51 protein-coding genes and 1 pseudogene (2 of these 52 only partly in view) are annotated in these 57,671 nt (G+C 46.4%); 39 read left to right on the top strand and 13 right to left on the bottom strand.

What is annotated here, in order from left to right:
- A protein-coding gene (gene hslR / locus VRK_RS18500; RefSeq protein WP_059122982.1) for a ribosome-associated heat shock protein Hsp15 crosses the window boundary here: on the bottom strand, positions 1-356 show its 5' portion. It extends 31 nt beyond the left edge of the window; the window shows 356 of its 387 coding nt (coding positions 1-356); the start codon lies at positions 354-356; its stop codon lies off the left edge, out of view.
- A 250-nt stretch (positions 357-606) separates the two neighbouring features.
- Between hslR and gspC the strand changes: the two genes are divergently transcribed.
- The 12 genes from gspC to VRK_RS18440 are packed head-to-tail and all read left to right on the top strand — an operon-like array spanning position 607 to position 11,847.
- A complete protein-coding gene (gene gspC, locus VRK_RS18495; protein WP_059122981.1) occupies positions 607-1,506 on the top strand; it encodes a type II secretion system protein GspC in 900 nt (299 codons plus the stop codon).
- Positions 1,507-1,539: 33 nt separating this feature from the next.
- Positions 1,540-3,573, top strand: a complete 2,034-nt coding sequence (gene gspD / locus VRK_RS18490; protein ID WP_059122980.1) for a type II secretion system secretin GspD — start codon at positions 1,540-1,542, stop codon at positions 3,571-3,573.
- Positions 3,557-5,050, top strand: coding sequence for a type II secretion system ATPase GspE (gspE, locus tag VRK_RS18485; RefSeq protein WP_059122979.1), 1,494 nt, complete (start codon positions 3,557-3,559; stop codon positions 5,048-5,050). The genes gspD and gspE overlap by 17 nt, the downstream gene beginning before the upstream one ends.
- Positions 5,050-6,273: a type II secretion system inner membrane protein GspF gene (gene gspF, locus VRK_RS18480; RefSeq protein WP_059122978.1), complete on the top strand. Its 1,224-nt coding sequence runs from the start codon at positions 5,050-5,052 to the stop codon at positions 6,271-6,273. Before gspE ends, gspF begins: the two co-directional genes overlap by 1 nt.
- A 44-nt stretch (positions 6,274-6,317) precedes the next feature.
- Positions 6,318-6,767 carry a type II secretion system major pseudopilin GspG gene (gene gspG, locus VRK_RS18475; RefSeq protein WP_059122977.1) on the top strand — a complete coding sequence of 150 codons (450 nt, stop codon included), beginning with the start codon at positions 6,318-6,320 and terminating at the stop codon, positions 6,765-6,767.
- Positions 6,768-6,806: 39 nt separating this feature from the next.
- On the top strand, positions 6,807-7,394 hold the full coding sequence (gene gspH / locus VRK_RS18470) for a type II secretion system minor pseudopilin GspH (RefSeq protein WP_059122976.1): 588 nt from the start codon (positions 6,807-6,809) through the stop codon (positions 7,392-7,394).
- Positions 7,381-7,746 (top strand): type II secretion system minor pseudopilin GspI, encoded by a 366-nt coding sequence (gspI, locus tag VRK_RS18465; RefSeq protein WP_059122975.1) that lies wholly within the window; start codon positions 7,381-7,383, stop codon positions 7,744-7,746. The genes gspH and gspI overlap by 14 nt, the downstream gene beginning before the upstream one ends.
- Positions 7,743-8,372, top strand: a complete 630-nt coding sequence (gspJ, locus tag VRK_RS18460) for a type II secretion system minor pseudopilin GspJ (protein WP_059122974.1) — start codon at positions 7,743-7,745, stop codon at positions 8,370-8,372. Before gspI ends, gspJ begins: the two co-directional genes overlap by 4 nt.
- Positions 8,359-9,387, top strand: coding sequence for a type II secretion system minor pseudopilin GspK (gspK, locus tag VRK_RS18455; protein WP_059122973.1), 1,029 nt, complete (start codon positions 8,359-8,361; stop codon positions 9,385-9,387). The genes gspJ and gspK overlap by 14 nt, the downstream gene beginning before the upstream one ends.
- Positions 9,356-10,567 carry a type II secretion system protein GspL gene (gene gspL / locus VRK_RS18450; protein WP_197413183.1) on the top strand — a complete coding sequence of 404 codons (1,212 nt, stop codon included), beginning with the start codon at positions 9,356-9,358 and terminating at the stop codon, positions 10,565-10,567. Before gspK ends, gspL begins: the two co-directional genes overlap by 32 nt.
- A gap of 9 nt (positions 10,568-10,576) precedes the next feature.
- The gene (gene gspM / locus VRK_RS18445; protein WP_157372027.1) at positions 10,577-11,071 is read left to right on the top strand and encodes a type II secretion system protein GspM; all 495 of its coding nucleotides are present in this window, start codon (positions 10,577-10,579) and stop codon (positions 11,069-11,071) included.
- A 5-nt stretch (positions 11,072-11,076) separates the two neighbouring features.
- A complete protein-coding gene (locus VRK_RS18440; RefSeq protein ID WP_157372025.1) occupies positions 11,077-11,847 on the top strand; it encodes a type II secretion system protein N in 771 nt (256 codons plus the stop codon).
- 40 nt (positions 11,848-11,887) lie between these two features.
- On the opposite strand, the gene cysQ is transcribed toward VRK_RS18440, so the two are convergent.
- The 4 genes from cysQ to VRK_RS18420 form a co-directional block, all read right to left on the bottom strand.
- Positions 11,888-12,709: a 3'(2'),5'-bisphosphate nucleotidase CysQ gene (cysQ, locus tag VRK_RS18435; RefSeq protein ID WP_059122969.1), complete on the bottom strand. Its 822-nt coding sequence runs from the start codon at positions 12,707-12,709 to the stop codon at positions 11,888-11,890.
- Positions 12,706-13,284, bottom strand: coding sequence for an ADP compounds hydrolase NudE (nudE, locus tag VRK_RS18430; RefSeq protein ID WP_059122968.1), 579 nt, complete (start codon positions 13,282-13,284; stop codon positions 12,706-12,708). The genes cysQ and nudE overlap by 4 nt, the downstream gene beginning before the upstream one ends.
- Positions 13,285-13,449: 165 nt before the next feature.
- On the bottom strand, positions 13,450-14,037 hold the full coding sequence (gene nfuA / locus VRK_RS18425) for a Fe-S biogenesis protein NfuA (RefSeq protein ID WP_059122967.1): 588 nt from the start codon (positions 14,035-14,037) through the stop codon (positions 13,450-13,452).
- 83 nt (positions 14,038-14,120) lie between these two features.
- Positions 14,121-14,822, bottom strand: a complete 702-nt coding sequence (locus tag VRK_RS18420; protein ID WP_059122966.1) for an amidophosphoribosyltransferase — start codon at positions 14,820-14,822, stop codon at positions 14,121-14,123.
- Positions 14,823-14,886: 64 nt separating this feature from the next.
- Here VRK_RS18420 and bioH point away from each other — a divergent pair, with 64 nt between their 5' ends.
- Both bioH and VRK_RS18410 read left to right on the top strand, forming a co-directional pair.
- On the top strand, positions 14,887-15,678 hold the full coding sequence (gene bioH, locus VRK_RS18415; protein WP_059122965.1) for a pimeloyl-ACP methyl ester esterase BioH: 792 nt from the start codon (positions 14,887-14,889) through the stop codon (positions 15,676-15,678).
- 151 nt (positions 15,679-15,829) lie between these two features.
- The gene (locus VRK_RS18410) at positions 15,830-16,306 is read left to right on the top strand and encodes a hypothetical protein (protein ID WP_059123227.1); all 477 of its coding nucleotides are present in this window, start codon (positions 15,830-15,832) and stop codon (positions 16,304-16,306) included.
- Between the two features lie 247 nt (positions 16,307-16,553).
- On the opposite strand, the pseudogene VRK_RS18405 reads toward VRK_RS18410, so the two are convergent.
- Positions 16,554-18,744 (bottom strand): annotated as a pseudogene (locus tag VRK_RS18405) (Tex family protein); the annotation flags it as partial.
- Positions 18,745-18,768: 24 nt separating this feature from the next.
- Complete coding sequence (gene greB / locus VRK_RS18400) at positions 18,769-19,248, bottom strand: transcription elongation factor GreB (RefSeq protein ID WP_059122963.1); 480 nt, start codon at positions 19,246-19,248, stop codon at positions 18,769-18,771.
- Positions 19,249-19,538: 290 nt separating this feature from the next.
- Between greB and VRK_RS18395 the strand changes: the two genes are divergently transcribed.
- Complete coding sequence (locus tag VRK_RS18395; protein ID WP_059122962.1) at positions 19,539-21,206, top strand: methyl-accepting chemotaxis protein; 1,668 nt, start codon at positions 19,539-19,541, stop codon at positions 21,204-21,206.
- Between the two features lie 154 nt (positions 21,207-21,360).
- Here the strand turns inward: VRK_RS18395 and purD are convergent, their stop codons facing one another.
- The 3 genes from purD to manA form a co-directional block, all read right to left on the bottom strand.
- Positions 21,361-22,647 carry a phosphoribosylamine--glycine ligase gene (gene purD / locus VRK_RS18390; protein WP_059122961.1) on the bottom strand — a complete coding sequence of 429 codons (1,287 nt, stop codon included), beginning with the start codon at positions 22,645-22,647 and terminating at the stop codon, positions 21,361-21,363.
- A gap of 97 nt (positions 22,648-22,744) precedes the next feature.
- A complete protein-coding gene (gene purH / locus VRK_RS18385; protein WP_059122960.1) occupies positions 22,745-24,337 on the bottom strand; it encodes a bifunctional phosphoribosylaminoimidazolecarboxamide formyltransferase/IMP cyclohydrolase in 1,593 nt (530 codons plus the stop codon).
- Between the two features lie 213 nt (positions 24,338-24,550).
- A complete protein-coding gene (gene manA, locus VRK_RS18380; protein ID WP_059122959.1) occupies positions 24,551-25,753 on the bottom strand; it encodes a mannose-6-phosphate isomerase, class I in 1,203 nt (400 codons plus the stop codon).
- A 263-nt stretch (positions 25,754-26,016) separates the two neighbouring features.
- Between manA and VRK_RS18375 the strand changes: the two genes are divergently transcribed.
- The 5 genes from VRK_RS18375 (at position 26,017) to VRK_RS18355 (ending at position 38,350) form a co-directional block, all read left to right on the top strand.
- A complete protein-coding gene (locus tag VRK_RS18375; protein WP_059122958.1) occupies positions 26,017-36,030 on the top strand; it encodes a DUF6531 domain-containing protein in 10,014 nt (3,337 codons plus the stop codon).
- A gap of 1 nt (position 36,031) precedes the next feature.
- Complete coding sequence (locus VRK_RS18370) at positions 36,032-36,478, top strand: hypothetical protein (protein ID WP_059122957.1); 447 nt, start codon at positions 36,032-36,034, stop codon at positions 36,476-36,478.
- A gap of 199 nt (positions 36,479-36,677) precedes the next feature.
- On the top strand, positions 36,678-36,992 hold the full coding sequence (locus tag VRK_RS18365) for a hypothetical protein (protein WP_231735827.1): 315 nt from the start codon (positions 36,678-36,680) through the stop codon (positions 36,990-36,992).
- A gap of 315 nt (positions 36,993-37,307) precedes the next feature.
- Positions 37,308-37,751: a hypothetical protein gene (locus VRK_RS18360; protein WP_059122955.1), complete on the top strand. Its 444-nt coding sequence runs from the start codon at positions 37,308-37,310 to the stop codon at positions 37,749-37,751.
- A 92-nt stretch (positions 37,752-37,843) separates the two neighbouring features.
- On the top strand, positions 37,844-38,350 hold the full coding sequence (locus tag VRK_RS18355; protein WP_157372023.1) for a tetratricopeptide repeat protein: 507 nt from the start codon (positions 37,844-37,846) through the stop codon (positions 38,348-38,350).
- Between the two features lie 105 nt (positions 38,351-38,455).
- Here VRK_RS18355 and VRK_RS18350 read toward each other — a convergent pair whose 3' ends face one another.
- From VRK_RS18350 to VRK_RS18340, 3 genes are read right to left on the bottom strand one after another with little or no spacing between them, the layout of a single operon-like run.
- Entirely contained in the window at positions 38,456-39,367 is a 912-nt protein-coding gene (locus VRK_RS18350) for a glycosyltransferase family 8 protein (protein ID WP_059122953.1), read from the bottom strand.
- Positions 39,368-39,376: 9 nt separating this feature from the next.
- Positions 39,377-40,498, bottom strand: a complete 1,122-nt coding sequence (locus VRK_RS18345; RefSeq protein WP_197413182.1) for a radical SAM protein — start codon at positions 40,496-40,498, stop codon at positions 39,377-39,379.
- Positions 40,495-41,412, bottom strand: coding sequence for a hypothetical protein (locus tag VRK_RS18340; protein ID WP_059122951.1), 918 nt, complete (start codon positions 41,410-41,412; stop codon positions 40,495-40,497). Before VRK_RS18340 ends, VRK_RS18345 begins: the two co-directional genes overlap by 4 nt.
- 767 nt (positions 41,413-42,179) lie before the next feature.
- On the opposite strand from VRK_RS18340, the gene VRK_RS18335 reads away from it, so the two are divergent.
- The 19 genes in view from VRK_RS18335 to VRK_RS18245 are tightly spaced (at most 15 nt apart) and all read left to right on the top strand, a layout consistent with a single transcriptional unit that may run on beyond the window.
- Positions 42,180-43,325, top strand: coding sequence for a tetratricopeptide repeat protein (locus tag VRK_RS18335; RefSeq protein WP_059122950.1), 1,146 nt, complete (start codon positions 42,180-42,182; stop codon positions 43,323-43,325).
- A complete protein-coding gene (locus VRK_RS18330; RefSeq protein WP_059122949.1) occupies positions 43,318-43,581 on the top strand; it encodes a flagellar biosynthetic protein FliQ in 264 nt (87 codons plus the stop codon). The genes VRK_RS18335 and VRK_RS18330 overlap by 8 nt, the downstream gene beginning before the upstream one ends.
- A gap of 13 nt (positions 43,582-43,594) precedes the next feature.
- Positions 43,595-44,332 (top strand): flagellar biosynthetic protein FliR, encoded by a 738-nt coding sequence (locus VRK_RS18325; RefSeq protein ID WP_157372021.1) that lies wholly within the window; start codon positions 43,595-43,597, stop codon positions 44,330-44,332.
- Positions 44,333-44,334: 2 nt separating this feature from the next.
- Complete coding sequence (locus VRK_RS18320; RefSeq protein ID WP_059122947.1) at positions 44,335-45,405, top strand: EscU/YscU/HrcU family type III secretion system export apparatus switch protein; 1,071 nt, start codon at positions 44,335-44,337, stop codon at positions 45,403-45,405.
- Entirely contained in the window at positions 45,405-47,513 is a 2,109-nt protein-coding gene (locus VRK_RS18315; protein ID WP_059122946.1) for a flagellar biosynthesis protein FlhA, read from the top strand. Before VRK_RS18320 ends, VRK_RS18315 begins: the two co-directional genes overlap by 1 nt.
- Positions 47,506-48,204 carry a flagellar hook basal-body protein gene (locus VRK_RS18310; protein ID WP_059122945.1) on the top strand — a complete coding sequence of 233 codons (699 nt, stop codon included), beginning with the start codon at positions 47,506-47,508 and terminating at the stop codon, positions 48,202-48,204. Before VRK_RS18315 ends, VRK_RS18310 begins: the two co-directional genes overlap by 8 nt.
- A 15-nt stretch (positions 48,205-48,219) precedes the next feature.
- Positions 48,220-48,999 (top strand): flagellar hook-basal body protein, encoded by a 780-nt coding sequence (locus tag VRK_RS18305; RefSeq protein ID WP_059122944.1) that lies wholly within the window; start codon positions 48,220-48,222, stop codon positions 48,997-48,999.
- Position 49,000: 1 nt separating this feature from the next.
- Positions 49,001-49,933: a flagellar basal body P-ring formation chaperone FlgA gene (gene flgA / locus VRK_RS18300; RefSeq protein ID WP_059122943.1), complete on the top strand. Its 933-nt coding sequence runs from the start codon at positions 49,001-49,003 to the stop codon at positions 49,931-49,933.
- The gene (locus VRK_RS18295; protein ID WP_059122942.1) at positions 49,923-50,492 is read left to right on the top strand and encodes a flagellar basal body L-ring protein FlgH; all 570 of its coding nucleotides are present in this window, start codon (positions 49,923-49,925) and stop codon (positions 50,490-50,492) included. Before flgA ends, VRK_RS18295 begins: the two co-directional genes overlap by 11 nt.
- Positions 50,493-50,494: 2 nt before the next feature.
- Positions 50,495-51,685 (top strand): flagellar basal body P-ring protein FlgI, encoded by a 1,191-nt coding sequence (locus VRK_RS18290; RefSeq protein ID WP_231735826.1) that lies wholly within the window; start codon positions 50,495-50,497, stop codon positions 51,683-51,685.
- 11 nt (positions 51,686-51,696) lie between these two features.
- A complete protein-coding gene (locus VRK_RS18285; RefSeq protein ID WP_157372017.1) occupies positions 51,697-52,065 on the top strand; it encodes a flagellar basal body protein in 369 nt (122 codons plus the stop codon).
- A 4-nt stretch (positions 52,066-52,069) separates the two neighbouring features.
- Positions 52,070-52,474 (top strand): flagellar basal body rod protein FlgC, encoded by a 405-nt coding sequence (locus tag VRK_RS18280; RefSeq protein WP_059122939.1) that lies wholly within the window; start codon positions 52,070-52,072, stop codon positions 52,472-52,474.
- 14 nt (positions 52,475-52,488) lie between these two features.
- Positions 52,489-52,791 carry a flagellar hook-basal body complex protein FliE gene (gene fliE / locus VRK_RS18275; RefSeq protein ID WP_082671470.1) on the top strand — a complete coding sequence of 101 codons (303 nt, stop codon included), beginning with the start codon at positions 52,489-52,491 and terminating at the stop codon, positions 52,789-52,791.
- The gene (gene fliF, locus VRK_RS18270) at positions 52,791-54,221 is read left to right on the top strand and encodes a flagellar basal-body MS-ring/collar protein FliF (RefSeq protein WP_059122937.1); all 1,431 of its coding nucleotides are present in this window, start codon (positions 52,791-52,793) and stop codon (positions 54,219-54,221) included. The genes fliE and fliF overlap by 1 nt, the downstream gene beginning before the upstream one ends.
- Positions 54,218-54,655, top strand: coding sequence for a hypothetical protein (locus VRK_RS18265; protein ID WP_059122936.1), 438 nt, complete (start codon positions 54,218-54,220; stop codon positions 54,653-54,655). Before fliF ends, VRK_RS18265 begins: the two co-directional genes overlap by 4 nt.
- Before the next feature lie 2 nt (positions 54,656-54,657).
- Positions 54,658-55,344: a FliH/SctL family protein gene (locus VRK_RS18260; RefSeq protein WP_059122935.1), complete on the top strand. Its 687-nt coding sequence runs from the start codon at positions 54,658-54,660 to the stop codon at positions 55,342-55,344.
- Complete coding sequence (locus tag VRK_RS18255; RefSeq protein ID WP_082671469.1) at positions 55,338-56,669, top strand: FliI/YscN family ATPase; 1,332 nt, start codon at positions 55,338-55,340, stop codon at positions 56,667-56,669. Before VRK_RS18260 ends, VRK_RS18255 begins: the two co-directional genes overlap by 7 nt.
- Positions 56,644-57,105 (top strand): hypothetical protein, encoded by a 462-nt coding sequence (locus tag VRK_RS18250; RefSeq protein WP_157372015.1) that lies wholly within the window; start codon positions 56,644-56,646, stop codon positions 57,103-57,105. The genes VRK_RS18255 and VRK_RS18250 overlap by 26 nt, the downstream gene beginning before the upstream one ends.
- Positions 57,102-57,671, top strand: partial view of a hypothetical protein gene (locus tag VRK_RS18245; protein ID WP_059122933.1) — the 5' portion only. The gene runs 234 nt beyond the window's last position; only the first 570 of its 804 coding nucleotides appear in the window; it begins with the start codon at positions 57,102-57,104; its stop codon lies off the right edge, out of view. The genes VRK_RS18250 and VRK_RS18245 overlap by 4 nt, the downstream gene beginning before the upstream one ends.

Here is a 57,671-nt window from a genome sequence, read left to right as displayed (position 1 = left end):
CGTTGCTTTTTATCGGGACGCTTATCCGGACTCGGGTTATGCGCATTCAATTTGCGTTGCATCGCATGTGCTTCGCGTTTTTGAATACTTGCAGCCGTTTCTGTATACAAGGTTTGAGCTTCGGGCGCACCTCTGCGTTGGTCCGATATTTTGTCAATAATGACAACTTTTTCTTCTTGCCCTTGTCTAAGCGTGACAGTTGCTCCGACTTCTACGATTTTACTTGGTTTAGACCGTTGCCCATTATAGTGGACTTTACCACCGTCAACCATATTTCTGGCAATCGAACGGGTTTTATAAAATCGCGCAGCCCAGAGCCATTTATCAAGCCGTATCGGTTCTTCACTGGAACTCATCGCAAAATCGTCCTCTGAATATGTTGTTTTACTCAATAATAAAAGGGTAAATGGTGGTTTATACCTAGATTTTCAAGAAAATGATGAAATTTGAGTATAAAACAGTGGATAGTAAAATGGGTGTGTTATATTAGTCAGGATCTTAATATGGTGTAGCAGAATTGATTACACCGATTAATCAGGGATAAATTCAAAGGGTTAGAGATTGCCACACGTTGAGACACTAAAGAACTCAGTACCTGCGTTATTCATGTCTTTATTGCGTTCTTTCATTCACTATCAATCATTGTTCAGTACCATTATTTCAGCAGGAATATGGTTGGTTGCTGTCTGGATATTCGGTCAACTGGTCTGGGCACCATTTGATACAATGCAGGTTCAGTCATGGAAGCCTCCTTCTTCTCATGAAGCTCGAAGTTCAACAAATAACTTTGACAGCGCATTTGTGAAAGAAAAACAACTTTTTGGCCAATTACAAAAGCAGAGTGATAAGCCAGTTGTTCAAGAGCATGTCGTTAATGCCCCGAAAACAAAATTAAATCTAAAGCTTGTTGGTGTTGTTGTAAGTGATAACAACACTGAAGATCTTGCCATTATTGATTATAAAGGTGTGCAGGCAACTTACGGATTGAAGGAACGAATTGAAGGGACTCGAGTGACGCTGGAGTCGGTTTTGAATGACCGGGTGATTATCCGTAATGCTGGCAGAAGCGAAACGCTTATGTTGGAAGATGTGGAATACAGCCGTCTGGAAAGCTCTGCGAATCAGCCTCATTCCGTGGTGAACAACCCGTCTCCGGATGACTTCATGAATTATGATACAGGAGAGATCAGTACTCAGCCGGAGCGGTTGGCTGAAATCAAACATGAAATTGCGGAGAATCCGCAGACTTTGTTCCAATATGTTCGTTTGTCTCAAATGAAGCGTGACGATGATATTCTTGGTTATCGCTTGAGCCCCGGACGTTCACCGGAGTTATTTCAATCTGTCGGATTACAGAATGGTGATATTGCCGTTGCATTGAATGACGTCGACTTAAGAAAGGAAAATGCAATGTCAGATATCTCCTCCGTTTTATCAGATCTTTCGAATGTAAAAATTACAGTAGAAAGAGATGGACAGACTCATGATATATATATTCAATTTTAATGCAGCGTCGCTAGGCATTGAGGGAGTGAAGACGTGAAGTATTGGCTAAAAAGAAGCGCATGGTTGTTACTAGGAAGTATGATGCTTTCTCCGGCAGCTTTGGCGAACGAGTACAGTGTCAATTTTAAAGGCACTGATATTCAGGAATTTATTAACATTGTCGGTCGTAACTTACATAAAACAGTTATTGTTGATCCTTCTGTACGAGGAAAAATCGATGTACGGAGTTATGACACGCTCAATGATGACCAATACTACGGTTTCTTTCTGAATGTTTTGGAAGTCTATGGTTTTGCCGTAGTTGAAATGGACAACGGTGTTCTGAAAGTCATTAAATCCAAAGATGCAAAAACCTCTGCAATCCCTGTATTGGACTCGTCCAGTAACACGGATGCTGACAGTGTCATTACCCGGGTTGTTTCTGTTCACAATGTTTCCGTTAAAGAACTATCTCCGCTGTTGCGTCAGTTAGTGAACAACGCAGGTGCCGGTAATGTGGTTCATTATGAACCTGCGAATATCATTTTGTTGACCGGACGTGCTGCTGTGGTTGATCGTTTGGCTCAGATTATCGAACGGGTTGATCAAGCCGGAAACACCGATATTGATGTGGTGACGTTGACCAATGCGTCAGCACCGGAAATTGTGCGGATTGTCAGTGCTCTCGATACCAATAAAGAGACGAGAAGTCTGCCTCAAATTCTCCAGCCGCAAGTCGTCGCTGATGATCGTACCAATTCGATTTTGATTTCCGGTGATCCGAAAGTCAGGAAACGGATCGTCCGGTTAATCAAACGGCTTGATATTGAAATGGCGACCAAAAGTAACCATCGGGTTGTTTATCTGAAGTATGCGAAAGCTGAAGATTTGGTCGATGTGTTGAAAGGTGTTTCAGATAATATTCAGTCGGAAAAGCAAGGCGAGCAAAAGTCAGCTCCTTCGAGCCGATCTGACGTTACAATTGCCGCACACAAGGATACCAACTCTCTGATTCTCAGTGCCCCACAAGATATTATGAAACCTTTACTGGATGTCATCAGCCAATTGGATATTCGTCGGGCTCAGGTACTCATTGAAGCTCTGATTGTCGAAATGTCTGAAGGAGAAGGGATTAACCTCGGGGTACAATGGGGATCGATTGAAAGTGGATCGGAAATCCAGTTTGGTAATAGCGGCGCTTCCATCGGTAAGGTGATGGTTGGTCTGGAAGAAGCGAAAGAGCAGAATAGCACTGAGTATTACACCGATAATAATGGCAATCGAAGACCTTATACGACCACAAAATCTGGGAGTTATAAGTCGTTGTCTGAGGCGCTAAGTGGTGTAGAAGGCGCAGCGGTCAGCATCGTGATGGGCGATTGGACATCTCTGATCAGTGCGGTTTCCAAAGACTCTAGTTCAAATATTCTGTCGTCACCGAGTATCACAGTTATGGATAATGGTGAAGCCTCATTTGTGGTGGGTGAAGAAGTCCCCGTACTGACTGGGGCAACGTCAAGCTCAGGGAATGACAATCCTTTCCAAACCGTGGATCGAAAAGAAGTCGGGATCAAATTAAAGGTTGTTCCCCAAATCAATGAAGGGGATTCGGTTCTACTCAATATTGAGCAAGAAGTATCGAATGTTCTGGCCGCTGACGGCGCTGTCGATGTCCGCTTTGCCAAACGGCAGTTGAACACTTCGGTGATGGTTAAAGATGGTCAAATGCTGGTCTTGGGCGGCATGATCGATGAGCGTACTCAGGAAAGTGATTCTAAAGTTCCCATACTTGGGGATATTCCTCTGCTGGGGTACCTATTCCGTTCAACCAGTACCAAAGTTGAGAAACGAAATCTGATGGTCTTTATCAAGCCGACGATCATTCGTGATGGTATGACTGCAGATGGTGTGACCCAGCGGAAATATAACTTCATCCGGGCTGAGCAGCTTGTTAAAGCAGAGAGAGGTCTGAAATTGATGGGTGATAAGAAAACGCCGGTGATCCCTGCATTTAATTTACAGAGTCATTATCCGGAAGAATTACAGGCATTTCTCGAGCAGGTTCCTAAGGATCAAGATCAGGAGTAGCGTTGTGCAGCGTTTACCTTTTAGTTTCGCCAACCGGTATAAGCTCGTATTTGACGCCTCACATGAAGATGAGAAACCCCATCTCTATTATGTTGAGCCGGTATCTATCGCGGCTTTGGTTGAGGCCAAGCGGGTGTTGCAAAAGTCGTTTGAGCTGGTGGCACTTTCTGAAGCTGAGTTCGAGTCAAGGCTTACGAAGGTTTATCAGCGTGATACGTCCGAAACTCGCCAGTTAATGGAAGATCTCGGTGCAGATAATGATGATTTCTTTGCCCTCGCGGAGGAACTGCCCAATAATCAGGATTTGTTGGACTCAGATGATGATGCGCCGATTATCAAGCTGATTAATGCCATGTTGAGTGAGGCTATCAAAGAAGAAGCTTCCGATATCCATATTGAAACTTTTGAAACATCTTTATCGATCCGTTTTCGGGTCGATGGCATGTTACGTGAAGTTTTATCTCCCAGCCGTAAACTAGCCCCTTTATTGGTCTCGCGTGTGAAGGTGATGGCAAAGCTGGATATTGCGGAAAAACGGGTACCTCAAGATGGCCGTATTTCGCTGAGAATCGGTGGGCGGGCTGTCGATGTCCGTGTTTCTACCATGCCTTCGTCGCATGGGGAACGGGTGGTCATGCGTATTTTGGATAAAAATGCGACTCAAATGGATCTCTATAGTTTGGGAATGACCGAGAAAGTTTTCGTTCGGTTCCGAGAGCTGCTTCAGCGACCGCATGGCATTTTATTGGTGACGGGGCCGACCGGTTCTGGTAAATCGACGACGCTTTATGCCGGCCTACAAGAATTGGATCGGAATGAGAAAAATATTCTGACGGTTGAAGATCCAATTGAGTTTGATATTGATGGCATCGGTCAGACGCAGGTGAATCCGAAAGTCGATATGACTTTTGCCCGAGGGCTAAGAGCTATTCTACGTCAGGACCCTGATGTTGTGATGGTCGGAGAAATCCGGGATTTGGAAACGGCACAAATTGCTGTGCAGGCATCTCTCACCGGGCACTTGGTACTTTCCACATTGCATACCAATACCGCGATTGGCGCGGTAACGCGTCTGAGAGATATGGGGATTGAATCTTTTTTGGTGTCATCATCACTCGTTGGTGTGCTGGCTCAGCGGTTGGTTCGTACGTTATGTCCCGATTGTAAGCAGCCATTTGCGGCCGAGAAAGAACAACGTGAGCTCTTCGATGTTCAAGATGATGAACCTCTGACACTTTACGCCCCAAAAGGGTGTGAGAAATGCCATTACAAAGGTTATCGGGGACGGACAGGGATTCATGAGTTATTAGTGATTGATGAGAAAGTCAAATCACTGATCCATACCGAAGCTGGTGAGCAGGCGGTTGAACAGCAAGTCCGTGAGTCATGTCCAAGTATTCGTATGGATGGGTTGAACAAGGTTCAGGCTGGGATCACAACGCTTGAAGAAGTGTTGCGGGTCACTGAGGAGGTCTGATGGCTGCATTTGAATATCAGGCACTTGATCTCAAAGGAAAACGTAAGAAAGGTGTGATCGAGGGGGATAGTGCCCGCCACGTTCGCCAACGCTTGAAAGAGCAAGGACTGACTCCAATTGCTGTTCAGGCCACGCAAGCTCAGAAAAATAATCAAACGCAAAGTAGCACAACGTCGTGGAAAAGAGGCATTGGGGCGACGGATCTTGCGCTGTTAACCCGGCAAATGTCGACATTACTCCAGTCAGGAATGCCGTTGGAAGCGTGTTTGCAAGCGGTGATTGAACAGACAGAAAAACCACGGATTCGCAGTGTTCTCACACGGGTCCGGTCAAAAGTGACTGAAGGTTTTTCCTTAGCCGATAGTATGGCCGATTACCCCCATATCTTTGATGGTTTATTTCGTTCCATGATTGCTGCAGGAGAGAAGTCAGGGCACTTGGATATGATTCTGAATCGATTGGCGAGTTATACCGAAAATCGGCAGAAAATGCGCTCAAAGCTCTTACAGGCGTTGATTTATCCCATTGTTCTGGTTGTTTTTGCGATCACGATTGTGGCCTTTCTTTTAGCTGCTGTCGTGCCCAAAATTGTCGGGCAATTCATCCAAATGGGGCAAACCCTTCCGACATCGACTCAGCTTTTGTTAAATATGAGTCATTTTGTTCAGGAATGGGGTTGGCTGGTTTTATTGCTGGCTTTAGCTGGAGGGGCATTCATCCGGTCTGCTTTAAAACGACCGCATATCCGCTTTGCATTTCATCGTAAGCTGATGAGTGTGCCCATGATCGGTAAAATTGTTCGGGGTCTGAATACCTCTCGTTTTGCTCGAACACTGGCAATATGTTCTTCGAGTAGTATTCCGATTCTTGATGCAATGCTTGTTGCCAAAGATGTTGTGGAAAACACGTACATGAAACAGAAAGTACAGGAAGCGGCCGAATCAGTCCGGGAAGGGGCGAGTATTCGTAAGTCTCTGCAACAAACTAAGCTTTTTCCTCCGATGATGCTTCATATGATTGCCAGTGGTGAACAGAGTGGTGAATTGGAGAGGATGCTGATTAGTGCCGCTGATAATCAGGACGAACAGTTTGAAGCAACGGTTAATATTGCTTTGGGATTGTTCACCCCCATGTTGATTGCATTAATGGCCGGATTGGTTTTATTTATTGTGATGGCAACCCTAATGCCGATTTTAGAAATGAACAATTTAATGACGCGCTAGTCTTAGCTGTTCATTGGTTAGGAAACGTGAATGTTGGAGTAGGAATGAAAATAAAAAATCAAGTAAGCAAACAAGGTGGTTTTACGCTGTTAGAAGTGATGGTCGTAATTGTCATCCTTGGGCTTTTGGCGAGCTTTGTTGTCCCGAATCTATTGGGAAATAAAGAGAAAGCCGACCAGAAAAAAGCGATTGCCGATATTGTCTCTCTGGAAAATGCCTTGGATATGTACCGATTAGATAACAATGTGTATCCAACCACCGACCAAGGATTAGAAGCGCTGGTTAAGAAGCCAACAAATCCTGAACCCCGGAACTATCGTGAAGGTGGTTATATCAAGCGTTTACCACAGGACCCATGGGGAAATGACTATCAATATTTAAGTCCTGGCGATAAGGGGAAAATTGATGTCTTCAGCTATGGCGCTGATGGTCAGGAAGGCGGTGAAGGGAATAACAGCGACATCGGTAACTGGAACCTGCTTGACTTCCAGTAATCGCGGATTCAGTAATAGTGAATTGGATGAATACTGCTCATGAAATACCATCGTGGTTTTACACTGCTGGAAATTATGTTGGTTCTGGTGGTGATTTCTCTGGGCAGTATGGTCGTCGTGATGTCTCTGCCCGACAGGTCTCAGGATGAGGTGCAGCAAACGGCCGAACGGCTTTATCAGCGATTACAACTTTTAAGTGAGGATGCGGTTTTCAGTGGGCGGACTTATGGTCTTTATGTCGATGAAAAAAAACATGAGTTTCGCTTTTTGATGTTATCGGATAAGGGCTGGGAAAATCTTGAATCTCAGTCACCCATCAAAGGTGAACTGACTACTGCAGAGGGAACAACTTTTCGTTTTGAACGTGGTGGTGGTGTCTGGAATAATCCGGAGCGCCTGTTCAGTCAGGAATCTTTGTTTGAAGACATGGATTTTCCTGACCAAAACGAAGATGAGAAGCCAATCCCGCCACCGCAGGTATTTATTCTCTCCAGTGGTGATGTTACCCCATTTTCTATCCAGTTTTGGGCGGATTCTACACCAGATTCATTATGGTTAGTGGAAACTTCTGAAGACGGCATTCTGCACATTCGGACCCCCTCGGATCAAGACGATGAAGCAAAGTAAGGGAATGACATTACTGGAGGTGCTGATTGCATTGGCAATATTTGCGACGGCATCGATCAGTGTGATTAAGGCTGTCAGCCAACATGTCAATACAGTACACACACTCGAAGAAAAGATGTTTGCTGCGATGGTGGTTGATAATCAAATGGCTCGAATCATGCTCGCGCCGGAGACATTGTCTAATCAGGAAGGAACGGAAGAAATGGCTGGAACGACTTGGTATTGGAAAGTGTCTTTGGTTGAAACGAGCAATGATGTGCTGAAAGCCTTTGATGTGAGCGTTTCCCAAAGTAAATCCGGTCCGTCGGTGGTGCTCGTGAGAAGTTATGTTGCAAATGAAGCGTCCAAATGAAGCGTCATAGTCAGGGATTTACTTTAATTGAGGTGTTGGTTGCACTAGCTATTTTGGCGAGTCTGACGATTGCTGCTTATCAGGTTCTGAACCAAGTCCAGCGTAGCAATGTAGTCAGTCAGGAGAGTGAAAAACGGCTGGGTGAAATTCAGAAGGCGTTGGCTATTATGGATAGTGATTTTCGCCAGATGGCATCCCGCCAGTTTCGTAATCAAGGAGAGGAGCCCGGCTCTCAGTTGTTGTGGATGCAGGATGGATTATTATCTTCAGATAGTGTCGGTATTCTTTTTACACGGCATGGTTGGATCAACCCGCAAATGCAGTTTCCCCGTGGAGATATCATTAAGGTCGGATACCGCTTAACCGGAGAGCGTCTGGAAAGAGTATGGTGGCGTTACCCCGATACGGTTGCCGGTGATAATGGTATTGTTCGGCCATTATTGACACAGGTTGAGTCGATAAGCTTTCGTTTATATCGTCATCACCAATGGGTTGAACGATGGGAAGACAAGGGAGTTTTGCCGGAAGCTATCAGTGTGAGACTCACACTGAAAGATTATGGGCAGATTGAACGGATTTATCTGGTTTCTGGAAGTGAACTGAGCGTATCCAATGCATCCAATTAGATCGTTGCAAAAACAGCGTGGCGTTGCCCTGATTCTTGTATTGCTGATATTGGCAATGATGGTTTCCATCGCGGCGACAATGTCAGAGCGTTTGTTTACCCAGTATCACCGTTCAGGAAACCAACTCAGATATCAACAGGCATATTGGTATAGCCTCGGTGTTGAAGCGCTGGCTAAGTCGGCTATAAAACAGAGTTATGAAGATAATGATGAGGCTGTTAACCTGAGTCAGCCTTGGGCGGTAAAAGATAAAAAATATCCACTGGACTACGGCACGGTGGAAGGGAATATTCAAGACATGCAGTCTTGCATGAATATCAATTCATTGGCGGGAATAAAGTGGAATCCTGCGGACACCGGAACACCTTATCTGGTACAGGTATTACAGCACTTGTTTGAAACGGAAGAAATTGATAATTATCAGGCTGAAGTCGCTGCCAATTCGATTTGGGAATTTATTGATACGAATCGTTCAATTAATTCGGTCAGCGGGGTGGAAGACAGTTTCTATGAATCGATGTCACCAGCCTATGATACGCCTGATAGTTTATTGGCTGATGCTACAGAGATTCGAGCAGTACAGGGTGTCAGTGGTGAGATTATGCTGAAAAGTATGCCAAGTTTATGTGCTTTGCCGACCAAAGAATGGCGATTGAATGTTAATACCGTTTCTGTCAAACAGGCAAATATTTTAGCTGCGATGTTTTATCCCTATCTCAGTCAGTCTGCAGCGGTGCAGTTGATTAGTGAGAGGCCTTATTCCGGGTGGAGTAGTCTCGATGATTTTTGGGCACAAGGTGAGCTGAGTGGGATTGATGAGACAATCAAATCAAACGCCACCGCTTTTCTTGGGATTGATAGCAATTATTTTGAATTGGACGCTCAGGTCATGGTTGATGATGCCCGAGTGAGGGTTCGGAGTCTAATGTTTAGTAAAGATAGAAAAACTGTGACGGTCATTCGCCGTCGCTATGGAGGAGAGCGTGAGCGAATATCTGCTCGTCCGGCTGAGTAAGCAACCCCAAGCCAAAGGGCATTGGTGGATCGGTGCTGAGCATGCGACAACGATTGAAAAGTCAGGAGAAATAGCATCCTGGACCAATATAGATGAGTTAGTCCCTCATGCTGAGGGACGGCCTGTGATCGTCTTACTTTCCGGTGCTGATGTGGTGATGAAGACGGTTTCATTACCGGCTGGTGGTGCTCGTCAGTATGAAAAAATGCTGCCGTACTTAGTTGAAGATGAATTAGCGCAAGATGTGGATTCATTGCATTTTTCCGTACTGGCGAAACAAGATAATCAGGTTTATACCGTAGCGGTGGATCGGAATTGGTTGAGTTGTATTCTGGAGCAGTTTGAAGCCTGCGGACTCCCAGTAGAAAATGTTTTGCCGGATGTGTTGGCATTGCCGACAGAAGAAAATGCGGCGGCTGTCCAATTGGGTCATGAATGGATCATTCGTCAGGGTCAATTCAGCGGTGTTTGTATTGAAAACTCGTGGTTACCCATATTCACTCAGATGAATGAAGATGCGGAGAGTAGTCCGGCACTTGAGATTACATCTTACAGCCGGGTGCCTGAGTTGAACGATTCGAGTTCACAGGTCTGGACCGAGAAGCTGGTGGATTCTATTGACCTGTTGCTGTACCGCGGGGCATTAAGTAGCCCGATCACGTTATTGACCGGTACATTTAAGAAGTCCTCTTCGGTGATGAAATACTGGCAGATTTGGCGAGGTAGTTTCATTGCTCTGGTGGCGTTGATAACCCTATTGTTGATTCACCATGCGGTTGACATCCGCCGGATGTCTCAAGAAACCACAGCCCTGAGAACCGAAAGTGAACATATTTTCAGAACGCTATTTCCGGAGCGACACAAAATCCCGACGGTGAGTTATCTGAAAGGACAGTTTACCAATGAAATTAAGACATTGTCTGGTGGTGAAGGGCAAGATTCCGCATTGTCATTATTTACGTCGTTGGCAGAGACCATTGGCAGTACTTCAGGGATACAACTTCAACACATTCACTATGATGGGGCACGGGACGATATTCGTATTGATGTACGAGGTGCTGATTTTCAGGCATTTGAAGCAACTCGTCAGAAATTGTCTCAGAAGTTTGATGTACAACAAGGACCGCTTAACCGAGATAATAATCAGGTCTCAGGGTCTTTCATCTTAAAGAATAAGTAGGTGAACGATATGAATCAATGGATAAATCGTGGCTATACTTGGTGGAAGACATTGTCCTCCAGAGAGCAGCGATTGTTACTGGTTACTATCAGTTTTAGTGTCTTAGCACTACTGTATGGTGGTATTGTTCGTCCCATACAGGAACAGCGCGTTCTGGCTCAAAATAAATTAACCGCAGAGAAGAATTTATATGCGTGGGTCACAGATAAGGCCGATGTGCTAACTCAGTTGAGAAAACGTGGGAATGGTCCCGTTTCTTCAGATGAGCCGATGAACCAAGCCGTTGCCGGTTCGACGGGTAAGTTTGGTGTCCGGCTCATTCGAATGCAACCCAAAGGTGAAGGCTTACAAATTTGGGTGGAACCGATAGCGTTTAACCAGTTTATCGACTGGTTGGCTTTTTTACGGCAGCAGTATGGTATTCAGGTGATGATGATGGATATCGATAGGGCTGAAAAAAATGGCATGATTGATATAAAACGCCTGGAATTAGTTCGAGGTTAAATAAAGTGAAGAAAAAAATTATGTATGTCGTTGGTTTGTTTTTTGTGTTTGTGGTCAGTGTGCTGGTCCACTTACCTGCAAATATGGCTTTAAAATTCATTCCTCAACCCCGAGAGCTATTGTTGAGCGGGGTTGGCGGAACAATATGGCATGGTGAAATCCAGTCTGCCAAATGGATGAACTATGATCTGGGTTCTCTGGTTTGGAATTTGCGTCCTCTCTCTCTGTTCAAAGGTAAGATTGCTGCGGATATCGCTTTAGGCAAGCGTCATGAGGCAGCCCTTCGGGGGGCTGGAGAAGTCGGGGTCGGTTTTTCCGGTGTCTATGTCCGCAATCTGTCACTGACGGCACCGGCTCGGTTTGTTGCCGAAAATATGCATTTACCGCTTCCGGTGAGCGCTGATGGCGCATTCAGACTTGTCATTGACAATTATCGGTACCAGCCACCGTTTTGTGCTCAGGGCGAAGGCGAGATTACTTGGACAAATGCACAAATATCGATGCTCTCTCAATCGGTCCCGTTAGAAAAAGTCTCAGCCCGACTCGCCTGTGAAGATGGCCGGATCAGTCTGAAAGGTCAGCAGTTATCGGATGCGCTACAAAGTGAGTATTCGATGGTATTGACACCACAGGATCAGTATCAAGTGCAAGGTTGGGTAAAACCGGGTGAACGTTTACCTAAAATGTTCAGTCAGTGGATTCAGACCTATGCATCGACAGACGCTCAGGGACGATATTCATTTCAATCGAACGGTACACTGACACTCCCTAACTGATAACCGCTGACATAACGTCTAACGGATAGAGTCAGGGGTGTTAGCCTTTATGGGTGAGGATCTCTTGCCAGGGAAGCTTAGGGTCTCCGATAACGATAAAATTCGGATTTTCCAATGTTTCTCTGAGATTGTAAGAGAGTGGTGAAAGTTTCGTACTCAGAAGCTTTCCCCCTGCTTCTTCCACAATACATTGAGTTGCCGCAGTGTCCCATTCTCCGGTTGGACCCAGCCGCAAATAACAGTCAACCGCGCCCTCTGCAACCAGACAAGCTTTTAATGCTGCAGAACCGAGCGGCACTAAATCATAATTCCATTCGGTACTGAGACGATTGGTGATTCGGTTGATATCTTGGCGGCGACTGATGGCAATCGAAATCGACTGACTGGGAAATTCATGTCGGTGAGTATGAATCCGTAAGCTGTCGGATAAATCTGGGATTTTCCAGGCCCCCTTACCGCGACAGGCATAATACGTGACGCCTGATATCGGGCCGTAAACCACGCCGATCACAGGTTGATTATCTTCTACCAGTGCGATGATTGTCGCAAAATCGCCACTACGGGCAATGAATTCCTGCGTACCATCCAGTGGATCAACTAACCAATAGCGAGACCATTCCGAACGTTTTTCCAGACTGATATCCGCATCTTCTTCGGAGAGTACAGGGATGTCTGGTGTCAACGATTGAAGTTTTTCGGTAATGAATTTATGCGCAGCTAAATCAGCGCTAGTCACGGGGGTTTGGTCTGATTTAGTAAATGCTTCGTAGGATTTTGTCTGGTAGTAGTCCAGAATGAGTTGCCCGGCGGAACGAGCAATTTCAATCAGTTGTGGTAACAGATGTGAATGATCCCGTTTCATAATGTATTCACCTCCGGAAGCAGCTGATGCTGCTTCATATAGTTTAAGGTGAGAAGCAGTGCTGCTACGCTACGGGCTTCACAAAAATCGAGATGAGTTAACAGTTCTTCAGCCTGAGATAACGGCCAACGAATGATTTCAAGGGGTTCTGGTTCATCGCCAACGAGTTGCTCCGGGTATAAGTCCTGAGCGATAAACAGGGACATTTGTCCTGAAAAATAAGAGGGCGCAAGAATCAGATCTTTGAGGTGTATGAGCTGTTTCGCCCCAAATCCAACTTCTTCTTTGAGCTCTCTTACGGCTGCTGCTTCAGCATGTTCACCAGGATCAATCAATCCTTTCGGAAATCCCAATTCGTAACGCTCTGTGCCTGCTGCAAATTCACGAACCAGCAGAATATCTCCCTGATCCGTCACCGGAACCATCATCACAGCATGGCGTCCGCTAGGGCGCATCCGTTCATACGTGCGCTGTTCACCGTTGGAAAAACGCAAATCCAGAGATTCCACTGTAAAAAGACGCGATCGAGCAACCGTTGTGATATTCAGGATCTCAGGGTTCTGTTTGGACGTCATGCTGATACTCCTCCGTGATACCTATAGCTTAACTATATGAAAAAACTGATGGGGATGAAAACACTTGTCTGTCGATATTCACAATTGTTTTACCAACAAGAGTCACATAACAGAAAGTCGATGCATTGGCATCGACTTCTTTTGATATGCTTGGATTTGGCCGACTTAGTAGTATGAGTGCTCTCCACGGTCATGCTCCGTCAGGTCTTTGACCGCATTCAGCTCCCCGGCAAATTGCTCGAGCAGCTCTTTTTCGATCCCGTCTTTCAGGGTGACATCGACCATCGAACAGCCGTTGCAGCCGCCACCGAATTGGATAATGGCGACACCGTCATCGGTAATTTCCAGCAACTGAATATGACCACCATGTCCGGCTAACTGAGGATTGACCTGCGTTTGGATTGCATACTCGACACGCTCAAGCAGCGGCGCATCATCGGCAACTTTACGCATTTTTGCATTCGGTGCTTTGAGCGTCAGCTGAGAGCCCATTTTATCGGTCACATAGTCGATCACAGCATCTTCGAGAAAAGGAAGGCTCAATTCATCAACATAAGCAGAGAATGCCGAAAACGGGATTTCAGTATCAGCACTTTCTACCGCTTCAGGCGGACAGTAAGAGACGCCACACTCAGCGTTCTGAGTACCGGGATTGACCACAAAGACCCGAATATTAGTCCCTTCCGGCTGTTGTTCGAGAAGTTTTGCGAAATGTTCCTGAGCGGATTCAGTAATAGTAATAGAATTTGACACGACGAATACCTGAGTAATTTTGTAGGCTATTTATTCACCATTTTACTCCTGAGAAATCAGAGATCCAATCCTTTTTACGGTAATTATTGATTGTGATATTCAGGAGTTCTGCATAAGCAATAAATATCAATGTATTCGACGCCAACTTCAAGCAATAATTGGCATAATTGACTGATGGTACTTCCGGTTGTCACAACATCATCAACGATCGCAACATGCTTGGTTGAGGGGCGCTCGCGTAACATAAACGCTCTTCTCAGATTTTGTTCTCTTTCATGTTTATGTAGTCCTTCTTGCGGTGGTGTTGAGCGAATTCGTTGTAACAGTTTGGTTTGATAAGTGACTGCCAGTGCCTGACTGAGATGATGGGCCAGTACTTCACTCTGGTTGAACCCGCGATAAAGGTAACGTCGCCAGTGTAGGGGGACCGGGAGTAATAGTGGTGCCGGAGCAGGTATAACTTGCGCTAAAAGTGTTGCTAGTGGCGGAATGTGCCAGAATTGTCGTCCGTATTTGATTTGATGAATCATCGGTGCCAGCGGATAGGCATAATCACCAAGACAATAGAGAGCGTTCCACAGTGGCGGGGACTGAAGGCAAGTCCCGCACCGATTGGTTGGGAATGGCATCGACAAGCCGCATCGTGTACAACGGGGTGTTGGCTGAAAGCAGTTCAGGCAGCTGGTACACCAGTGGTGTTCCCAAGCCGTTAACGGTAGCTCACAGAGCGCGCATAATTGGGGAATATGGCGACAGAAAGTGTGTTGAATACGTTGCAATAACATGTGTTGCTTCTCCGGGTCATTAAGAAAGACGTTATATTGTACGGATGAGCAAGGCGTCGAATGTATGAGTTTTGTAGGAGATAACGTGAACAGAGTTGCATCTTTGTATTGGCAGGTTGAAGGTTGTGGCAAAGATCTGGTGTTGATCCATGGCTGGGGGATGAATGGGGGGGTCTGGCATAGTACCGTTGAGATTCTCAAACAGAACTTTCGGGTCCATATTGTTGATTTACCGGGATATGGACATAGTGCCGACATCCATGCGGACACGTTGGAAGAGATTGCTCAATTACTGATCCGGCAAGCACCGAAAGGTGCCATTTGGGTCGGTTGGTCGCTCGGCGGCTTGGTGGCGACGCATATGGCGTTGTATCACACGGATTATGTCAGTCAGCTGGTTACAGTAGCCAGTTCACCTAAATTTGCTGCTGAAAAGGGGTGGAAAGGCATTCGGCCACAGGTTTTGTCAGCATTTACGGAGCAACTGGTCGATGATTTTCAGCTGACCATTGAGCGTTTTATGGCGCTTCAAGCGATGGGGAGTCCGACAGCCCGACAAGATGTGAAACAATTGAAACAAATGGTGTTTTCTCGTCCGGCACCACAACCGCAAGCGTTGATGGCGGGGTTAAACCTGCTCGCGAATGTTGATTTTCGTGACCATATTGCCCAGATCTCGGTGCCGATGCTGCGCCTTTACGGTCGGCTCGATGGTCTGGTGCCAGTGCAGATTGCAGCGCAATTGGACGAGATGGCACCGGATAGCCATTGTTATATTTTTACTCAGTCATCTCATGCACCATTTATGACCGAAACTGAACAGTTTTGCCAGCAGATCTGGCGATTCGCGCAATAGTTAAAGTTTGGCGATTGTCAGTTTTTTGTCATATTGTTTAAAATATCAGCATTTATTGTTAAATATTTGAACGGTTGAGTCGATATAGGTTCTAACTCATTCGGTGTCTGAACATTGAATGGGCTGGGCGATGCTGAAGGAGGTTTCGGCAATGATTGTGTCACCAAATAATATCAGTGTGCCACTTATCGCCCCATCGGTGAATGTGCCGACGGAACAGGCAGAGCATGATAATCGTGTCAGAGCCCCTGTCGTACCAACCGTACAACTGGAAAAAGCCAACGCAGAGCGGCGGTTGAAATCCGATGATAAGCAGCGCAAGCGATCGTCTTGGGATGCCGCAGAACATCCTCAGTATGAGATTGATTCTGAGCAGGAACAGGAAATCGTTTCTTCCCATGAGGAAAAAGCACAAAGTGAGCTTGAGCGGCTTTTCAAATTGTTAGCTTTATCGACCTACAGTAAAGATCAGGGCAAAGGTTATACAATCCGGTTCCGGTTACCGAAACATATCATTGATGCAGCGATAACCGAAGGACAAATGGCGCGAAGGCGAACGGTCATAAAATATCATTATGGGCATGCCATCGCACCGAATACCCCTTCGGAGGTCATCGCAATATTGTAAACCTCATCGTCATCGAGGAAGAAATATTGCTGTTATGGAATTCCCTCACTTCAGATGAAGTGAGGGTTTTTTTTATGGTAGGGGGCAGCTTTTGCAGAGCGTCATTCCCAGCGGCATCGAATCAATTACTTTTTCGCTTTCGCAAAGGCCGCTGCAAATGCACCACCCATCGCATTATTGGTGGCAACAGTATCACGGTGAGGTTTTTTTTGAGCCGGACGTGAAGTCGTCTGGTTGCGTGCGGTAGTACGATTTGCCTGACCCGGTTCGTCAGACAGGCGCATCGAGAGACCGATTCTCTTTCTCGCCACATCAACTTCCATCACTTTGACTTTGACGATATCACCGGTTTTGACCACTTCTCGCGGATCAGACACAAACCGATCCGTCAGCGCGGAAATATGAACCAATCCGTCTTGATGAACGCCGATATCGACAAAGGCACCAAAATTGGCAACATTGGAGACAACCCCTTCGAGGATCATGCCGGGTTCCAAATCCGAGATTGCGTGGATATCGTCGGCAAATGTGGCGGTTTTAAATTCAGGACGAGGATCGCGTCCCGGCTTGTCGAGTTCTTTGATAATATCGGTGACCGTCGGCAGTCCAAAATGATCGTCAGTGTAATCTCTTGCATTGAGGCTTTTAAGAAACTCGGTATTGCCAATTAATGACTTCATCTCTTGCTGATTGTTCTTTGCGATGGCAGATACAACCGGATAGGCCTCCGGGTGAACCGCTGAAGCATCGAGAGGGTTTTTACCGTCCATAATTCTCAGGAACCCGGCGCACTGCTCGAACGCTTTGGGACCGAGACGGGGGACTTTCTTCAGGATTGTGCGGCTCTCAAAGCGGCCATGTTCATTGCGGAAAGCCACAATGTTATCCGCTAGTGTTGCGGAAAGTCCGGCAACGCGGGTAAGGAGTGCCGGAGAGGCGGTATTGACATCAACACCGACCGCGTTCACACAGTCTTCCACCACAGCGTCCAGACGTTTCGCCAGCAGTGACTGATTGACATCATGCTGGTATTGACCGACCCCGATTGATTTCGGGTCGATTTTAACTAACTCCGCCAATGGATCTTGTAACCGGCGGGCAATTGAAACCGCTCCGCGCAGCGAGACATCCATGTCCGGAAATTCTTTTGCCGCCAGCTCGGATGCGGAATAGACCGATGCCCCCGCTTCACTGACGACAATTTTCTGAACTTTGAGATTACCCCGTTTGATCAAATCTGCGGCAAACAGATCAGTTTCACGCGAAGCGGTGCCGTTGCCGATGGCAATCAAATCAACATTGAATTTGCGCACCAGTCCGTCAATGACTTCAATGGATTTTTCATACTGTTTTTGCGGCTGATGGGGATAAATAGCCGTGGTTGCCAGTACCTTGCCGGTGGCATCGACAACGGCCACTTTACAACCGGTACGTAAGCCGGGATCCAGTCCTAATGTTGCTCTTGGCCCTGCGGGTGCCGCCATCAGCAAGTCTTTCAAGTTGGTGGCGAAGACGTCAATGGCTTCAATCTCTGCCCGTTCTTTCATCGCAGACATCAGTTCCGTTTCCATATGCATGGAGACTTTAATCCGCCATGCCCAACTGATGACCTGCTGACGCCATGCATCAGCCGGTGCATCGCTGAGATGCAGCCCGTAGTGCTGTGCAATCAGGGTTTCGCAGTAAGAGCTGCGACGGCCTTCTTCCTGTTCAGGATCAGCGTTGAGTGCCAGTGACAAAATCCCTTCGTTACGGCCACGTAACATCGCGAGTGCACGGTGAGAAGGGACTTTACTGATCGGCTCTTGATGTTCGAAGTAATCTTTGAATTTCTCGCCTTCTTGCGTTCTGCCATCGATGACTGTTGAGACAAGGACGGCGTGTTTGAGTAAATAATGACGCAGTTTTTCCAGTAGATTGGCATCTTCAGCAATTCGCTCCATGATGATGGCTCGGGCACCATCTAACGCTGCCTTGGTGTCATTAATCCCCTGCTCAGGGTTCAGGTAAGTTTGTGCAGCTTGTTCCGGTTCGGTTTGTGGTTGTTCCCAGAGCTGATCGGCGAGTGGTGCCAAGCCGGCTTCAATGGCAATCTGTCCTTTGGTACGCCGTTTGGGTTTGTAAGGCAGATAGAGATCTTCCAAACGGGTTTTACTGTCCGCTTGGATAATGTCCTGTTCCAGTTCGGGGGTCAGTTTTCCCTGCTCTTGAATCGATTTCAGAATGGTTTGGCGGCGGTCATCCATTTCGCGTAAATAGGAAAGCCGCGAGTCCAACGTCCGTAACTGAGTATCATCCAACCCACCCGTGACCTCTTTCCGGTAACGGGCAATAAAGGGGACTGTGCTGCCGTCGTCAATCAGGTTGACAGCCGCAATAACTTGTTCAGGGCGTACATTCAGCTCTGAAGCAATCGTATGACAGATAGCTTGGCTCATCCGTATATTTCTCTCTCGATGTCGTTAGTCTTGTCTATATTCGATTCGGTTGATGAACCACACTTTTTGCCCTTGAGGCGTTTCTACCGTGAATTCATCATCGGTTTCTTTCTTTAGGAGCGCCCGGGCCATGGGCGAATCAATCGAAATGTAGTTCTTGGCATTCCCGTAGATCTCATCCGGGCCGACAATGCGAAAACATCGCGTCTCACCTTCATCATTTTCAATTTCGACCCACGCCCCGAAGAAGACCTTGCCGTCTTGCTGAGGCGAGTAATCAATGATTTTGACTTGTTCCAGACGTTTACGCAGATAGCGGACTCGTCGATCAATTTCCCGCAGGCGCTTTTTGTTATATTGGTAATCCGCATTTTCACTACGATCACCCAGACTCGCTGCCCAAGTCACTTTTTTGGTGACTTCGGGGCGCTCTTTCTGCCAGAGAAAATCGAGTTCTTGTTTGAGGCGATTATAGCCTTCTCGGGTAATCAGGTTGGTTTTCATCAGTGGTTATTAATCGCAGACAATGTTTATCTATGGGGCTATACCTTAGCGAAAAATAGCAGAAAGGTTAATGGTTGTGTATCAGAGATGACGAAAGCTTTACGTTTTCCTTCGTCTGAAGAGAAGTATTGCGCTGCGGTTGTGTTTATTATGCGTTGTTTTCTACGAGAGGAAGATGCGTTAACAGAGAAATATTCATATATGATATCAATTTAATGTAGTATTATTTAAATAAAAAATCATATCCAACGTCATCGGCTTTTGTCAGCGAGAATACTGAGGAAAGCATCATGTCAAAATTGACCATTAAATCGCGCGTTTATGCGCTGTCTATACTCCCCTTGTTATTGATTAGTTTTGGGATGATTTTTATATCATATCAACAAATGTCTAATCTGAATCACACCCAGCAGCAGTTAATTCATCAACGCCTTTCTGAACAGAAGCGTGCCGAGTTGAAGGCGTACATCGATATTATTGATTCTTCTTTGACTTCATTGAAAGAGCACAATGCTGATCGAAAAGATGTCATTGAAAAACTTTCTCAGATTCGTTTTGGTGACAGTGGTTATGTCTTTGGATACGACAGCAAAGGCAACCGCTTTTTCTTGGGAGATACCGGGAAGGGCATTGGTGAAAATTTCTGGGATATGAAAGATAGCAAAGGTAACTTTCTGATTCAGAATTTGATTAAGCAAGCCAAGAATGGTGGCGGATTTTCGAGCTATTTTTTCCCGAAACCCGGAGAAAAAGTTGCCTCTGAGAAGCTGAGTTATTCTCTCTATGAACCGCAGTGGGACATGATTATCGGGATTGGATTTTATATCGATGACGTTGAAGCGATTACAGCGCAGATGACTGCAAAGTCCGAGCATGAAATGAAGCGGAGTTTTGTGTGGATGGCATCGATGGGAGCCGGTATGTTATGCCTTGTATCCGTGTTCACGATCTTGTTTAGTCGCGGAATATTGGGGCCATTGCAAAGATTTGATCAGTCAATTGCCCGATTTGCCAATGGGGATGCTGATTTAACCGCGCGTATGGAAGTTTATCAGATTCCTGAATATGCTTCACTGAGCCAGAACTTTAACCAGTTTGTCGAAAATCTCCAAAATATCATTCGCCAGTTGAGATCAAACAGTGATGTGATTAGCAATGAAACCGGGCGTATGCTTGAGCGTTCTAATCAGGTTGATCAGTTATCGAACACGCAACGAGAAGAAACGGAACAAGTTGCGACTGCGGTGACGGAAATGACCGCGACCGCACATGACATTTCTCAGAATGCTTCGAGTGCCGCAGCGGCTGCACAGTCTGCCGATGAGAGAGCAAAAGAAGCAATGGCGACCGTTGATTCTGCGGTTGATTCTGTTGCCGTATTAGCCGGGAAGCTTGAATCTGCCAACATGGTGATGGATAAGCTAGAAAGCAATGTCAGCAACATCTCTTCTTCATTGAATGTGATTCAGGATATTGCCGAACAGACCAACTTACTGGCCCTCAATGCCGCGATTGAAGCTGCCCGGGCTGGTGAGCAGGGGCGCGGATTTGCGGTTGTTGCTGACGAAGTAAGAAAACTCGCCAGTCGGACACAACAGAGTACCGGAGACATTCATCACATCATTGAACAACTGAAAGGAGCAACCCAAGAAGCGGTTCAGTCGATGCTGGATAGTCGTTCTCAAAGTGAAGATACTGTGGCAAAAGCTCACCAAGCAAGTGATGCATTGGTAGAGATCCTCGATTCTGTCAGTATGATTATGGATATGAACACACTGATTGCGACGGCAACTGAAGAGCAGAGCCAGGTGGGCCAGAATATTTCTGAACGCGTTGTGATTATCTCCGAGCAAAGTTTACAAGTGGCCGATGTCACGGATGAAAACCGTAAAGGAAGTTGTGATTTGCGAGACCGGACACAAGAACTGAAATCGCTGGTGGACCGGTTTACTGTTTAGTTACCGTTAGATACTGAAACTCCCAATCAGCCTGTTGAACAACAGGCCGATTTTTTATGCCTAAACAAAACCACCGCCTTGAGGGCGGTGGTCAGAATGGATCAATGATTGTCACCACCGAGTGGTATTGATGATTCTCTCGGTGTGGATGTGATTATTGCTGCTCCCGGGCAATCGCGCGGTAGCCGATGTCACTGCGGTAGAAAACACCATCCCATTGAATCTGCTTGGCTAATTCATAAGCACGCTGCTGAGCCTCGGAGACCGTGTTGCCTAGTGCGGTTGCACACAGGACGCGGCCGCCATTGGTGACCACCTGGCCATCTTTTTCGCTTGTGCCGGCATGGAAGACTTTTTCACCTTCCGTGTCGGTTTGCGGCAAGCCTGAAATGACATCACCTTTGTTGTAATCACCGGGGTAGCCACCCGCAGCTAAAACAATCCCAATCGATGCGCGAGAATCCCATTTGGATTCGGCCTGATCGAGTTTGCCTGCAATTGCGGTCTGGCAAAGTTCAACTAAATCTGACTGAAGACGCATCATGATCGGTTGTGTTTCAGGATCACCAAAGCGGCAGTTGTACTCAATGACTTTAGGATTCCCTTGCGTGTCGATCATCAGGCCGGCATATAGAAATCCGGTGTATGGGTGGCCTTCTGCCGCCATACCTTCAACGGTCGGATAGATAACCTGTTCCATGATGCGGTTATGAATCTCTTGAGTGACGACCGGGGCCGGAGAGTACGCACCCATACCACCAGTGTTTGGCCCGGTATCTTTATCGCCAACCCGTTTGTGATCCTGACTGGTCGCCATCGGCAATACGTTCTTACCGTCAACCATCACAATGAAGCTGGCTTCTTCGCCTTCCAGAAATTCTTCGATCACAACCCGGCTTCCCGCATTGCCAAAGGCATTACCAGCCAGCATATCTTGAATCGCATCTTCTGCTTCTTGCAGGGTCATGGCAACGATCACGCCTTTCCCGGCTGCGAGGCCATCGGCTTTGACGACGATAGGTGCACCTTTTTCCCGAACATAAGCCAGTGCCGGCTCTATTTCGGTGAAGTTGGCATAATCAGCCGTCGGAATCTGATGGCGTGCCAGAAAATCTTTGGTAAAGGCTTTTGAGCCTTCGAGCTGTGCCGCGCCTTTTGTTGGGCCAAAAATCGGCAGGTCGGCAGCACGGAAGGCATCAACAACACCAATGACTAATGGTGCTTCAGGGCCAACAATGGTTAAGTCGATCGCATTTTTCTGTGCGAAAGCAACCAAGCCATTAATATCTTCAACGTCAATACTGACATTTTTTACTTTTTTCTCCAGCGCGGTTCCTGCATTACCGGGAGCGACAAAGATAGTTTCGACCCGTGGGTTTTGCGCGATTTTCCAGGAGAGTGCATGTTCACGTCCACCAGAACCGATAACAAGTACGTTCATAAAGATGAATTCCTGTGTTCAAGTTGTTTGCCTCAATCAAAGGCAGCACGTTTAGAATAAGAGATTCAGTGCCCTGACCTCGGGCACTTACTCGGATTTAGTGTCTGAAATGACGCATACCCGTGAAAATCATCGCCATACCATGTTCATCTGCGGCAGCAATGACTTCATCATCACGCATTGAGCCCCCCGGCTGAATGACACAAGTGACACCAGCTTCTGCAGCGGCATCGATACCGTCACGGAACGGGAAAAATGCGTCGGAAGCCATCACGGTTCCTTCGACTTTCAGATTTTCGTCAGCGGCTTTAATCCCGGCAATTTTCGCAGAGTAAACGCGGCTCATTTGCCCGGCACCGACACCGATAGTCATGTCACCTTTCGCGTAGACAATCGCATTTGATTTGACATACTTGGCTACTTTCCAGCAGAACAACGCATCTTTCAGCTCAGTTTCGGAAGGTTGGCGCTTTGAGACGATTGTCAAATCATCAATGCCGACCATGCCCTGATCACGATCCTGAACCAGCAATCCGCCATTGACGCGTTTAAAGTCATAACCGGTGGTTTTATCTTGCCATTGACCACAGACCAACAAGCGGACATTTTTCTTCGCTGCGACGGCAGCGATCGCATCGTCAGTCACAGTCGGGGCAATAATTACTTCCACAAACTGACGTTCGACAATCGCTTGTGCCGTGGCGGCATCCAGTTCACGGTTGAATGCGATAATCCCGCCAAACGCAGAGGTTGGATCGGTCTGATAAGCGCGGTTATAGGCTTCAAGAACCGATTCACCTAAAGCAACACCGCATGGGTTGGCGTGTTTGACGATCACACAAGCCGGTTCGGAGAACTCTTTAACACATTCCAATGCTGCATCCGTATCGGCAATATTGTTGTAGGAGAGGGCTTTCCCCTGAATCTGGCGAGCAGTCGCGACAGACGCTTCTTGCGGCTGGCTTTCAACATAAAACGCGGCAGACTGGTGACTGTTCTCACCGTAACGCATGTCTTGCTTTTTCTCGAACTGCATGTTGAACGTCCGGGGGAACTTCGAATCGGCGTCACCTTCTTTGTTTTCACCATAAGAAGGAACCATTTTACCGAAGTAGTTGGCGATCATGCCGTCGTAAGCCGCAGTATGTTCAAAGGCTGCAATTGCGAGATCAAAGCGTGTTTCCAGCGTGAGTGAATTGCTGTTTGTATCCATTTCTGTAATCACGCGTTGGTAATCAGAGGCATTGACGATGATCGTGACATCTTTATGGTTTTTCGCTGCCGAACGCACCATTGTCGGGCCGCCAATATCAATATTTTCAACCGCGTCAGCCAGCGAACAGTCTGCTTTGGCTACGGTAGCAGCAAACGGATACAAGTTAACAACCACCATGTCGATGGGCTGGATACCATGTTGAGCCATGATATCGTCATCTTGTCCCCGGCGTCCTAAAACTCCGCCATGGACTTTGGGGTGAAGGGTTTTGACACGACCATCCATCATTTCAGGGAATCCGGTATAGTCGGAAACTTCAGTCACAGAAATACCTTGTTCAGCTAAAAGGCGTGCGGTGCCACCGGTTGACAGAATGTCAACGCCACGGTCAGCCAGTGCTTTGGCAAATTCTACAATACCAGTTTTGTCTGATACGCTGATAAGCGCACGGCGAATGGGTCGAGCGTTATTCATGCTTCCTTCTTCCTCAAATTCACAGAGTTGATTGAACGAAATAGATGTCAAATTTTGTGGCGCACATTCTAGCGAATTAATCACTAAAAAGCTCGCGCAATCGTTTGGCATGAGCAAAATAATTCTCAATTCGTTGATTTTTTTACTGATGGCTCTGGGTGACCTGGCATCAGACAGATGCCAGAGAAGATGCGATTAAGACATGTGTGGGGGCTAGTTATACACTCTTGCAACCCGACCGGATGCGTTGATTTGATAGGAATGGGCTGAAGCGGGAATAAACGCGGACTGACCTTTGTGTAGCGTCAGCGTCAGACCACTTTCATGCTGTAAGTGAACATCTGTATCGATTGCAAAAACGATTTCTGCGCTGGTGGTTGTGAGGGTGATATCATCCGGCGCCGGATAAATTGAGAATTTAAAGTCATTGACCGGAACCGGATAATGACAGACATCCGCAGATTTTTCCGGTGCAATCAGCAGAGTTTCTTGCGGTTTAGGTGCGAAGGATGTGCATTTCGCCAGTTCTTCAACATCAATGTGTTTGGGGGTAAGCCCTGCGCGGAGTACATTATCTGAACTGGCCATCACTTCTAAACCCGTGCCTTTCAGATAGGCGTGAGGGGTTTTGGCATCCAGATACATCGCTTCGCCCGGTTGTAAAATCACATAATGGAGCAAAAGCGCAGAGAACAACCCAATGTCTTCGGGATAATCTTGCGCTAAATCGAGAATCAACTGAGCGAGCGGATCATCTTGTTGATGTTGTGCTGCGTAATCCAGTAATGCCGCAATTGCCTGTGATTTCTGTTCCCCGGACAATGACAGTAAACGAATAAAGAATGACTGAAATCCGGTTGTGCTTCTGTCCGCTTGCAGTTGCCTGACCAACGGTTCAATCGGGTGAAGATTCATTTTCGTCAGTGTCTGAATAATGTCGTCTAACGGACGGAACCCATTCAGCGCATGATAAGGGGTTAAAGCATACACCAACTCGGGCTTGTGGTTCGGGTCTTTATAGTTACGCTCGGGAGCATGGAGTGGGATGTGCTGCTGATTCTCACGTGCATATCCTATTTCAGCATCTGCTTTACATGGATGAACCTGAATTGAGAGCGCTTTGTCCGCAGCGAGAACTTTGAATAAAAATGGCAACTCGCCATAAGTCTGATGGGTTTGTGCGGATAAGCACAACGATGGATAGTGATCAATGAACTCAGCAAGAGAATAATGTTGATTACCTGTAATTAGCTGAGAGCATCCACCCGGATGGGCCCCCATCCAGATTTCAGCCTGAGGCAAATGTTCCGGATTTGGGATATTAAATAGATTGTGGATGGATTGTGTACTTCCCCATGCATAATGTTGAATCACATTCTGCATTAAATAGAAGGGGAGCAGAGTTTTATCGTTCATGGTCATCCTGAATATGTGACTGGTTTAGAAAATAGGTATTGAATCATATTTATGGTATCCGACTTTGTACTTATATCAAATGTATCAACATTAATGCGGATACATTTTCAGTGAGTGTCCATCAACGGATGATCTGAAATTTTTTTCTTCCATTGGCTTAACAAAAAATTTTTTCTCTTGATAACCCTATAAATCAATTCGTTTGTCGTCCGCTTCCCTTGTCATGTATATCAAGCGGATTCAGTACTATAGGGATTCATATTATGGCTGGGCTAATATTTGGTTCTGATCTGGGTTTAACTGATTCATCGCTGAGAATGTTGAAAGACCATTTTAATCATGGTCGAGCTTCGCTTCGTCAAGGGGGGATCGGTTACTACGTTAATGCCAGCACTGGTAATTTAGTGCTAACCGATGAAGATGACGTTTTAGTCGGCCGGGGATTAGATATTGTCGCTGAGCGAACCTATAACAGTCAGGGCGATTGGAGTGACTCCGATGCAAACGGCTGGCGTTTCGGGTTTGAGCGTCAATTGATATTAAGAAGTCAATCAAGCCTGACTTTATTACGGGGAGACGGTAGCCGGGTGACATACCGGCTGCATGGTTCAACCTACCAGAATCAGGGCTTTGAAGATGAATCCGGGCAGTTTGTTAAATCAGGCAGTCAATATGTTTATACCAACCGGAAAACCGGTGCACAGGATGTCTATAATGCGGATGGTTACCTAATCTCCTCGACCGATGCGGATGGTAATCAACGAACCTATCAGTACAGTCAAGGAAAGTTGACGGAGATCCGTTTTGGTAATAATGAGCGGATGTCTTTTGACTACGCTGCCGATGGTCAGCTATCCAGCATCAAAATTTATGCAGACGGGCACTGGACCACCGATACCGATTATTCCTATGACAGTCAAGGGCGTTTAAAACAAGTCCGCTCGGTCTGGGAAGGCAAAACCTTTGATACCAACTACCAGTATGATGGTAATTCGCACCGCATCAGCATGATCAGCCAGAGTGACGGCAGCAAAATCAGTTTTACCTATGATGCTCAGGGCCGGGTCTCGGCAGTCACCGATGGGACAGATCATGTTCTCAATTACAGTTATGCTCAGGATCATACTCAGTTAAAGGACAGCAGCGGGCGGGTCTGGCGCTATTATTTCGATGCAGAGCAACGTCTGACTCGGGCTGTGACCCCCCAAATCAGTAGCTTCAATGTTTCTGCCCGCTCAAATGACACTCAATATTACTATGATACCAAAGGGCATTTGAGCCGGATTCATGATGTAACAGCCGGATACGATGTTGTGTCATATACCTATGATGAACAGGGTAACCGGATTCAGTCTGTCGATGCAGAAGGCAATCGTACCGAATGGCGCTATGACGGTATGTCTCTGGTGAGCGAAACTGTTTATCTGAAGAAAACATCAGTTCCCGTCACCTCTCGTTATGTCTACGATAGTGAAAAGCACCTGCGTTATGTCATTGATGCAGAAGGGCGGGTTACATCACGGCATTACAATGCTGTTGGGACACTGGCTGCGACTATTCAGTACGGTGCAAATTATGATCTCTCCTCACTGGCGGTTACCGATCAACTCTCACTGACGCAGATGGATCAATGGCGAGCCACTCAAGATAAAGCATCCACCAGTCGGACCGATTATTTTTATGACGGACGGGATCAACTGACAGAAACTCGCGGTTATGCACAAGTTGATACCAAAGGGAATGGTGTTGCAAACAGTGCGATGGTCAGAACCAAATATGTCTATGACCAATATGGATTATTGCGTCAGAAAATAGCCGTCAGGGATGACGCGAATTATATCACCAGTTATAGCTATGACCATGAAGGGCGAATCACGCTGGTGACGGATGCCAATGGTTACAGTACCAGCACCGAATATCAGGGAAATACCGTTAAAGTCACCAATGCTGAAGGCATGGTTGTGACTTCGACTTATGATGCTGCGGGCCGCTTGATCAGTACCGATACCAGTGATGGCACCATTCATCGTTTAAGCCGACGTTTCTATAACGCCAATGGCCAGCTGGCTATGAGCGAGTCCCCGACCGGACAAAGAACATTCTATTTTTACGATGAAGCGGGCAGACCGAATGCGGTCGTCAGCCATGATGGGATGGTCACTGAAACGGTTTATAATGTCGCAGGACAAGTCGCGTACAAACGGGTGTACTGGAATCATGTGGACACTAAGGGCTGGTTCAATGGTGTAACCGTTACGAAGACCTCACTGAGTCAGTTCCGTCCGACACTCAAGAGCAGTCAGGATCGGACCACCAGTTATACTTACGATAAAGTCGGGCATATCGTCTCGATGACCGATGCCGAGCAAAATGGCAAAAGCTCAGGTCAAGTGGTCAGTTACACCGAATATGATAGTGCCGGGCGAATTCTCAAAACCACTCGCGGTGATCGGACACAGTTCTTCATCTACGATAAAACCGGTAAGCAGGTCGGTTTTATTGATGAAGCCGGTTATCTGACCGAGAAAAAGTACAACACTCAGGGCCAGTTAGTTGAGACCATCGTGTACAGTCAAGTGACTGATGTGACCACTCGCGGGTCGGGAGACTTGTCGAAAATTCGCCCCGACACGACGGCTGCTGATCACCATGCTTACACCTATTATGATGGTATGGGACGCGTCCGGGCGACCGTGAACGCGGCAGGCGAACTCACAGAAACGGTTTACAATGAATATAACAACCGTATTTGGACCTACCGATATCAGCAGCGTATCACCGCCACAATCGATCAACATACCGCTATCAGTCAGCTCCAGACAGATGCCGGTGGTACAGATGGCCGGACCTCGGTCAGAAAAGACTTTGATAAAGTTGGTCAACTGAAAACGATCATCAATGCGAACGGGATCACTTCGACCTTTGAATACGATAAAGTCGGTCACCTGACGACGACAAGTACCGGAAACCGAACCGAAGTTACCACATACGATAAATTTGGTTCAGTCACCCAGATTCAAAAAGGCGATGAGTCGCTCACCACCGTGTATGATCGTCTCGGCCGGAAAATTCAGCAAATCGATGGGGAAGGGCACAAAACACTCTACTTCTATGATGAGATGGGACGTCTGACTCATACGGTCAATGCATTGGGTGAAGTGGGTGAAACCACTTATGACAACCTAGGGCAAGTCAGTGAAGTCAGACAGTATTATCAGCGTATCAGTACGACAGGTTTAAACGGTGGGTTGGTCAATTCAACACTGACCGGACGTCTGAAGGTCAGCGACAGCGATATCAACACCCATCATATCAGCTATGATCGTCTGGGCCATAAGGTGAGCGAACAAAATGGCCTCAATCTTAAATCTGAGTATACCTATAACGAATTTGGTGAGCTGACACGTTCTGATATCTGGAAAACGACCGGCGGTCTGCGCAATATTACTGATTATACCTACACCAGCCGTGGCCGTGTACAGGATACGATTCATTATGGTAATAATGCCGGTGTTACAACGGATGATTCGCTGGTACGCCGTTATTATGATGCATTCGGTCATGTTGTCCGGGTTGATTCCGGGAACCGGACAACAGTGCAGCAGCGCAGTGTTGCCAGCCTTTATGATCAAGCCGGACGTGAACGTTTCACGATGAATGCATCGGGATATGTAACGGAAAAGCAATACAACGCTCAGGGGCAGTTGGTTCGTCTGATTGAACATGGAGTGAAATTCAGTGGCAGTTGGAGCAATGAATCCACCGTCGCCGAATGGTTGAAGAGCCAAGATCAAACCGGCGATCGGGTCACCGTAAATGAATATGATCCGGGTGGACGTCTGATCAAAGTCACCGATGCGCTCGGGCATTCCGAATCTTATACCTACGATGAGAACGGCAATAAAACCAGCTTTACCAATAAACAGGGTCATACATGGAATTATGAGTATGACAAATCAAACCGACTGGTCAGAGAGCTTGCGCCGGCAGTCACTTATCGTCTGACCAACGGTGAAGCGAAAACTGTAACCGCCCGCCCTGATACTCGTTTTTATTATGACGGGAACGGTAACCTCATTAAGCAGATTGAAGGGTTTGGCACGTCCGATGCCCGGACGACAGAGTATCAGTACGATGCTGCCAATCGTCAGACCAAGATTCTACAACCGGGATACTACAGTTCCAGTGACGGCAAGGTTTACTTCAGTGCCGGAGAAGGCCGTGTCCGGCAAACCAAAACCGTGACATACAATGCCTTTGGTCTGGCCGTCGCCCAGACAGATAACATGGGGTCAACCACACCGACGGACTGGCAGAACAGTTACAAGGTATATGACCGGACCGGTCGGGTCAGGTTTGAGATCGATAGCGACGGCTTTGTGACGGAATATCAGTATCTGGACGATGCCAAAGAGAATGCTCGGGTTAAAGTGATTCGCTATGCCAAACGATTTAATCTCGCCAATATTGATGCGGGGACAGCAATCACGGAGCAGATGGCGAGCGATAGAATTGTCAAGGATGCTAATAACGACAGAACACTGACGCGTTACTTTGACCGTCAGGGACGGGTAACCCGAGTGGTTGGTGATAGCGTCTCAATTTATACCACGACCGGTGGGAACAAGACCGCAGCCTCGGAGACGCAATATACTTACAATGAGTTCGGTGAGGTCATTCAAGAAAGAACCCGGATTGATGCCACTCAGTGGGCCGAGAAATATACCTACTATGATGATGTTGGTAGAAAAACGGCTCAGTTTGAGGTTTTATCGACCGACGGTAAAACGGAAAGTGGTTATCTGACGCAGTATACCTATAACGCATTCGGGCAGTTAAACCAGCAAGTTGAATATGCTCGTCTGCTTTCCCGCTCGGTTTCAGCAACGTCAACTGCGCCCGGTAAACCTGCTGCCGGTGATGCGACCATTGGGTTCGACCGATATACCGGTTACGACTATGATGCGCTCGGGCGTAAGACCAAAGAATCCCGTTGGGATGTCAGTCCTTATCAATATTACAGTGATGGTAATAAGAGTGGCGGCGTCACTCGACTGACAACTCAAACCGGTTACGATGCGCTGGGAAATGTAATCTATACCATTAATGCCGCAGGTGGTCGTACCGATACCAGCTATGACGCACTGGGTCGCCAGATTCGGCATCGCGGTGTCGCGCACTGGGTTGCGAATGGTTGGAATGGTTTTGGAACGACAACCAGTGGCCGTCATGAAACCGAATATGAATATAGTCTGCATGGTGACCTCGTCAGACAGCATGATATCGATAGCTCTGAGAAGACGGGGTCGTTCTACACCACTTATCAACTGGATGCCCGTGGTAACCGGGTTGCGATTACCAATGGTGACGGTATCACGACATTTTTCAGCTATGATGCGCGGGGCAGAACCTTATCGGAAAAAGTAAAAATCGATACGGATTTCCACTTCTGGACCGGTAAAAACAATGATTATGATTATTGGCTAACCAAAAGCTATCTCTACGATAAACGGGGAAATCAGATTCAGACCGATGTCAACGGTCGCACCGAGCAAAGTCGCTATAACGCATTCGGTGAGGTCTCCCAATCTGGTAAAAATGGCCAAACGCTCTATACCTATTCGTACAACAAATCCGGGTATCTGGTCAGAAAAGTTCAGCAAAATGGTGATGTTGTTTCCCAAGCTTATGATTTATTGGGCAGAAATACCTATCAGATCGCAGCCGGTGGCAGCGGTGCGGGAGACGACTGGAAAACTTATTCGACATACAACCGGTTCGGCTTTTTATTGCAGAGTCAATTACCGGAACATAAAGCCGGTCAACAACCTGTCATTCATCAGACGGTTGATCGGTGGGGGAATGTCATCCGGAGTGTCAATGCACTCGGCGGTATCACCAATCAGCGGTATAACATTAATAACCAAGTCGTCTGGGAGCAGCTACCGCAAGTCGATATCGTCACCAGCAACGGTCAGGTGCAAAGTAAGGCCGTTATTCAGACCTACGATTATGACAAACTTGGGAATGTTGTCCGTTCGGTAGATGGTCGGCAGCATGTGGCCACCCGCACCTATGACAGTGCCGGATTGCTGGTATGGGAACGTAATGGTGTCGGCGCACTTACGCAATATCGCTATGATAGTTTTGGTAACCGTACCTATACCAAAAATGCGCTCGGCAATGTGATAATGAGCACTTATAACAAACGAGGCCTGATTACCAGTCAGGGTGAAATCTGGAATGTAGCTCCTGGGGTGGCTTATTTTTCATTATCAGTGCCGGTACATCGTTATGAATATGATCAGGCTGGCCGTCGAATTAAGGATATTCAAGGGACGGGGGTCAGTAATGAAAACGGCACCAATACGCTTTACACCGTGTATGATGCCAGCGGCAACGTCATTGCGAAGCGTAATTTGGAGCATGTGGTCACCCGTTACGAATTCGATCAGCAAAATCGTAAAATCAAAGAGACCCATGCTGATGGCCGTTACATACAATGGTGGTACGACGATTACGGTAATATCGTGCAACAACGTGACCTCAGTGGCCGGATTACCAAAATACAACTTAATGCTCACAAACAGGTTGTAAAAGAGACCAATGGCGATAATGTCAATACCTACACCTATTGGAATAACGGCGCCTTAAAATCGGTCCAGAGAACCGGGACACAGGGGTGGGCGGCGCTGGCAGAACAGTTATCCAACTGGACGGCTCTGAAGCGAAACCAGCATGTTGTCAGTGTCAGCAATCTATACCGTTCAGAAATCAGTAGTTATGACTACGACAAGATGGGTAACCGTACACAAGAGACTCACAGCTCACAGCGCAATTTTACCCGTAACCTCAAACAGGTTGCTTCATCACGTTACGGTAACCAAACCACCAATACCTCGGAATCTTTTGCTTATGGTTTCAAACGGGCAACCACCTACAGCTACAATGCTCGCGGACAGTTAGTTAGCGTTCAGTCACCACAACAGGCTTATACCTTAAAAGTTACGGATACCACGAAGCTGGTCTATGGCAAATATCCGACCATCTATCAACGGCAGACCAACACCTCCGGGCTCAAAAATCTGCAATATTTTTATGATGAAGTCGGAAACCGTCGTCGCATTCATGCCGATGTATTGAAAGCCGGTACATCCGGCGCCCGGGAAGTCAAAGACTATTACTATACCTACGATGCGGCGAACCGAATCGTGATGGCGGATGCAGCCAGTATTACCGGGGGGTATAAAGAAGGCACTCAGCAGTTTATTTATGATAATTTGGATCGCCGGGTGCGAGAGATCACACGCAGTGGCGGTAAGTACAATCATGAACAATTCAGCTATCTGTTAAGTTCCGGCTTAATTAGTACATCGTCGAAAGTTAATAATGCAGCTTCGGCATCGACATCGGTGGCGACTTATCGACAGTCGTATCGGCAGTATGATCATTTGGGACGGTTGACCGCAGAACATCGCTATGCGATATCCAATGGCGAAACCAACAGCCATGTCAAACGGGGCGATGAGATTGGCCGGAGCGAGTATCAGTGGGGCAATGGTTCCATACTGAGTAAACAAACTAACTATCACCTGAAAGATCTGATTCAGGAAAAAGTCGTTCTTCGACCAAGGCCCGGGTATGGTTCAAGATCGTCGGGAAGTAGTCATAGTCGATATGGCGGGGGGGCTTCGAAACCGGGTTACGGTGGTTCTACGACACCACCGAAGCCGATTTACGATAGAGTCATCGTCCGTTCTTATCACAGTACGGTGCTGCGTAAAGCAAGTGAAGTTATTTACAATAACTACGATCCGACCGGTAATATTCAGAAATATACGGTTAACGTTTTCCGACTCAACACCAATATTATTAATAAAGGTGTGAGAGACGTTGTTGATTATACTGAGGTGCATACCAAGTCATATTTCTTCGGCACCGGGGCACAGCAGATGAGTGCCAGTATGACCACGACACGCAGCAACTGGCATCCGAATAATACCCATTCTTATTTCGATAATTTCGGCGAGCTGATGTATGTTCGGGGCTCCAACGCCAGAGCGGCCGGTTATGACCGGATGCTGTTCAATAATCGAGATGGTCAGGTCTTGTTCCGCAAAGACGCGGATAAGGTCGAAGATTTCTATTATGCCAATACCCGAGAATTAGGGAAAAGCGGCACATTGTCGCCAACCAATTTCAGCAGTCATGTGGTAAACAGTACCAAAATGCAGCAATCCTCTCCGGGCGTTTATGCCGTCGCAAACGGGGATTCGTTGCAAAGTATTGCCCAGAAACTGTGGGGGGATGCGGGGCTTTGGTATCTGATTGCTGATGCAAACGCACTGGATCCGACCATTGCGTTGCAAGAAGGGATGAGCCTGAGTATCCCGACGGTGAACAATAATGTTCACAACAGCGACCAGACCTTTAAACCGTATAACCCTGCCGATGCCGTCGGTAAAACCGATGCCGAAGCGGTTTATGTTCCACCACCAAGCAACCATGGCTGTGCAACTATGATCGTGACGATAGTTGTCATTGTTGTTGCGGTTGTTGTTACGCAAGGTGTTGGTTCAGCGATGGCTGCAAGTGCCGGAAGTGCTGGTGCCGGTGCTGGAGCTACTGCTGCGGGAACAGGTGCCGCGAGCTGGGGAGTTGGGACCACAATTGCAGCGACGGCCGCTGGTTCGGCCGCAGGGAATGCCGCCGGACAGCTGGTTAGTATGGCATTAGGTGTGCAAAATGGTTTTGATGCCGGCGCTGTTTTTAAGGCCGGGGCTCGGGGGGCACTTGCCGGAGCTGCTGGATATTTGGCGAATATCCTCTCTGAAACATCGACGCTTTCCGATACCGTTGTCGGACAAATTGCCACGCGTTCTGCGGTTCAGATCGGTAGTAACTATATGACGAATCAGCTTCTGGAGGGACACAGTCAGTTTAGCTGGAAATCATTTGCAGCGAGTGTCGCTGGTTCTATGACTCAAAGCTATATCGGGCAGCAGACTCAGGGCATGCAAAAATGGGCTAGTGATTTTGCCTCATCATTTGCCGGTGGTTACACCAGTGATGTGGCCAGACAGTGGATGGGCATCGGTGGTAAGCAAGGGGTAGAAAATATCGCTGCTGATGCGTTCGGTAGTGCATTAGGGAACTCGATTGTCCGTGCTCGCCAAGCTGCGCAGGCATCTCAGACGTTGGATGAAGAGAAGCGCACGATTCAGAAAGCGAAAGCCAGTGTCGCGGCGACTCCCGGAACTCAGAATGATCGCCGTGACAGTCATGAGCCGGTGACTCAGGTTTTCCCTCTTCCTGAGAGCGAGAATCCGAAGAATTTCGTTTGGGATGAGCACAATGTACCTGTTGCGAGTCCATCCTCAGGTCCGAAACCATCTGTATCGGATATCAGCGTCAGTGGGAGCTGGAACTGGAGTGAGCAGTGTACAGTGGATAACCCGCTTGGGTTAAGTCAAGCGGAAGTTGCTGATTTGGCTCTCAGAGGTGCCACTGATTTGATGCGTAGCCGGGTTGCTGACCGTCTGAATTATACACCTCCTGAGGGGCCACAACTGAAGCCGATAAATCCGGAAAATCAGGCGCGAATTGCCCGGACTAACCAGTATTTCTTCGCTGACAAACCACTGCTTGAGCAGCAGATTGGACAAGGCGTACTTGATGGATTAACACTATATGCAGGAACTCGCTTCCGCGGAATGGCTGCTGCAGCTTACAAGTTCTCGGAAGGATTAGAACTATTCGGAGCCATGGGAGCCAGTTTGTATGACTCTGGTGTTTTGGGGCAAATTGGAGATAGCGGTCAATTCACACTCATGCTAAAAGGTTCTTTCAACTCTGGAGTTTCTGGTTATGAAGGCGGGTATTTGTCTGTTGATTTTAATGACTGGAAATTTAAGATAGGTCGTGCCGAAGGAATTGGGGGGGCGTTAAGTAACAATACATTTAAGCCTGGTGCAAATGCGAGTTTTGGCATTGAAGTGTACCCGACTTATGATCATTACAGAGCGCTGAATGGGGGGGCAACAGATTATTCATATTCTTCATCCTTACGGAATTATTCATACACAGTGAACTCAATAAGAACTGATTATGCAGATAATATGAAGACTAAGGACTGGCATTTAAGTGGATGGGGATTTTCTGTATCACCGAAAATTTTTGATTTGAGTCCATCAAAATACTCAAGAGAATTCTCATATGGTTTTAGTAACGGAATAACCTCTGAGACGCCTTTTTATGAATTGAAAATAGGAAAATGAAGTGAAACGAAAAAATATCTTAGGCTTGATTGTCGCGATTCCGTTTTTTGCTCTGCTTGCATTTGACTTCATGGAAGAGAGTAAGGTTGACAAGAAAATACTATTTGAATTCCAGCAGACGCTAGATCATAAAATTGACAGAAATTCATCGTATCAGTTTATCTCCGGTGCATATGAAGGGATATCGAAATCGGGGCGATTGGGAAGTTTTTATTCTTGCTTAAGAAATTATCAACTCAAGAAACATGTTGGTGGGCATATTGATGTAATTAAAGGACTTGAGCCGAAAGACATTGTTATTAAAAATGTCACAATACTTATTGATAGGAAGATAGAGCTCCGACTGGAACTCTCAAATGCAGTGGTGACTGGATTTGTCTTTGGTGTAAATGGTGATTACTCTCGGTTTGCCAGTTACTGTGATCTTAAATTGCTTAATCATGGATAGATTGGGTTCAATACCGGTTGAGTGGTATATAAATAGAAATTCTTCAATATAGAATTCAATCATCAATATGAAGAAATACAAACATTACTTAAGAGCTGTATTCATAGTTATAATTGGCATCTTTATAATCAGGTTGTTTTATCATCCCCGTCAACCTGATTATTATGCTCTATTCTTGATGGATGTTAGTGCATCATCAATGATAAAGATCGTACATGGTGATCGAGTAATATATCATGGACAATTAGGAAAGGATGGCTTGATTTGTCTGTCCTCTTATAAAGAGGAAGGATTGCTCCCCCACGCATCAAATGTGACTTATGATGTGAAAGTGACAGGTCATCATGATGAACACTATATCAGCTTAAATATAAATAATGATGTGCTGTATAGCTATAAGCTTTGGTCTAAACTCTCGTCTTCAGACACTAGCTTTCATAGTAAAGCAGAAAGAGTTTTATTAACAAAACGATGTGCGGTGACAGCGAGAGGTATCGTTGAAAAAGTCAGTTAAGTTGAATGTTGAATTAACATGAACGAATAGATTAAATCATTAAATGATGGATATGATGTTTAAGGGCTAGTTATGTACTCGTACTTCTGTTCTATGTGTTTTCGCTTTTATTTACCAATAAATATGGATTAGGAAAAGGTTTTCTTCATTTGACATCTAAAAGTAATTATGAACCCGGTTGTATTACAGTGTTTGTTATCAGCATTAGGACTAAAGAATTGCTTGTTCTTCTGCCCATATATGTTTTTGGGTGTTGGTATGATTATCGAGTAGTTAGCATATTTTGTAGTACTCATGATGAAATGGGGGGAATGAGTGAAGAAAAAAAATCAGATTTTATTATTCGCGATTCCATTTTTTGCTCTGCTTGCATTTGACCTCACGGAAGAGAGCAAGGTTGATAAGACGATGCTGTTTGAATTTCAGCAGATACTGGATCATAAAATTAACAGGAATTCGTCGTATCAGTTTGTCTCTGGTGCATATGAAGGGATACCGAAATCGGGGCGGCTGGGGAAGTTTTATTCTTGTTTAAGACAGTATCAGCTCTTTAAACATGTCAGGAGAGACATTCCTGAGATGATGGGACTTAAGGCACAAGAGATTGTCACTCGAAGTATAACGATGCAAATTGATAATCAATTTGAGCTCCGACTGGAACTCTCAAATGCAGTGGTGACTGGATTTGTCTTTGGTGTAAATGGTGATTACTCTCGGTTTGCCAGTTACTGTGATCTTAAATTGCTTAATCACGGATAATCGGGGGGACAGTATGACCCGATATCTATTTCTATTCATCCGGGATATGGTTTATCCTGATTTTTGACCGATAAAATAATAACTGGTGTTGTATGATGATTCAGTTTGGAAATGATTATTATGACCTGTTTGAGAGTGATGAACTGTTAGCGTTAGCTAACTATCATTTTGATAAACAGGATTACATTATTGCATTACCGATTTTAAAGCGGCTGGTTATGGCGGAGATGGCACCCGTGGGGACATTTTCAACGTTGGGACGGGTTTATGCCGTTTTAGGTCTGTTTGAGCGCGCAATGGTCGCTTTTCGTACATATCTGGAAATTCGGCCCGAGGCTGTTGCGGAACGGTTTGAAATCAGCCTGTTACACAGAGAATTAGGGCAGGATGAAGATGCGGTTAAAATCTGGGATAAGCTGCTCCAAGAGAAGCCGGATTTTGCGCCGGTACTGTATGCTAAAGCCCAGTATGCCAAAGAGATGAACCTTGAAGACGAGGCGATTGATCTCCTGACTCAACTGATCGAGCAATGTTCTGATGATGAGCAATATGTTGATTTAGCCAATCAGACATTAGCTGAAATTTCGATGTCTTACTAATAGTGTTGAGCTACTTACCGAAATTAGGTAAGTGGTTCTGACGCACAGGTTAAAAGATTGAAGGTCGCTGTGGTATCACTATCACAACGGCCTTTTTGATGATGTTTATTTACGCACGGACTTCCAGATCGTGGTATTAATTTTGACCGTCCGGTAGAAAGCTTTATCAAGATCATCTTTGATCTCATCACAGGTTGCCAGATAGCGATCCAGTGGCATCATTTGTCGGTCCGGATCGGTGTGGTTATTCTGCTTGGAAGCGCTCCAGGGTTTCATCGTCCCCACCCAATGTAAGATTGTCGAATCCTGAATCCCTTCACTAATGTGTTCAAAACTAATTCGATCAGCGAGGAACCAGATCGACAGCTCGGGCATTGCATTCAGAGTCCGTGGTAGCAGGATTTGGTTGGGTACAAGATAGTTCAGGCAATCTTGATCGGCCATGGGCCATTTATATTGATTACATGTGTAGCAGTGTGCGATAGATTGATAGCCTTTCGCAGTAGCTTTTCGTTGTAATCCGCTTGGATTAACCACCAACACACCTGCGTTGAAGTAGGTATTGTTGAGATGTCTTTGAAACCAATAGAGCGGACGATGTTCTGCATAACGGGCATTGCCTTCCAGTTCGCTCAGGGCATGATATTCGCCAATCCCGGCAAGTGGTTTATCGTCAGTGAGTGCAATGGTATCGGCTTGAGCAATATCGCCACATACCAGTGTATCCAGATCAACGTAGAGAGCGGTCTGTTCCGGCCAGTGTTCTGCCAGCCAGTCAAAAGCGACCAAACGAAGTAATGCACCATGCATGTGGGTTGCATTGAAGCGGTCAGATGTACCATCGAGCGGGGCAACGATTTGGCTGTCAATCTGATATTTTTCTAACAGTGACAGGTCAAAGTCGCCAGTGTGGAACATCACGGCTTTTCTGTCGGGATTATGTTTACGGAATGAATGTGCAAAAACCTGAAACTGATCTTTGTAAGCATGATTACCGCATAAAACAACGGGATACATTTCTTCTCCTTAATCAATCACTCTGACATCAATAACATTCAAGTTACTGCCATAAATTTCAACCGGTACATGATCAACTTCTAAAGCAGTGATTAAGTCCCGAAACGATTTCACTACGCTTTCTGCGACCCAGTTCACTTCAATTTTCTTCAGGCTTTCCGTCACAAATGTATCGAGGAAATGGCGGAACCGTGCCGCATATTTCATCCGGATATCTTTAGAAAGATTATGGAGGGCCATATCATGTGGTTTTACGACGGCACACAAGTCAAATAACTGTGGATTGCCCTGATAAGCAATATGCTTTAGCCACCATTGGTAAATCTCTTCGAGATTATCAATGTTCATGGTTGAGATCGTGACGTGAACGGTTACAAAATGCAGTATATGGCGGTGCCGGATACAGTGTTCAATGTTCTTTTCCAAAATATCATGATCAAGACCGCGACGGATTTTCTCATTCAGCTCTTTGGTACCGTCTAAGGAAAAGACCATACAGATTCGTTGGGGATATCGCTTTATAATCGCGTCCCAGAAACCATTTTTCACAATGTCATAACTCCCATTGGTCAGCACTGACACAATGGCATTGGTGTTTTCCAAAATGGTGATGATGTCGTCATTGAGGGTACGGTACATAAATGGTTCACCACCGTAGACAACGACGGAGCTTGGTTGGTGCAGTAAGATTTCAGACAGTTGATCAACGGCTATTGCTTTTTCAACCTGTATTTTCCGTTCAGGAAAAACCTTGCCGTGCATAATACTGTGTTCGGTATCGCAGGTATCACAGGCAAGGTTACATTTATTGCCCAGAAAATACTGCATCACTTCAATATCACCGACGACCGCCCCGGTTTGATAGTCGTATGTCTCCGGATTAAACTCCCCACCATATTTCATGGCTGAGTTGTAACCGTAATGCAGGCAACTATGGCACTCATCCGGTAGTGTCTCCGTCGAAAACATACTGCGGCGAAAGTCCCTTTGATAGGCTGAGTTCCACGGATTTCCTGCCAGCTTCTGTGGCGGCAGATGACGGTTACAGCAGGCACGCCATCCTTCGGTTTTCATATTCCATAAAGTAAAAGGTTGTGAACAGAGTGGCTTGTTTGCTATAGGAGGATTCACTGAAATGCTCCTTCTTGGTTGAGTTGACCAATTATCTGATAAAGATGATCGGCTGGCATGTCTTGCTGTACGGCTTGAACTAGTGAAGCCGGGTATCGCGAGAGACATTCTGGATTCATAAAGGCTTTGGTGAGCACGGTTTTTACAAAATCAGGTGTGACCCATTCCGCAGCACTGAGCATGGCGTCGGCATACAAATCAAATGGGTAGATTTGTTCAGCTGCGCTCTGATTAACACAGCTCCACGGCAGATTCTGAGCATCGAAAACAATCGCGCCTTTGGCACTGTCTGCCTGACAACGCATTTCTGAGCGAGCTGTATGATCATCCGGTTGTATCATCAATGGATATAATGTGAAGACTTCATTGGGGCGGAAATTCAAGCGCCCCGGAAGCAGCTTATTTAAAATATCATCAACCGTATTCTGGTCGCTCATTTTGAGCTGTTGCATCCTTTTCAGTAAATCAAACGTCCGGGAAAAGGCTAATCGTCCTCCCGTTTGGTTGACATTCAATGCCAGCAGGTCGGACGTATAATAATTTTTAGCGATGGCTTGGCGTCGGAAGAACTCTTCCCGCATTTCCGGCTGGATATCCTCGGGCCGTATGCGTGATGGGTAGAGTGCGATTTGTTCGATGACATCTGATTTTAAGAGTTTCAGAAAAGGATTGAGAGATTTCTCCGGTAAAACATTCAGCCCCATAAATATCGCGGCGGTACATATGGGAGATAACGCTTCATTGAGTGCTGCCAGCCGAATAGTATGTTTATCATAGCAGTGACGTTCGTGAATATTACACAGATGTATCGTACAAGGTAACTGGGGTAATGGCTTGAGTGAGACCTGACCATCGACCAGAATACAAATCGCAGTTTGATCTGAAATATTTGCTTTGGATATAAGTTTAGACATTCTGATTAACCAAACGAATAGCTGGTTCTCCTCTCCTGAGGAGACAGTTGTATAGAAAGCTATCTTTAAATCTAAATTCATCGTTAACCTTGTATTTTCAACGTGTGTATTGAGAATGAATATTTGCCTCAACATCGTTCTTATTCATCAATCATGAGTGCTTGAATTGAGAATGTAATGATGTCGAAGCAAAGAAAATGGGTTTGCTTATTAAATTGATTGCCTATTTGTTTTCATGGGGTATTCTATAAGTTGAAGCATCTGTTAATCGACGCTTCTGTCGAATCTGAATACTCACAATATTAGTTTACGAATATTTAACGTCCGTGAATCAATAGGTGATTGCATCAGTTAATATAAATAACTATGGCTAAAATTTCGTTTTGAATGAGGTTATGTAAATGAATTGTTTCTATTTATGTAAAAATAACTTCTATTCCGGATGCATCACGCTGGCGGTTTCTATCCTGAGAAGAGAATAGCAACACGTCCAGTTGGTATAATCAAGAGACGTTACAGACTGGTAATGCATTCATTTTATTAGCATAGATAGCAATAAATAATGTCGTTTGGCTGATGAAAAGTCAATCGTTTATATCATGAATCTGACATGGTTTTTTTCATGGAATATAACTAATTTGTGTGTTGTGTTGTATTTTTAAAAATATGAATATATATATCAACAAAGAACTTGATTGATGAATAAAAAAACACTATGGTTGCTTCCGCATTTTCATCAATAAAATATCATCGGTGTTTTAATTGCTATGAATACCACTGAGAAGTATACCCGCTATAAAAAATATTTGGAATTTGATCCAGATAACAGTTTATTGTTATCTCAAGTGATAGAGATTTCTCTGAAAATGAATGATTTTCAGACGTCATGGCCTTTAGCAATAAAAGCAGCGAGTCAACATTCTGATGATATTCATTGTCTCTATCAGGCGATTCATGCTGCGCTTGCAACCCATCATTATCAGGAAGCATTTGATTGGCTTGAGCCTATTGTTGCGAACAAACCGACACCGTCTTGGGCTATTTATGATTATGCCTATGTTTTATTACAGCAAAAACAGTATCAGGCAGTGAGCGATTATATTGATTCTTTCGATTATGTAATTGACGAGATGCCACAGGCACTTGTGCTACAGGCCAAATCTCTCCATTGTCTTGATCGTTTTTCTGAGAGTCAGCAATTACTTGAACAGTATTTAAAATTACACCCGGAAGACGCTGAAGCATACGGTTATCTGAGTATGGTTCTGCTGGACCAAGGCTTGGTGGCGGATGCTGAAACTGTCGGGCGAGAAGCCTTAGAACTGGATGAAAATCAGTTATATGCGCTGATTACGATGGGGAATGTGTGCTTACACAATACTGATGTTGACGCAGCAAATCAATATTGTGATTCAGCACTGGAAATGTTCCCGAATGTCGGGCGACTACTGACGCTGAAAGGACAATTGTTGTCATTGGCGCACCATTATCATGATGCAGTTCAGTATTTCGAACGGGCGACTCAGGTGATGTCCCATATTGGGACTTGGCATGGTCTTGCATGGTGTTATTTATTTTTGGATCAATTTAACCAGTGTGAAGCCGCGTTTAAGGCAGCGTTGGACTTGAACCCGAATTTCGCAGAGTCTCAGGGGGGGATGGCTTTAGCCCATGTGCTTAAAGATGATATTCCAACAGCAAAACAATATTTATCGGTTGCTTTGAAACTAGACCGTCATTGTGTCACTGGACTCTTTACGAAAGTAATTCTACTCAGAAAAGAAGGCCAAGACGCTAAAGCTAATACAATCATTCAGGCGATTCTAAATTCACCACTTGAAGGGCGTGATCAATTATTAAAAGAAGCCGTATTGGCGTTGATGTCAAAAGTGGAAAATCGACCACGTGAATAGCGATAGTGCTTTATTTTTGTTATCTCACATGCTTATTCAGGCGGCTATTATTTCATCGCCTATTTTACTGGTTTGTTTACTTGTCGGTTTGCTAGTTAGCTTATTTCAAGTTGCCACTCAAATTCAGGAAATGACGCTCACTTTCGTACCGAAGTTAATTGCTGTAGGAATTACCTTATTGCTTCTGGGGCGATGGATTTTACTGTCATTGGTTGATTTTTTAGTGAATAACATAGAAAAAATAGCACATTTTTAAAAGATGTATTGTCGTGATTAATTCCATGGGGTTTGATGTCGCATTTGTATTATCGGCAGCACGTTTTTCACCGTTGTTAATATCGGGTGGTTTGCCTCCTTTTTCTCGAATTCCACGCATGGTTCGAGTCATCCTCATGATGTTGTTGTCAGTATTATTTTCGGATACCCCGCATACCTATCCGGCAGATGGCCGATTGGTCGTACTTATTTTTTCGGAATTAATCATTGGTTGTGTATTTATTTTTGGTTTGGCAATTGTTTATGGAGCGATAGATTTTGTGGGCAAAGCGGTCGATGTTCATATGGGATTTGCAGCCGTGAATGTATTTAATCCATTTTCCGGTCAGAGTGGTTCTATTTTTGGCAATCTGCTCTCTATTGGGGTGATTACACTATTTGTGTCATTCAATCTCCATACGGAAATGGTCCGCTTAATTGGTTTAAGCATTCAGTTTATCCCTTTGGGAAGTTTAGATATCGTGATTGATCCCGGGAAGTTCATTGCTTATCTGGGAGGAACATTTGTCATGGCGATGATGATATTCATTCCCGTATTCTCTGCTTTGTTTTTAACCGACTTTGTCATTGGTCTTGTGTCCAAATCGATGCCACAGATGAATGTTTATTTTGTTACGTTACCACTCAAAATATTTTGCGGCGTGATGCTGATGGCATTCACAATAAAAACCTCGATGCCTCTATTGACTGATCTGGTCTATAAAACGACCTCATTTATCGAGGGGATCTAGTCATGTCGGGGCAAGATCAGAACAAGTCGGAACAACCGACACCATTTAAGCTCAGTGAAGCGAAAAAGAAAGGTCAAGTTGCAAAGAGTGTCGAATTTTCCGGCATGATGAGTGTACTGATGTTCCTGCCGATTGGATATGCCGTTTCCGGCTGGGTAAGCGACGAAATCAAGCGTATTTTCGACTTTTCTCTTTTCTCTGTCGGACAATACGGCACGGTCAATGGTGAATATTTAACATCATGGGCATGGGAAGTTCTCTCTCATGGATTCGTCATTATTCTTCCGGTTTTGTTTTTGGCCTTAATGCTCAATGTGGTGAATACCGTATGCCAAATTGGTTTCATCTGGGCTAAAGAGCCATTCAAGCTTGATATTAAACGTCTGAATCCGATCACCAATCTGAAAAAGCTTTTTTCCAAAAGAATCCTGTTTGAAATTGTCAAAACCTTGCTGAAGCTGTCAGCAGTGGCTTGCGTGGTATGGTGGCAGTGGAATGATATATACGAGAAAACGGTCGCGCTCCGACACGTTGAACCCAGTCATTACACCCATGCGATCCTCCGGCTGTTATTGAATGTGGGCTTGCTGTTCGGGGGTGTCTTGCTCTTATTTGCGATTGCCGATCTGATTTTTGTTAAGCGTTCTTATATCCAGCAAATGAAGATGTCAGTTCAGGAAGTCAAAGACGAATACAAAAAACGAGAAGGTGACCCCGGATTAAAGAGCAAAAGAAAAACGGCTCAGCTTGAGTTATTAAGGCGTTTGGGCGGGTTAGCGAAAGTCAAAGATGCAGACATCATTATTACGAACCCAACCCATTTTGCAGTTGCCCTTAAATATCAGCCACATGAAATGGTTGCGCCTGTGCTGTTAGCCAGTGGACGAGGATTTTTTGCATCTTTGATTCGTCAACAGGGACGCAAGTATTCCGTACCGATCCAGCGCTCACCGGCATTGACCCGTTCGATTTATAAGCACTGCAAAATCGGTCAGCCAATTTCTGCTGAACATTATGATGCTGTTGCCAGCTTGTACCGTGCGTTATGGCGTGAGCAGAGGAACACTCAGTGATGTTATTGCAAACAATTAAACCCAAGCTTGGCAGTGCCAGTGATTTACTGATTGTGTTGCTCACAATCGGTATTCTTGCTGTTCTGTTTACACCATTACCTCCGGTGGTATTGGATTTTCTGTCGATTTGCAATGTGCTGTCTTCACTGTTGATCCTACTGCTGACGTTCTATTCCGATAAACCACTGAGTTTTTCTACATTTCCCTCTATTTTGTTGATTACGACACTGTTCCGGTTAGCGCTGAATATCTCCGCAACCCGATTAATTCTTGATGAAGCCAGAGCGGGCAAAGTGATTGGTGCGATCGGTGAATATGTTGTTGGTGGTAATTATGTCGTCGGGGTCGTTGTTTTCGTTATTTTGATCATTGTTCAGTATGTTGTTGTCACCTCCGGTGCTCAGCGTGTTGCTGAAGTTGCGGCTCGTTTTACCCTCGATAGTATGCCGGGCAAACAAATGAGCATTGATGCAGATTTGAATATCGGTGTCCTCAGCGAAGAAGAAGCGAAGAGAAAGCGGGAAGAAATACAACAAGAAGCCAATTTCTACGGTGCGATGGATGGGGCGACGAAGTTTGTCAAAGGTGATGCCGTTGCGGGGATTATCATTATTTTTGTCGATATTATTGCCGGCCTGACCATGGGCGTCGGTCAGCATGATATGAGCTGGGATCGGGCGCTACATACTTATACGTTACTGACGGTTGGTGATGGCATCGTCACTCAGATTCCGTCACTGATTATCGCCACGGCAACCGGGATCATTATTACGCGCGCAGCAACGGATTCCAAACTCGGTCATGAAGTTGTTGAGCAGATTACCGCTCATCCTGTCACATTGATGATCTTAGCGGTTTGTCTGATGTTTCTGATGTTTTTGCCCGATCTGCCAACCAGTGCCCTGGCGGTTGCGTTGGTCGCTGTTCTGGCATTGTTGTTTTATTCATTCCGTAATATCGACAAGAAAAACAATGAAGAAGAGCGTGTATCTGGTGAACTGACGGCCGAAAATCAGGCCGCTCATGCAGAGAAAGAAACCATTTATCAGGATCTGATTATCCACCCCATCGAAGTTCGTCTTGGTGCCCAGTTACATGAGATTGTTGAAGACGTTAAACAGGTGCTTTCCGAGCGCGTTCAGAACTTCCGTAAGCAGTATGCCATTGAGTCCGGTTTTATTATTCCTGCCGTGAAAGTCGTCACCAGCTATTCCGGCCTCGAGAGTGATGCGTATGAGATCTACCTTTACGGCGTTCGACTTGGCAGCGGACAGATTAAGCCGGGATACCAGTTAGCGATTGTCGGTACGCAGACCAAAATCGAATTAGAAGGCGAGAAAACCACCGAGCCGACTTATGGTTTGCCCGCCTTCTGGATCCCGGAAGAACGCATCCAGATGGCGAAGGCAGCCAACTACACCATCGTCGATTGGCAGACGATGTTAATGACCCATCTTGGAGAAGTCATTCGCACCCATACCAGTCAGTTACTGACTCGCCGTGAAGTTGAAAAAATACTGGAACGAAATAAATCAACCTGTAGCGGTCTTGTCGAAGAAATTGTGCCGAACTTGCTGACATTGACAGAAATACAGCGGGTATTTCAGCTGTTGCTCGAAGAAAATGTCTCGATCAGGAATATGGAACTGATTCTTGAAGTGATGGCGGATGTCAGCAAAAAAAGCAAGAAAAGTGAAGAGATCGCCGATGAAATCAGACAGCGATTAGGGGCTTCAATCTGTCAGACGCTGATCAACCGCAATGGTCTGTTAGAAGTACTGACTCTGGAACCGAACTTAGAGCGTTTGCTGATTTCAACGGTCAATGCACCGGAGCGAATGTCCGCATTTTCTATTGAACCTGCGGGGAAAGAAAAGCTCCTCAACGCTATCGGTCAGTGTGCCGAGCGTATGATGTCGTCAGGTCAGATGCCGATCATGATGTGTTCTCCGGTGATTCGTCGGCGCTTAAAACACCTCACCCGCCGAATCTTGCCCAGACTCGTGATTTTATCGATGACTGAAATTCCGATGACGGTCAAGGTCAGTTCCTTTGATGTTATCCGGGCACAAATACAGGCAACAATGTTGGAGGAAAGTCATGGTTGATCCGATCGAGATTGTCTCTCAGGCGATGCGCGAAGATACCCAAAAGATTAATGTGGTGAGTCATAACGTTGCCAATGTCAACAGTACCGGCTTTAAAGCGCAGTTGGCATCCTTTCCGGCAGAGCGACCACTGAGTGAAACAGGGACAGTGGCCGGAGCAGAGAGGCGACAATCATTTAATTTCAGCGACGGACACTTAATCAAAACCGGCAGGAACTTAGATTTGGCGGTGACGGGTAATGGTTTTCTTGCCCTTGATGATGCTCAGGGCAAAAAACAATTTACCCGCAATGGCAGCCTTGCCATTGACCACGAGGGCTATTTGGTGAGTGCCGCAACCGGCGCAAGAATTGTGGGAGAGCGCGGGACGCTTTTTATCGGGGATGAGAATGTTGAAATTCGCCGTGACGGTACATTCATGCGCGGGCAGCAGAGTCTCGGAAAACTCAGTCTTTATCAGCCGCTCGGGGAGGTAACCTCGGTCGGGCAAGGGATTTATCAAGCACAGGAATATCGTCAGGTTGAAGATGGTTTCTCGGTGATTCAGGGATCGCTGGAGACGTCCAATGTCGATATCGCAGCAGAAATGCTCCAGCTCATGACGACACAGAAACATTTTGGCTTGGTGCAACGATATTTTGTCGCTTATGACGAGCAGTTAAAGAATGGCATTAGCCAGATAGGCAAATAGGTTAGGGTCACAAATATGATAGATGCATTATATATAGCCGGCTCCGGCATTCAGACGCAACAGACCTACGTCGATATTATCTCGAACAACATTTCTAACGTAAATACCCTGGGATATAAGCGAGAAGCGGTCAGTTTTGCAGATATGGTTTCCACGGGGACTGCTCGGGACAGTGATAGTGTCAGTGCCTCTCAGCAAGGGTTTCGAGGCAACGGGACAACCATTAATGCGATTCGTCCGGTTTTTGAGGATGGTGATTTACGGTCAACGGAGTCCAAACTTGATATCGCGATTCGTGGCAGAGGATTTTTAGAAGTTAATTTGGACAACGGTACACAAGCTTATACCCGGGTCGGAAAACTCAGTGTTGATCGCGATGGCAAGCTGATGACGGCCGCAGGGCAAGTGCTTTCATCCAATATTAATATCCCGCTGGATGCGACAGATGTTGAAATCAATCAGCATGGTGAAGTGTTCGTCACGCTGCCTCAGGAGACCAACAAGGTGTCGGTCGGTGAGCTGGAACTGGCGAAATTTTCCACACCTTCGGAATTGAAATCAATTGGTTCCGGTATGTATCAGGCAACCGATGCCAGTGGTCAGCCGTATTACGGCAAACCGGGAGAAGAAGGGTTTGGTGATATACATCAGGGATTTGTCGAAGTCTCGAATGTCTCAATGGTCGCGGAGATGGTCAATCTGATGTTGGCTCAAAGGGCATATCAGCTCAATGCCCGTGTCGTTCAGACGGCTGATCAACTGATGGAAACCGCGAATAATCTGACCCGGGGATAATATGCGCGTAGTCTGGATTGTGGTCGCCTGCATCGTTTCATTTGCCGCTCAAAGTGCGGAAGTGCTGTTATCGTTTCAGGCACCTCAGATTCGTCTCAATGACACTGCAACGTTGGCTGCAATGCTGACGATTCGGACGCAGGATGCAGACCTGAAACAGAAGATCGCGCAGATCCGGCTACGCAATCAGGATGAATCTATACAGGCAGAGACCGTACTTGGATTGATTCACCAGCATCTTGATCGCCATGTGACATTGAATTGGCGCGGTGCTGCGGTTGCAACGCTGATATGGCAACAGCGTATTGACTCACCGACGATCAAACGATTTGTGCAGCCAGGTGTTCTGCGTTGGGTTCATCACCAATTTGGTGAGGATGCTGATTTTAGGTGGCGTGTCGAACCGACAGCGCTCTTCATGGACCGGGACGCTAAATTATTAAGCTTTGAGATTGATAGTTATCGTTCGAATGTGATGCGTTTGGCGGGATTTTTTCACGTTCAATCGGCAAACGGACAACGAAAATATTCGTCCCGGTATCAGATTGCGATCATCAAGCCGGTATGGGTATCGACCTGTTCTTCTGAGGAAGGGCAACGGTTAAATCCAGCATGTTTTGCATTGCAGCCACGGGCAATCGATCAGAAGCCGTATGTCAGTGCTCAAGACGATTTACAGCAACTCAGAGCGTTGACATCGCTTGTCTCGGGCAGTGTGTTGTTGAAAACCATGGTTACCGAAATCAATTTGATTGAAAGCGGAGCAAAAGTGAATGCTGTTTATGCAAGAAGAAACGTCATGATAGAAGCGCCGGCAATTGCCAGACAAGCAGGCAACCCGGGAGACAAAATCAAGGTGTTCATTCCTTCGATTGACGCGGAGTTACAGGCGGTGGTGACCGAAAAAGGAAGCGTGGTGATTGATGAAAGTTAAAATTTTAGCGGGTGTTTTTCTATGGCTATTAATAGCTGACGCTCATGCGGAAGACTTCTTTCAGTCGGGTGGTTTTGTCTCGCTGGTGTCTGATAACCGGGCCCATCAGATCGGTGACACCCTGACTGTATTGATTGTTGAGAATACCAAAGCCGCCAGTCGTGCCGGAACCGGCTCAGATTCAAAAACGGATATCTCAGCGAATCTACTTTCACCGGAAGATCAGAAGCGATTCGGTTTAGGCTATAACCGGGGCAGTCAGGGCGATGCAAATACACAGCGTGAAGGCCGGTTCAAAGGGCAAATCGCAGTGAAAGTGATTGATATTGATCCCCATGGTCTGCTTCAGGTTTCTGGTGAACAACTGTTGCTGATTAATGGTGAGGAGCAGCGGATCGCCTTAACCGGATTACTGCGTCCGATAGATGTCAGAGATGATAATACGGTGTTATCGAGCCGGATTACCGATGCTCATATTGAATTCGATGGTGCGGGTGATGTGAATGACGGGCAGTCTCCCGGGCTGATTACCCGCATCTTTAACTGGTTGGGATTATGAGAATGAAGGCAAGAGGGATGCAACACCGGCAGACCAAGCGGATGAGCGTGTTGTTGTGTGGTTTGATTTGCATGATTTTAGCCGTTCCGGCCAGTGCATTGAATGGCATTAAAATCGGTACGTTAACTCGGGTTGAAGGCGTGCGGGACAATGACTTGGTGGGCTATGGCATTGTGATCGGCTTGAGTGGTTCCGGGGATAGCCGACGCAGTCAGGCCACCTTACAGTCAATTGCCAATACGCTGCAAAAGTTTGGCGTTTCGGTTTCATCCGATGAAATCAGCAGCCGCAACGTCGCTGCCGTGATGGTTACGGCCACGATCCCTGCCTTCTCTGAAAAGGGCAATCGTCTGGACGTCAATGTGTCTTCCATCGGTGACGCACGGAGTCTTGTCGGGGGCACTTTATTACTGGCGCCATTGCGGGCGATTAACGGTCAAGTGATTGCTGTGGCCCAGGGGTCTGTATCCGTCGGTGGGTATACATTCGATAGTTTTGGTAATCAGGTACAAAAGAATCACCCCACAGTCGGTGTGGTGCCGAAAGGCGGGCTGGTCGAATATGCCACCACGGACAAAGTACTCGATGAGCAAGGGCATTTTACGCTGTTACTGAAAGAGCCTGATTTTAATATGGCAAGCAAGATAGCTGATGCCATTAACCAGCAACAACAAGCCAATGTTGCCGAAGCGGTTCATGCCGGCAAGGTGCGCATTTCTCTCGGTGTGATAGCTGCTTCTCAAGCATTCCGTACCATCGGTCTGGTTCAGAATATTACTGTCGTACCTGAGTCTACCCCTCGGATTGTGATCAATGAACGTACCGGTACGATTGTCGCCGGGGGTGCGGTACAAATCGATAATGTCACCATCACTCACGGTGATTTGAAGATTCGCGTCGATACCAATTATCTGGTGTCACAACCCGATTCGCTGCTGATTTACGGTCATGGCGGAGTGTCAGCCCCGGTGAATCAGGCTTATAACGAGAATATTCGTTCCGTGGTGGTCCCGGATACCAAAATTCAAGTTGAAGAATCTCGTAATAAAAGTGTCACTCTCGGCCAGGGAACGAAGGTCTCGGATCTGATTAGTGCACTCAATGACATGAAACTTTCGACCAGAGATATTATTTCAATTTTACAATCAATCAGCCGTGCAGGTGCCTTGCATGGTGAGCTGATTGTTCAGTAGAGGACGTGCAGGTGATTGACGAAATTACAACGCGATTGTTAGTGCTTTCTATGGATATGCAGCAGTACAAACAGCAAGTAACCGCTGTGAATGTTGCCAATGTTAATACTGCGGGATATACCGCGAAAACAGTAAATTTTGACACGGTACTTGAGTCACTCAGTCAAAGCCATACCCGAACTGAACTGATGCAGCGAATCGGTGCTTATCAAGGTGAGCGTATCGAAGATTTGGCCGATGTCCGGGACAATCACAAACATCAGTCAGTCAAACTGGACGAGGAGGTGCTGGCTTCAAGTCAGGCTGCCGGCAAATATCAGACAATGGCTGAACTGTTAAACCGAAGGCTGGGCTTAGTCCGCATGGGAATTAAGGGGTAGATTGATGGCTTTATCAGAAATTAAAGCAATTGCAGCACAAGGCTTGGATTACCAGAGAGTGCTGCTTGAAGCAGCCGGTTTAAATATTGCCAATGCCAATAAAACCGTTAAACCGGGGCAATCGGTACCGCTTTATCATGTGTCCGCTCAGAACCAGACATTTGCGGAAATGGTAAGCGGGCAGGACAGCGAGCCGCAGGTCATTGCTGAAGTCGCCTCGTTAAAGTCATCTTACTCCCCTTCCGATCCGACGGCTGACAGTCATGGCCTGGTCTGGCGGCCAGATATTGATACGACTCAGCAACTGATTGATGTCACCAGAGCAAACCGGGCCTACGAAGCGAATTTACGCATCTACAATGCTGCGTCATCGATGGGTAAGAGCATATTGCAATTGGGTAATAACTAAAACGTAAAGCGAATATGATGGATGCAATAACACCAATATCTGGACGCCAGATACTTGAATTATCTTCTACTGAGCTTGTGTCTCCGACACAGAATCCTCAAGTAGACTTTTTGGATATGATTGAAGACGGCCTCGATCATGTTAATCAGTCGGTGGTGAAAGCCGATCAGATGACAGAATCTTTCGCGCTGGGTCAGGCTGATGTGCAGGATGTGATGTTAGCTGTCGAAGAAGCCAATATGACCATGCAACTGGCTGTCACAGTCAGAGATAAAGCCGTTGAAGGACTTCAAGAATTACTGAGGATGCAAGTGTAATGAATGCTTTTACTCAAGCATGGCGGCAGTATTCATCCAGTAAAAAATTCATTTTGGGTTTTGGCGTTGTCACGCTGTTGTTGACTGCTTCACTGACCGTCTGGTGGCTGTATCAGCCGAAGTACCATGTGCTGTTCTCTCATTTAGATCAGATGGATGCCGCACAAGTAACCCAGCAGCTGCAAGCAATGGAGATCCCTTTTGTTTTAGCAGACGGCGGTTCAACGATTAAAGTGGATGAAAGTCAGGTCGATCAAACCCGCTTAAACCTGAGTGCCGAGAATATGGCGATGGGTAAACCAGTTGGCTTCGAGCTATTTGACGATGCGGATTTCGGTTTAACCGAATTTGCCCAGAAAGTGAATTATCAGCGCGCGCTTGAAGGTGAACTGGCGCGCACGATAACCGCCAATCAAATGTATCAGCAAGCCAGAGTCCATCTGTCGATTCCTGAGAAACGGGCATTCCAGAAAAATACCGAGCAAACCAAAGCATCCGTCACTGTTGTTACGGTTAATCAGCAGCCGCTGAATCCTCAGCAGGTCAGCGCCCTCCAACAACTGGTTGCGGCTTCGGTTGCCGGATTGGTGGCTCAGAATGTGACTGTTCTCGATGCACAGGGGAATTCATACCAGCCTGATAATGAGTTCGATGTTTCCGCTTCAATGACGCGGGTCGATTATCAGCAGAAGCTGGAATTGTATCTGGTCAATAAAATTGACGGCCTCCTGACACCGATTTTCGGTAGCGGCAATTATCAGGTCGGTGTCAACACTGCCCTTGATTTTGATAAGACCCATTCGCAAAGACAAGAGCTGACCCCGATTGAGAATCGTGAAAAAGGCTTTGTGAAGCGTCGGGTCGAAACCCGCGATGAAACCAATCAACCCAAGGTGAAAGATCATAAAAAAAGCAGCGTTGAGGAAGAACTCGACTATGGCAAAGCAGTGATTGATACCGAAAGTGCCATCGGGCAAATATCGCGTTTAACCGTTGCTGTGGTGATTAATCAGAAGCTCACCGCTCAGGAGTTATCCTCAGTACAGGATTTAATTGCTGCAACGGTCGGGGTTGATCACCACCGAGGCGATGTGATTACCGTCAAATCCCTGCCGAACTATCTCGTATCGGAACCGCAAGCCCCTGATACCCATGTTGTGACAGCTCCGATACCACCTGTGGCCGGGCTGCAACACCAGCCGACAGCATCGGTGACAACATGGCAACAGCTGTTTGCCCGGCCAATGGTGTTTTGGAGCAGTATTGGTGCGGTCATGATGCTGTTATGCCTGATTGGCTTCGGTTTTTATCGTCTGGCCCGCCAGCGGAAAACCACCGCAAGACTGTCGATCAGTGAAAGGGAAACTCTGCTGAAAGAAGTTGAAGACTGGTTGAAAATTGAAGATCTGGTGAAGGAAAAAGCATCATGAGTCAGGTCGCGCTTAAGAAAATATCAGCAAAACTAGCCACTCTTCATCCTGATGACAGCAACTGGCTACTCACACAGCTTCCTGAAGATATTACGCTTGAGCTGCGTCAGGATGCGGATAAATTCCGGGCCATTATTGAAACGAATCGTGGACTACAGGATGTCATTCTCCGGGAATATGCCACGGCTTATCAGCAAGCTCGCTTAAAAAAATCACGTCTGGATTCTTTGTCTGAGCAGCTCTCGGCTCTCGATACAGTTTCCGGTATGCAAATGAATCAAAAGTTACCGGCTTGCTTACGTAATGAATTTGCGAACCGATATGGTTGGCATTGGCTTGAACCTGATGCTGAGCAGCCATGTGCCAAAACTGCCTCATACGTCCGGGAGCGAATTTTTCAGTTGATGATCGGTGATGGCACCGTGGCGGAGTAGTAATGGGTAAAATCGTTGAACCGCACATTTGGCAAACTGCACCGTCCGATACTTATCCAACGGCCGATAAACACGCCCGACACACTGCGAGCCATGATCAGGAACAACTGCGTATGGCAATCCAAACGGCGCTGGAAGCGGAATATGCAGCAAGGGAGCAGCAGCTCAAAGAACAGTGGATTGCCGAAGGTTATCAGGCTGGTGTCAGAGACACACAGACTGAGCTCAAAGACCAGACAATTGTGCGATTAAATGAACGCCGTGCCCGGCTCGAACAGGTAGTGGATATCCTCGAACAATCGGTGGCATCGATACACCAAGAGCAACAGCGGGTTGTTGAGCGGGTGAAATCTGAATTGATTGACGTGGTATTTGCTGCGGTTTGCCAGATCATCAGCAAGGACTTTCTTGAAAATACACAGCGAATTGAGTGTGTGTTGCGTCCATTGTTGGATGAGTATCAGCATGAACAACATCTTGAGTTTCAGCTCAGCCCGGCAGATTTCGCGTTATTGAAGCAACAAACATCACTGATAGCACAACATCCGGCGGTTCGGTTTTCAGAAGCACCCAGCTTAGAAGCCGGCGGTGTCATTTTGAAATCTCGTCATGGCCGCCTGGATCTGAGGCTCAGCACCAAACTGGAGCAGTTGATGCAAGTTCTGATGAAGCATGGAGAATCATGCTGATGTTTACTGCATTGTGTGATGACATTCGAAGAATGAAGCCGGGCAAAAAATACGGTCAGATTGTCCGTTCGGTCGGATTGACCGTAGAAGCGGTCGGGCTCAATGTTTTTGTCGGCGAGCGATGCCGGATTTTCGGGGAAAGTATGACAGCTTCGGTTGATGCGGAAGTGATCGGTTTCCACGATGATAAAACCATTCTTATGCCATTTCGCAACATGGAAGGGATCAGCGCCCACAGTTTGGTACAGGGGTTGGGTGTCCAGTCAAAAGTGAATGTCGGGTTCGCGTTGGTCGGGCGCGTGATTAATGCTTTTGGTGAACCGCTGGATGATCAGGGGACGATAGCAACCGAAGCCCAGTATCCACTGAGAAGAGTGCAAGCACATAACCCCCTGCATCGCGCCCGGATTAAACAACGACTGCATACCGGCATTAAGGTCATTGATACTCTTTTGCCGATAGGGCTGGGACAACGCATGGGGATTTTTGCCGGCAGTGGTGTGGGAAAAAGCACTCTGTTGGGAATGTGCGCGCAGGGAGAGCAAGAACAGCTCAATGTGATTGTTCTGGTGGGAGAACGGGGGCGAGAGGTTGTTGATTTTATTGAAGACCGTTTGGGCGCAGATGGTTTAAGTCGTTCGGTGGTGATTGTGGCAACCTCGGATGAGCCGCCATTGGGTCGCAGCCATGCGGTTTTTCTCGGATTGGCGATTGCCGAATATTTTTGCGATCAGGGTCGGGACGTTCTGTTCATGCTCGATTCGATGACCCGTTTTGCAATGGCTCACCGGGAGATCGGGCTGGCATCAGGTGAACCACCGACAGCCAAAGGGTATACGCCATCAGTATTTAGCCTGCTCCCCGAAGTGCTGGAGCGTACGGGGAACTTTAAAGGTAAAGGTTCGATCACCGCGCTGTTTACCGTGCTGGTTGAAGGCGATGATATTACCGAGCCGGTGACTGACACCATGAGAGGGATTCTTGACGGGCATATTATGCTGTCGCGGGATATCGCGGCCAAAGGTCGGTTCCCTGCCGTGGATATTGGTTTGAGTTTAAGTCGGCTGATCGGTGAGCTCGTGACAGAAGAAGCACTCAAGACTTTGAATGCCGTACGAAGAATTCTGGCGCAGCATCAAGAGTTGGAAGGATTAATCGAGATTGGTGCGTATGAAAAGGGAAAAGATCCATTCCGGGATCGGATTCTTGAGTGTGGAAGCCAGCTTGAAGAAGTATTCATGCAGTCTCCGAATACACATGTTGAATACGATGTGATCATGGCGAATCTGGAGAAGATAATTGAAAACGCACATCCAGCAGCATGATATGCAACGTTTACGGACCCGGTATCAACGTTTTGTCACGGTATGCGAACGCAATACAGATAGCGTCAAAGCCGAGTTAAAAGAGAACGGCGTAGCCTGTGAGACCGTCAGACAGCATATTGCTCGGGTTGAAGAGACGATCCGGCGGACTTGCGAGCAAATGAATCGTCCGACGCTCTATCCTGAACTTCGCTTTGAATATCTGGAGCAGATTGCATGGTTAGAAGCCGGTAAAAAAGAGCAATTACAGCAGTTGCTCGAACTGGAAAAACAGCGAACGACTCTGAGCCTGCAGATGAAACAAAGTACGGGCCGGCTGAATAAGACTCAGGAACAGTTGAAGAAATTGCAACAGATACAGCAACAGCAGGAAGAACAAACATTGCTGGAATATTGGTCGAATTATCATCCTTATACACTCAGGAAATATGAATGACAGATAAAATCGCAGGCCATCTTGCCGCTCATTTTTTGCTGCAATCGAACCCCTACCGGGATCCGCGTGATCGCTTGTTTGCGGACACGCTCGCTCAGGATGAATTGCGTCATGCCAAGCCTGAACCGCATCCAAAGCAATCCCCGTCGATGTCAGACGATGATATTCATGCATTGCAGCAAGACATCCAAGAGCGGCTGGTGGAGAAACGTCGAGCTTTGGATGAATCAGGTGAGGATGCACCAGCAGAGGTAGCAGTACACGCAGAGAAAACGGACGATAGTCAGGCTGTTTCGTTAACCTATCCGTTGACGGCTTTTGCACATGGTCACCTCGATTATCTCGATAGTGTAATGATTGGGCAGAACGTGAAACGCAGTGCTGCTGTCGTCGTGCCAACGGGGGACCTCACGTATCATGAAGTGCCGATCAATCACCGCAGTGGTGGCAATATGACAACCATGTCTTCAACGATAGCGTCGCCTGATCAAGGCGGCGGGAAGGTTGGTTTCGGGTATCAACAATTCGAACAGTCTGGTGCATCGAAAAATAATATCGGCAATGAA

This window comes from Vibrio sp. MEBiC08052, from assembly GCF_001506075.1.
In the GTDB taxonomy this organism is placed as follows: domain Bacteria; phylum Pseudomonadota; class Gammaproteobacteria; order Enterobacterales; family Vibrionaceae; genus Vibrio.
The sequence above is the reverse complement of the archived record's forward strand: the minus strand, read 5'-3'. Positions and strand labels throughout refer to the sequence as shown.

What these genes read in the sequence shown, in the direction of transcription:
- VRK_RS18395 (WP_059122962.1), top strand. Translation starts at nt 19,539, where the DNA reads ATGTCAAAATTGACCATTAAATCGCGCGTTTATGCGCTGTCTATACTC.
- VRK_RS18355 (WP_157372023.1), top strand. Translation starts at nt 37,844, where the DNA reads ATGATGATTCAGTTTGGAAATGATTATTATGACCTGTTTGAGAGTGAT.
- purH (WP_059122960.1), bottom strand. Translation starts at nt 24,337, where the DNA reads ATGAATAACGCTCGACCCATTCGCCGTGCGCTTATCAGCGTATCAGAC.
- fliF (WP_059122937.1), top strand. Translation starts at nt 52,791, where the DNA reads ATGAATGCTTTTACTCAAGCATGGCGGCAGTATTCATCCAGTAAAAAA.
- flgA (WP_059122943.1), top strand. Translation starts at nt 49,001, where the DNA reads ATGCGCGTAGTCTGGATTGTGGTCGCCTGCATCGTTTCATTTGCCGCT.
- gspC (WP_059122981.1), top strand. Translation starts at nt 607, where the DNA reads ATGTCTTTATTGCGTTCTTTCATTCACTATCAATCATTGTTCAGTACC.
- VRK_RS18320 (WP_059122947.1), top strand. Translation starts at nt 44,335, where the DNA reads ATGTCGGGGCAAGATCAGAACAAGTCGGAACAACCGACACCATTTAAG.
- VRK_RS18375 (WP_059122958.1), top strand. Translation starts at nt 26,017, where the DNA reads ATGGCTGGGCTAATATTTGGTTCTGATCTGGGTTTAACTGATTCATCG.
- VRK_RS18265 (WP_059122936.1), top strand. Translation starts at nt 54,218, where the DNA reads ATGAGTCAGGTCGCGCTTAAGAAAATATCAGCAAAACTAGCCACTCTT.
- greB (WP_059122963.1), bottom strand. Translation starts at nt 19,248, where the DNA reads ATGAAAACCAACCTGATTACCCGAGAAGGCTATAATCGCCTCAAACAA.
- VRK_RS18255 (WP_082671469.1), top strand. Translation starts at nt 55,338, where the DNA reads ATGCTGATGTTTACTGCATTGTGTGATGACATTCGAAGAATGAAGCCG.
- VRK_RS18315 (WP_059122946.1), top strand. Translation starts at nt 45,405, where the DNA reads ATGTTATTGCAAACAATTAAACCCAAGCTTGGCAGTGCCAGTGATTTA.
- VRK_RS18305 (WP_059122944.1), top strand. Translation starts at nt 48,220, where the DNA reads ATGATAGATGCATTATATATAGCCGGCTCCGGCATTCAGACGCAACAG.
- VRK_RS18365 (WP_231735827.1), top strand. Translation starts at nt 36,678, where the DNA reads ATGATAAAGATCGTACATGGTGATCGAGTAATATATCATGGACAATTA.
- VRK_RS18410 (WP_059123227.1), top strand. Translation starts at nt 15,830, where the DNA reads ATGATTGTGTCACCAAATAATATCAGTGTGCCACTTATCGCCCCATCG.
- purD (WP_059122961.1), bottom strand. Translation starts at nt 22,647, where the DNA reads ATGAACGTACTTGTTATCGGTTCTGGTGGACGTGAACATGCACTCTCC.
- VRK_RS18260 (WP_059122935.1), top strand. Translation starts at nt 54,658, where the DNA reads ATGGGTAAAATCGTTGAACCGCACATTTGGCAAACTGCACCGTCCGAT.
- fliE (WP_082671470.1), top strand. Translation starts at nt 52,489, where the DNA reads ATGATGGATGCAATAACACCAATATCTGGACGCCAGATACTTGAATTA.
- VRK_RS18295 (WP_059122942.1), top strand. Translation starts at nt 49,923, where the DNA reads ATGAAAGTTAAAATTTTAGCGGGTGTTTTTCTATGGCTATTAATAGCT.
- VRK_RS18280 (WP_059122939.1), top strand. Translation starts at nt 52,070, where the DNA reads ATGGCTTTATCAGAAATTAAAGCAATTGCAGCACAAGGCTTGGATTAC.
- manA (WP_059122959.1), bottom strand. Translation starts at nt 25,753, where the DNA reads ATGAACGATAAAACTCTGCTCCCCTTCTATTTAATGCAGAATGTGATT.
- VRK_RS18310 (WP_059122945.1), top strand. Translation starts at nt 47,506, where the DNA reads ATGGTTGATCCGATCGAGATTGTCTCTCAGGCGATGCGCGAAGATACC.
- bioH (WP_059122965.1), top strand. Translation starts at nt 14,887, where the DNA reads ATGAGTTTTGTAGGAGATAACGTGAACAGAGTTGCATCTTTGTATTGG.
- gspG (WP_059122977.1), top strand. Translation starts at nt 6,318, where the DNA reads ATGAAAATAAAAAATCAAGTAAGCAAACAAGGTGGTTTTACGCTGTTA.
- VRK_RS18290 (WP_231735826.1), top strand. Translation starts at nt 50,495, where the DNA reads ATGAAGGCAAGAGGGATGCAACACCGGCAGACCAAGCGGATGAGCGTG.
- VRK_RS18335 (WP_059122950.1), top strand. Translation starts at nt 42,180, where the DNA reads ATGAATACCACTGAGAAGTATACCCGCTATAAAAAATATTTGGAATTT.
- gspF (WP_059122978.1), top strand. Translation starts at nt 5,050, where the DNA reads ATGGCTGCATTTGAATATCAGGCACTTGATCTCAAAGGAAAACGTAAG.
- VRK_RS18420 (WP_059122966.1), bottom strand. Translation starts at nt 14,822, where the DNA reads ATGTTATTGCAACGTATTCAACACACTTTCTGTCGCCATATTCCCCAA.
- VRK_RS18340 (WP_059122951.1), bottom strand. Translation starts at nt 41,412, where the DNA reads ATGTCTAAACTTATATCCAAAGCAAATATTTCAGATCAAACTGCGATT.
- cysQ (WP_059122969.1), bottom strand. Translation starts at nt 12,709, where the DNA reads ATGAAACGGGATCATTCACATCTGTTACCACAACTGATTGAAATTGCT.
- gspI (WP_059122975.1), top strand. Translation starts at nt 7,381, where the DNA reads ATGAAGCAAAGTAAGGGAATGACATTACTGGAGGTGCTGATTGCATTG.
- gspK (WP_059122973.1), top strand. Translation starts at nt 8,359, where the DNA reads ATGCATCCAATTAGATCGTTGCAAAAACAGCGTGGCGTTGCCCTGATT.
- gspH (WP_059122976.1), top strand. Translation starts at nt 6,807, where the DNA reads ATGAAATACCATCGTGGTTTTACACTGCTGGAAATTATGTTGGTTCTG.
- gspJ (WP_059122974.1), top strand. Translation starts at nt 7,743, where the DNA reads ATGAAGCGTCATAGTCAGGGATTTACTTTAATTGAGGTGTTGGTTGCA.
- gspM (WP_157372027.1), top strand. Translation starts at nt 10,577, where the DNA reads ATGAATCAATGGATAAATCGTGGCTATACTTGGTGGAAGACATTGTCC.
- VRK_RS18350 (WP_059122953.1), bottom strand. Translation starts at nt 39,367, where the DNA reads ATGTATCCCGTTGTTTTATGCGGTAATCATGCTTACAAAGATCAGTTT.
- nudE (WP_059122968.1), bottom strand. Translation starts at nt 13,284, where the DNA reads ATGACGTCCAAACAGAACCCTGAGATCCTGAATATCACAACGGTTGCT.